At 47.6% G+C, this 57,671-nt stretch carries 53 protein-coding genes and 1 pseudogene (2 of these 54 running past the window's edge); 3 read left to right on the top strand and 51 right to left on the bottom strand.

Features of this window, described 5'->3' with window-relative positions; genetic code table 11:
- The 19 genes from ACYQ2N_RS18460 to ACYQ2N_RS18370 form a co-directional block, all read right to left on the bottom strand.
- Positions 1-270, bottom strand: the start of a protein-coding gene (locus tag ACYQ2N_RS18460; RefSeq protein WP_460000886.1) for an efflux RND transporter periplasmic adaptor subunit. The gene continues 1,311 nt to the left of window position 1, outside the view; the window shows 270 of its 1,581 coding nt (coding positions 1-270); the start codon lies at positions 268-270; its stop codon lies off the left edge, out of view.
- Positions 271-365: 95 nt separating this feature from the next.
- On the bottom strand, positions 366-1,913 hold the full coding sequence (locus ACYQ2N_RS18455) for a sensor histidine kinase (protein WP_460000885.1): 1,548 nt from the start codon (positions 1,911-1,913) through the stop codon (positions 366-368).
- Positions 1,910-2,599 (bottom strand): response regulator transcription factor, encoded by a 690-nt coding sequence (locus tag ACYQ2N_RS18450; protein WP_460000884.1) that lies wholly within the window; start codon positions 2,597-2,599, stop codon positions 1,910-1,912. The genes ACYQ2N_RS18455 and ACYQ2N_RS18450 overlap by 4 nt, the downstream gene beginning before the upstream one ends.
- 379 nt (positions 2,600-2,978) lie before the next feature.
- Positions 2,979-3,350 (bottom strand): carboxymuconolactone decarboxylase family protein, encoded by a 372-nt coding sequence (locus ACYQ2N_RS18445; protein WP_460000883.1) that lies wholly within the window; start codon positions 3,348-3,350, stop codon positions 2,979-2,981.
- A gap of 194 nt (positions 3,351-3,544) precedes the next feature.
- Positions 3,545-5,029, bottom strand: a complete 1,485-nt coding sequence (spoIVA, locus tag ACYQ2N_RS18440; protein WP_460000882.1) for a stage IV sporulation protein A — start codon at positions 5,027-5,029, stop codon at positions 3,545-3,547.
- 305 nt (positions 5,030-5,334) lie between these two features.
- Positions 5,335-6,360, bottom strand: a complete 1,026-nt coding sequence (locus ACYQ2N_RS18435) for an NAD(P)H-dependent glycerol-3-phosphate dehydrogenase (RefSeq protein WP_460000881.1) — start codon at positions 6,358-6,360, stop codon at positions 5,335-5,337.
- A gap of 12 nt (positions 6,361-6,372) precedes the next feature.
- On the bottom strand, positions 6,373-6,963 hold the full coding sequence (plsY, locus tag ACYQ2N_RS18430; RefSeq protein ID WP_460000880.1) for a glycerol-3-phosphate 1-O-acyltransferase PlsY: 591 nt from the start codon (positions 6,961-6,963) through the stop codon (positions 6,373-6,375).
- Complete coding sequence (der, locus tag ACYQ2N_RS18425; protein ID WP_460000879.1) at positions 6,963-8,297, bottom strand: ribosome biogenesis GTPase Der; 1,335 nt, start codon at positions 8,295-8,297, stop codon at positions 6,963-6,965. The genes plsY and der overlap by 1 nt, the downstream gene beginning before the upstream one ends.
- 59 nt (positions 8,298-8,356) lie before the next feature.
- Positions 8,357-9,667 (bottom strand): DUF512 domain-containing protein, encoded by a 1,311-nt coding sequence (locus tag ACYQ2N_RS18420; RefSeq protein WP_460000878.1) that lies wholly within the window; start codon positions 9,665-9,667, stop codon positions 8,357-8,359.
- Positions 9,668-9,693: 26 nt separating this feature from the next.
- Positions 9,694-10,299 carry a hypothetical protein gene (locus ACYQ2N_RS18415; protein WP_460000877.1) on the bottom strand — a complete coding sequence of 202 codons (606 nt, stop codon included), beginning with the start codon at positions 10,297-10,299 and terminating at the stop codon, positions 9,694-9,696.
- A 21-nt stretch (positions 10,300-10,320) separates the two neighbouring features.
- Positions 10,321-11,469 (bottom strand): putative lipid II flippase FtsW, encoded by a 1,149-nt coding sequence (gene ftsW / locus ACYQ2N_RS18410; RefSeq protein ID WP_460000876.1) that lies wholly within the window; start codon positions 11,467-11,469, stop codon positions 10,321-10,323.
- Positions 11,470-11,620: 151 nt separating this feature from the next.
- Entirely contained in the window at positions 11,621-13,633 is a 2,013-nt protein-coding gene (locus ACYQ2N_RS18405) for a bifunctional 4-hydroxy-3-methylbut-2-enyl diphosphate reductase/30S ribosomal protein S1 (RefSeq protein WP_460000875.1), read from the bottom strand.
- Between the two features lie 137 nt (positions 13,634-13,770).
- On the bottom strand, positions 13,771-14,364 hold the full coding sequence (locus ACYQ2N_RS18400) for a lysophospholipid acyltransferase family protein (RefSeq protein ID WP_460000874.1): 594 nt from the start codon (positions 14,362-14,364) through the stop codon (positions 13,771-13,773).
- Positions 14,361-15,032 carry a (d)CMP kinase gene (gene cmk, locus ACYQ2N_RS18395; RefSeq protein WP_460000873.1) on the bottom strand — a complete coding sequence of 224 codons (672 nt, stop codon included), beginning with the start codon at positions 15,030-15,032 and terminating at the stop codon, positions 14,361-14,363. The genes ACYQ2N_RS18400 and cmk overlap by 4 nt, the downstream gene beginning before the upstream one ends.
- Before the next feature lie 162 nt (positions 15,033-15,194).
- Positions 15,195-15,695 carry a HyaD/HybD family hydrogenase maturation endopeptidase gene (locus ACYQ2N_RS18390; protein ID WP_460000872.1) on the bottom strand — a complete coding sequence of 167 codons (501 nt, stop codon included), beginning with the start codon at positions 15,693-15,695 and terminating at the stop codon, positions 15,195-15,197.
- Positions 15,696-15,791: 96 nt separating this feature from the next.
- The gene (cybH, locus tag ACYQ2N_RS18385) at positions 15,792-16,535 is read right to left on the bottom strand and encodes a Ni/Fe-hydrogenase, b-type cytochrome subunit (protein WP_460000871.1); all 744 of its coding nucleotides are present in this window, start codon (positions 16,533-16,535) and stop codon (positions 15,792-15,794) included.
- 24 nt (positions 16,536-16,559) lie between these two features.
- The gene (locus tag ACYQ2N_RS18380) at positions 16,560-18,272 is read right to left on the bottom strand and encodes a nickel-dependent hydrogenase large subunit (RefSeq protein ID WP_460000870.1); all 1,713 of its coding nucleotides are present in this window, start codon (positions 18,270-18,272) and stop codon (positions 16,560-16,562) included.
- 69 nt (positions 18,273-18,341) lie between these two features.
- Positions 18,342-19,421, bottom strand: coding sequence for a hydrogenase small subunit (locus ACYQ2N_RS18375; RefSeq protein ID WP_460000869.1), 1,080 nt, complete (start codon positions 19,419-19,421; stop codon positions 18,342-18,344).
- A gap of 258 nt (positions 19,422-19,679) precedes the next feature.
- Positions 19,680-19,844 (bottom strand): hypothetical protein, encoded by a 165-nt coding sequence (locus ACYQ2N_RS18370; RefSeq protein WP_460000868.1) that lies wholly within the window; start codon positions 19,842-19,844, stop codon positions 19,680-19,682.
- A 140-nt stretch (positions 19,845-19,984) separates the two neighbouring features.
- On the opposite strand from ACYQ2N_RS18370, the gene ACYQ2N_RS18365 reads away from it, so the two are divergent.
- Positions 19,985-20,644: an HAD hydrolase-like protein gene (locus tag ACYQ2N_RS18365; RefSeq protein WP_460000867.1), complete on the top strand. Its 660-nt coding sequence runs from the start codon at positions 19,985-19,987 to the stop codon at positions 20,642-20,644.
- Between the two features lie 44 nt (positions 20,645-20,688).
- On the opposite strand, the gene ACYQ2N_RS18360 is transcribed toward ACYQ2N_RS18365, so the two are convergent.
- Positions 20,689-20,916, bottom strand: a complete 228-nt coding sequence (locus tag ACYQ2N_RS18360) for a hypothetical protein (RefSeq protein WP_460000866.1) — start codon at positions 20,914-20,916, stop codon at positions 20,689-20,691.
- 115 nt (positions 20,917-21,031) lie between these two features.
- Here ACYQ2N_RS18360 and ACYQ2N_RS18355 point away from each other — a divergent pair, with 115 nt between their 5' ends.
- The gene (locus ACYQ2N_RS18355) at positions 21,032-21,718 is read left to right on the top strand and encodes a CPBP family intramembrane glutamic endopeptidase (protein WP_460000865.1); all 687 of its coding nucleotides are present in this window, start codon (positions 21,032-21,034) and stop codon (positions 21,716-21,718) included.
- On the opposite strand, the gene ACYQ2N_RS18350 is transcribed toward ACYQ2N_RS18355, so the two are convergent.
- From ACYQ2N_RS18350 to ACYQ2N_RS18215, 28 genes and pseudogenes are all read right to left on the bottom strand, one after another.
- A complete protein-coding gene (locus tag ACYQ2N_RS18350; RefSeq protein ID WP_460000864.1) occupies positions 21,707-23,410 on the bottom strand; it encodes an aldehyde ferredoxin oxidoreductase family protein in 1,704 nt (567 codons plus the stop codon). The genes ACYQ2N_RS18355 and ACYQ2N_RS18350 overlap by 12 nt on opposite strands.
- Positions 23,411-23,445: 35 nt before the next feature.
- Positions 23,446-24,615: an iron-containing alcohol dehydrogenase gene (locus ACYQ2N_RS18345; protein ID WP_460000863.1), complete on the bottom strand. Its 1,170-nt coding sequence runs from the start codon at positions 24,613-24,615 to the stop codon at positions 23,446-23,448.
- An 85-nt stretch (positions 24,616-24,700) separates the two neighbouring features.
- Complete coding sequence (locus tag ACYQ2N_RS18340; protein ID WP_460000862.1) at positions 24,701-25,408, bottom strand: ABC transporter ATP-binding protein; 708 nt, start codon at positions 25,406-25,408, stop codon at positions 24,701-24,703.
- Positions 25,398-26,153, bottom strand: a complete 756-nt coding sequence (locus ACYQ2N_RS18335) for an ABC transporter ATP-binding protein (RefSeq protein ID WP_460000861.1) — start codon at positions 26,151-26,153, stop codon at positions 25,398-25,400. The genes ACYQ2N_RS18340 and ACYQ2N_RS18335 overlap by 11 nt, the downstream gene beginning before the upstream one ends.
- A gap of 50 nt (positions 26,154-26,203) precedes the next feature.
- A complete protein-coding gene (locus tag ACYQ2N_RS18330) occupies positions 26,204-27,211 on the bottom strand; it encodes a branched-chain amino acid ABC transporter permease (RefSeq protein ID WP_460000860.1) in 1,008 nt (335 codons plus the stop codon).
- Between the two features lie 21 nt (positions 27,212-27,232).
- Positions 27,233-28,108: a branched-chain amino acid ABC transporter permease gene (locus ACYQ2N_RS18325; protein WP_460000859.1), complete on the bottom strand. Its 876-nt coding sequence runs from the start codon at positions 28,106-28,108 to the stop codon at positions 27,233-27,235.
- 99 nt (positions 28,109-28,207) lie between these two features.
- On the bottom strand, positions 28,208-29,467 hold the full coding sequence (locus ACYQ2N_RS18320; protein ID WP_460000858.1) for an ABC transporter substrate-binding protein: 1,260 nt from the start codon (positions 29,465-29,467) through the stop codon (positions 28,208-28,210).
- 97 nt (positions 29,468-29,564) lie between these two features.
- Positions 29,565-30,620 carry a LacI family DNA-binding transcriptional regulator gene (locus ACYQ2N_RS18315; RefSeq protein ID WP_460000857.1) on the bottom strand — a complete coding sequence of 352 codons (1,056 nt, stop codon included), beginning with the start codon at positions 30,618-30,620 and terminating at the stop codon, positions 29,565-29,567.
- Positions 30,621-31,021: 401 nt separating this feature from the next.
- Positions 31,022-31,210: pseudogene (locus tag ACYQ2N_RS18310) on the bottom strand (Uma2 family endonuclease); the annotation flags it as partial.
- Between the two features lie 39 nt (positions 31,211-31,249).
- Positions 31,250-32,437 (bottom strand): MFS transporter, encoded by a 1,188-nt coding sequence (locus ACYQ2N_RS18305; protein WP_460000856.1) that lies wholly within the window; start codon positions 32,435-32,437, stop codon positions 31,250-31,252.
- A gap of 162 nt (positions 32,438-32,599) precedes the next feature.
- The gene (locus ACYQ2N_RS18300; protein WP_460000855.1) at positions 32,600-33,946 is read right to left on the bottom strand and encodes an MmgE/PrpD family protein; all 1,347 of its coding nucleotides are present in this window, start codon (positions 33,944-33,946) and stop codon (positions 32,600-32,602) included.
- Between the two features lie 114 nt (positions 33,947-34,060).
- Positions 34,061-36,016: a heterodisulfide reductase-related iron-sulfur binding cluster gene (locus tag ACYQ2N_RS18295; protein ID WP_460000854.1), complete on the bottom strand. Its 1,956-nt coding sequence runs from the start codon at positions 36,014-36,016 to the stop codon at positions 34,061-34,063.
- 27 nt (positions 36,017-36,043) lie between these two features.
- Entirely contained in the window at positions 36,044-36,889 is an 846-nt protein-coding gene (locus ACYQ2N_RS18290) for a hypothetical protein (protein ID WP_460000853.1), read from the bottom strand.
- 10 nt (positions 36,890-36,899) lie between these two features.
- Positions 36,900-38,858, bottom strand: a complete 1,959-nt coding sequence (locus ACYQ2N_RS18285; RefSeq protein WP_460000852.1) for an oxidoreductase — start codon at positions 38,856-38,858, stop codon at positions 36,900-36,902.
- 27 nt (positions 38,859-38,885) lie between these two features.
- Positions 38,886-40,259, bottom strand: coding sequence for a dihydroorotase (locus ACYQ2N_RS18280; RefSeq protein ID WP_460000851.1), 1,374 nt, complete (start codon positions 40,257-40,259; stop codon positions 38,886-38,888).
- 91 nt (positions 40,260-40,350) lie between these two features.
- Entirely contained in the window at positions 40,351-41,037 is a 687-nt protein-coding gene (locus ACYQ2N_RS18275) for an isochorismatase family protein (RefSeq protein WP_460000850.1), read from the bottom strand.
- A gap of 94 nt (positions 41,038-41,131) precedes the next feature.
- Positions 41,132-42,493: an FAD-dependent oxidoreductase gene (locus ACYQ2N_RS18270; RefSeq protein WP_460000849.1), complete on the bottom strand. Its 1,362-nt coding sequence runs from the start codon at positions 42,491-42,493 to the stop codon at positions 41,132-41,134.
- 50 nt (positions 42,494-42,543) lie between these two features.
- Entirely contained in the window at positions 42,544-43,437 is an 894-nt protein-coding gene (locus ACYQ2N_RS18265) for an electron transfer flavoprotein subunit beta/FixA family protein (protein ID WP_460000848.1), read from the bottom strand.
- Positions 43,415-44,401, bottom strand: coding sequence for an electron transfer flavoprotein subunit alpha/FixB family protein (locus ACYQ2N_RS18260; protein ID WP_460000847.1), 987 nt, complete (start codon positions 44,399-44,401; stop codon positions 43,415-43,417). The genes ACYQ2N_RS18265 and ACYQ2N_RS18260 overlap by 23 nt, the downstream gene beginning before the upstream one ends.
- A 12-nt stretch (positions 44,402-44,413) precedes the next feature.
- Positions 44,414-44,923 (bottom strand): 3-isopropylmalate dehydratase small subunit, encoded by a 510-nt coding sequence (locus ACYQ2N_RS18255; RefSeq protein ID WP_460000846.1) that lies wholly within the window; start codon positions 44,921-44,923, stop codon positions 44,414-44,416.
- Between the two features lie 5 nt (positions 44,924-44,928).
- On the bottom strand, positions 44,929-46,188 hold the full coding sequence (locus ACYQ2N_RS18250; RefSeq protein WP_460000845.1) for a 3-isopropylmalate dehydratase large subunit: 1,260 nt from the start codon (positions 46,186-46,188) through the stop codon (positions 44,929-44,931).
- 57 nt (positions 46,189-46,245) lie between these two features.
- On the bottom strand, positions 46,246-47,106 hold the full coding sequence (locus ACYQ2N_RS18245) for an isocitrate lyase/PEP mutase family protein (RefSeq protein ID WP_460000844.1): 861 nt from the start codon (positions 47,104-47,106) through the stop codon (positions 46,246-46,248).
- A 10-nt stretch (positions 47,107-47,116) separates the two neighbouring features.
- Complete coding sequence (locus ACYQ2N_RS18240) at positions 47,117-47,821, bottom strand: ABC transporter ATP-binding protein (protein WP_460000843.1); 705 nt, start codon at positions 47,819-47,821, stop codon at positions 47,117-47,119.
- Positions 47,805-48,539: an ABC transporter ATP-binding protein gene (locus ACYQ2N_RS18235; RefSeq protein ID WP_460000842.1), complete on the bottom strand. Its 735-nt coding sequence runs from the start codon at positions 48,537-48,539 to the stop codon at positions 47,805-47,807. The genes ACYQ2N_RS18240 and ACYQ2N_RS18235 overlap by 17 nt, the downstream gene beginning before the upstream one ends.
- Complete coding sequence (locus ACYQ2N_RS18230) at positions 48,520-49,566, bottom strand: branched-chain amino acid ABC transporter permease (RefSeq protein WP_460000841.1); 1,047 nt, start codon at positions 49,564-49,566, stop codon at positions 48,520-48,522. The genes ACYQ2N_RS18235 and ACYQ2N_RS18230 overlap by 20 nt, the downstream gene beginning before the upstream one ends.
- Positions 49,553-50,437, bottom strand: a complete 885-nt coding sequence (locus ACYQ2N_RS18225; RefSeq protein ID WP_460000840.1) for a branched-chain amino acid ABC transporter permease — start codon at positions 50,435-50,437, stop codon at positions 49,553-49,555. The genes ACYQ2N_RS18230 and ACYQ2N_RS18225 overlap by 14 nt, the downstream gene beginning before the upstream one ends.
- Before the next feature lie 73 nt (positions 50,438-50,510).
- On the bottom strand, positions 50,511-51,731 hold the full coding sequence (locus ACYQ2N_RS18220) for an ABC transporter substrate-binding protein (RefSeq protein ID WP_460000839.1): 1,221 nt from the start codon (positions 51,729-51,731) through the stop codon (positions 50,511-50,513).
- Between the two features lie 177 nt (positions 51,732-51,908).
- On the bottom strand, positions 51,909-52,697 hold the full coding sequence (locus ACYQ2N_RS18215; RefSeq protein ID WP_460000838.1) for an IclR family transcriptional regulator: 789 nt from the start codon (positions 52,695-52,697) through the stop codon (positions 51,909-51,911).
- A gap of 764 nt (positions 52,698-53,461) precedes the next feature.
- Between ACYQ2N_RS18215 and dapB the strand changes: the two genes are divergently transcribed.
- Positions 53,462-54,367, top strand: a complete 906-nt coding sequence (gene dapB / locus ACYQ2N_RS18210) for a 4-hydroxy-tetrahydrodipicolinate reductase (RefSeq protein ID WP_460000837.1) — start codon at positions 53,462-53,464, stop codon at positions 54,365-54,367.
- A gap of 115 nt (positions 54,368-54,482) precedes the next feature.
- On the opposite strand, the gene ACYQ2N_RS18205 is transcribed toward dapB, so the two are convergent.
- The 3 genes from ACYQ2N_RS18205 to ACYQ2N_RS18195 all read right to left on the bottom strand — a co-directional run.
- Positions 54,483-55,667, bottom strand: a complete 1,185-nt coding sequence (locus ACYQ2N_RS18205) for a CaiB/BaiF CoA transferase family protein (protein WP_460000836.1) — start codon at positions 55,665-55,667, stop codon at positions 54,483-54,485.
- Positions 55,668-55,734: 67 nt separating this feature from the next.
- Complete coding sequence (locus tag ACYQ2N_RS18200) at positions 55,735-56,721, bottom strand: aminopeptidase (RefSeq protein WP_460000835.1); 987 nt, start codon at positions 56,719-56,721, stop codon at positions 55,735-55,737.
- Positions 56,722-56,855: 134 nt separating this feature from the next.
- A protein-coding gene (locus ACYQ2N_RS18195; protein WP_460000834.1) for a TRAP transporter permease crosses the window boundary here: on the bottom strand, positions 56,856-57,671 show its final stretch. 1,140 nt of this gene lie beyond the right edge of the window; the window shows 816 of its 1,956 coding nt (coding positions 1,141-1,956); its start codon lies beyond the right edge, outside the window — the gene reads right to left on this strand; its stop codon occupies positions 56,856-56,858.

Here is a 57,671-nt window from a genome sequence, read left to right as displayed (position 1 = left end):
CGCCAAGACCTGTCCTTGCGTAACCCTGTCTCCTACTTTGGCATTAAGAACAACCAGTTTTCCTCCTTGTTGAAATGACAGGGGAATTAACTGTGGATACTTGACAGCACCGGTAGCGCTAATCACCTTCTGCACGTCTCCGTAACGGGCTTTGCCAGGAATAGCGGAAGCGGTCGCCGGTTTGGCTGTCAACTTACTGTAAGCCCAGAAGCCGCCGCTCACAATAACTACTGCGGTCATACCCAAGATGATCCACTTTTTTCTCTTCATGTCCAATCTCCTCTTTCTTATAATCATATCCAGAGTCTCTTTTCACTATGGCCTATATTTAACTTTTTGCCACTTTCACTCGCAGCAAAGTGGCCTTAATAGCTTGCAGCAGCAGAATTGCCGGTCTGCTTCACAGGAAGGTAAACCGTAAAACACGCTCCTTCCCCAAACTTGCTCACAACCTCGATCCTGCCCTGATGGGCCTGCACAAACTCCTTAGCAATCGCTAGGCCAAGGCCTGTTCCACCTGTTTCTCTCCCCCGTGCCCGGTCTACCCGGTAAAAACGGTCAAAAATGTGGGCCAGCTCTTCTTCCGGAATTCCAACCCCCGTATCCTGGATGCTCACTTTCACCCATTCCTTATTATCCGCACGCATCAGCCCAAACTCCTTGTCAGGTCTGTCTTGCTCCAGATTTTTCTTGCCGCTGCGGCGGGTCAGTATGTCTCTGACATTAACTCCCGGCCTGGGTATAATCCCCGGCAAGGCAAGGGCTGTTTCTGTACGGACACTGACGGTGAGCCGCCCTCCAGGGGGAGTATGCAGCAAGGCATTCCCGATAAGGTTGACAAACACCTGAGTCAAGCGGTCAGCATCAGCTTCCACAGTGTAAGTCTGGTCAGGACTTGCTGTAACAAAAATTTCTTCAATCTGGCGCGTCTCGAATTCAATGGCGAACTGTTCCAATATCTTGCCCAAAAGGCTTGTAATATCAACGGTAAAAAGATGGAGCGGCAATTTCCCCGCTTCTGCCAGGCTTAATTGCTGCAAATCCTGAACCAAGCGGGTTAATCTTATGGTTTCATCCTGAATGGGCAGCAGGGTTTCGGGGCTCATCACCAAAACTCCGTCCTGGAGGGACTCAAGCTTGCCGTAAATAACCGCTAGCGGAGTTCGCAGCTCGTGGGCAATGTCGGCCACCATGTTGCGCCTTACTTCCTCATTACGGGCTAGTTGCTCTGTCATTTGATTGAAGGCATGGCTTAACATTGCGATATCATCTTTGCCCTTAATCTTGAGCCTTGTGCTTAAGTCTCCTTTTCCCACTTTCTTTACTGCCTCAGTCAAATTGCGCAAGGGTCCCGTGAAGCGGCTTGTCAGGATAATGCCCAGTATTAGGGCCAGAATCGTGGTCAGAACAAGCCCGACGATTAAAGAGTTAATGATCGTTTTGCCCACTGACCTGGCTAATCTGCTCTGGCCCACGACCAGCTTGTCGTCCAGCCAGAAATAGCCCACTGTTTGCTCCCCGATCTTTACTTCAGACAAGTGGCCGGACAGCCTGGAAGCCTGGGGCAATTCCGTTAAACTTTTACCCACGTCACTCGACCGGGAACTCGCTACAATTTTCCGCTCCGCATCAAAGACGTAGAGCCTGTCGCTGTCGCGCTCAACCGTTAGTTCGCGGCGGTTGGAATCCTCCATCAACCTCAAGACGTAATTCTGAACCCCGTCCCAGCTTTTATGTTCTGTATAATAAGACGAAAGCAAGCTGTTCCATTGTTGATTAAACCCTTGCTGCACGTAATTCACGGCATGTCCCAAAAGAAAATTTAGTGACGTCAGGGAAATAACCGCAAACACTAATGACATGAACACAACCATGCTGATCAGGGCAATTAAGAATTTGCGTTTTAACGTCACCGCACTTCACCAAACCTATACCCAACCCCAAACACAGTCTGAATGTAAATAGGCTCGGCAGGGTTGTCCTCGATTTTTTTACGCAGGTTGGATATATGCGTGTCAATGGAGCGTTCATAATTGAGATACTCTTCCCCCATAGCCCTGCTCAAAAGCTGCAAGCGGCTGTAGGCCGTGCCCGGACGGGAAGCGAGCACCTGCAGAATCTTAAACTCGGTAGGAGTTAACTGCAACTCTTCACCCCTTTTCCAGGTTCGGTGGCTTACAGGGTCAATATTCAGCTCTCCGCGCACCAAATTCTGAGGAGCATCCATCCTTTCCACTCCTGAACGGCGCAGCGCGCTGCGGATACGGGCCAACATTTCCCGCAAGCTAAAAGGCTTAACAATATAGTCATCAGCCCCAACCTCAAGACCCAGCACGCGGTCCACTTCCTCAGACTTAGCTGTAAGCATAATAATGGGAATCGAACTGGTCTTACGCAAAGTCTTGCAAATTTCCAACCCGCTCATATCCGGCAACATCCAATCAAGCACGATTAAGTCCGGAGCATCCGCATCGATCAGGCGCATCGCTTCAAGCCCGCCGGACGCCGTCACGACACGAAAACCCTCGCGCCCTAAATAATCGCGAACGAGCGACTGTATTTCAGGTTCATCGTCTACCAGAAGTATTTTTGGTTCCATGTCTGATACCTACTTTCATCATGCAATTAACACTATTATAACGTTCAAATATGTAAACATTCTGAGGAAGTTTATAAGATTTTGTTAAGAACAATTTTTGAGGTTAGAAAAAAATTAATTTGAGACAAACACTTAAGTTTCATACCCAATAAAACGGCCAATATTTAAGCATGAAAATGGTCATAAAACACAAAAAAAATCCGCATGAACACTGGGTTTTTGGTATAATTAAGTGAAACCAGACCAACCAAAAACGAGGTGTTATCACGCGGAAACCTGTCAAAGAAAGTACCCTAATAGAACAAATCGAATAGCGTTCCATATTTAATCTGAGCAAAGCATAAGCGCCTGAGAAATCTTCTTCTCAGGCGCTCTCTTGTTAAGGTTTGATCAGCATTCCATTGTTGAAGTGATTCATGGAACCCACCAAGTCTATAACAGCGAGAATTTCCACCATTTGCTTATCAGTAAAGCCTGCTTCCCGCAGTTGCTTACCGTACATAGTAATACACATTTCGCAATTGTTGAGGGTCGACACCGCAAAAGCTATGGCAAGCTTCGTCTTCATATCCAGAACATCCGAACCAAGAACAGTCTCCATCTTATGCATAACCATTTTTAAATATTCAGGATGGTTCGCCATCACACGCATGGGAATAGGCACTTCTCCATGTTTCTGCTTGAGTTTGGCAAAAATCTCTTGAATTTCCGGACTTACATCCTCTTCAGATAATACTTTAACATTAGGCATTAATTTCCCTCCTTATGTTCATGACAAAATACCATTACTTAGTAGGGGTATTTATGTTTCAAATTATAACATTTTATTGCTAAGATGCAATCAAATTGCGCTCTAATCCTATTACAATTATTTATTTTAGCAATATAAAAACAAAAACACTGCTCTAAAGCAGTGTTGAGAGGAGGACAAACGTTGGTTGTGTATTAGATTATGATACAAATAAGCCCGCCGTTGCCGTCATTGACAATCCGCTGCAGGGTGTCCTGAAGCTTGCGCTGGGCGTTCTCAGGCATGCGGTAGAGTTTGTTCTGGATACCTTCGCGCACCAAATCATGGAGAGATTTCCCGAAGATATTTGATTCCCATACCTTTTTCGGATCGCTCTCAAACTCATCCAGAATATAGCGCACGAGTTCCTCGGCTTGTTTTTCCGTCCCGATCAAGGGAGTGATCTCGGTTGTCACATCAGCGCGTAAGATATGGAGGGAAGGAGCGCTGGCCTTAAGTTTGATTCCGTAATGGCCGCCTTGTTTTACGAGTTCCGGCTCTTCCAGGAACATTTCTTCAAGCAGTGGAGTTACCACGCCGTAGCCATTGGTCTGGACTTCATCAATCGCCGCAGAAATTTTGTCCCATTCCCGTTTAGCTTTGCTGTAGTCAATAACCATGCGCATTAAATTGTGCTCCCCATCAATGTCCACACCCGTCAGTTCCTGCAGGACTTTCTTGAATAAGCCATCAACAGCCGTCATCTCGATATTGGCAATCCCTGTTCCCAGGTTCATTTCCTTTAGAACTACATCTTGGACGTGCGGGCATTCAGCCAAAGCGTCTAAAGAACGATCGATATCCCGCAGCTTTTGAATCCCTTCCACAGCCTGACGCACTGTCTCTTCAAAGCTGGCGCGTACAAGGTGGATGCTGTCTAATTCTTCGACCCACTTCGGCAGTTCAATGTTAACTTCAGCCACCGGGAATTCATAGAGAACCTCTTCTAGAATCTGTATTATGTCTTCCGCTGTCATTTCCAGACAGTCTACCGGAATGACTGGAACCCCGTACTTTTCCTCCAGGGAACGGCAGAGTTCCATCGTATGTTCAGCATAAGGCCTGGTCGTGTTCAGCACAATCACATACGGTTTCCCGAGCTGCTTTAGCTCCGCAATTACCCGTTCTTCCGCATCCAGGTATGCTTCGCGCCCGATCTCCGTGATCGAGCCATCGGTTGTAATCACAATTCCGATGGTAGAATGGTCGTTGATCACTTTGCGCGTCCCGATCTCGGCCGCTTCTTGGAAGGGAATAGATTCCTCATTCCAAGGGGTATTCACCATGCGCGGCTCTTCTCCGTCCTCATCAATATAGCCGAGAGCGCCATCAACAGCATAGCCCACACAGTCTACCAGACGCACACTCATGTGAATTGCGTCCCTGACGATGATTTCCACCGCCTCCGATGGGATGAATTTGGGTTCGGTGGTCATGATAGTCCGGCCTGCCCCACTTTGCGGCAACTCGTCTTTGGCCCGCTCCCGCTCAAAAACATCCATGATATTGGGCAAGACCAGGAGGTCCATGAAACGTTTGATAAAGGTGGACTTCCCTGTGCGGACCGGCCCAACTACTCCGAGGTAGATATCGCCACCGGTACGTTCGGCGATATCTTTAAAAATGTCCACTTTTTCCATTTTCCTATATTCCCTCCCTTTTGAGTGCTGTCCCACAATTGGGGAAGGGCCCCCCCACCTTATCTCCCTTCCACCCCCTAATCAGTTAATGACCATCGGCTGCCTGGACTAGCACATTAAGCAGTATAAATATATTGGTCTCCTTGGGGGAATATGCCAAACAGCAGAAAGAAACTTGTGTACATCCTTGAAAAAAGCATGTATTCTCCAAAACTAATACGCTCTGACCTAGAAAATTATGCTAAAAAAATAAAAAGCCAGGATTTACCTTGGCTTTCTTAAACAAATCTTAGTATGCAATTTTTTTATCGTTGTTCCGTTTTGCTCAGCGTAATCGCTGCCACTTCTTCTAACTCATGCCGTTTGCCGCGCAGCATTAATTCCGACACTGCTCGCCTGAGGTCTGCCCCTTCCTGGATGATTTTGTAGGCCTGCTCAGTAATAGGCATCGGGATATCCTTGGCCTTACCCAGTTCATACGCAACTTTAGTGGTGCGAACCCCTTCTACGACCATACCTACTTCTTCCAGAACCTGGGCTAGCGGCTTGCCCTGACCCAGGGCTACCCCAGCGCGGCGGTTGCGGCTATGTGTGCTCGTACAGGTAACAATAAGATCCCCGATTCCCGCCAAACCCGCAAAAGTCAGGGGATGCCCCCCCATTGCCACCCCGAGGCGGGCAATTTCTGCGAGGCCGCGCGTCATGAGGGCTGCCTTGGTGTTATCCCCAAAACCCAGACCATCAGCCATCCCAGTGCAGAGAGCGATGACATTCTTTAGGGCTCCGCCCAGCTCAACCCCAATCACGTCTGGATTGGTGTACACTCGGAAATTAGGGGTCATGAGCAGATCTTGCACTTTCTCGGCCGTGTCCAGATCCGAGGCAACCACCACCGCCGTCGGCATATCGCGGCCGACTTCTTCTGCATGACTCGGACCAGATAGGACAGCGACAGGGTGCCCAGGTAGTTCCTCTGTAAGCACTTCGGATAGGCGCAGGTGCGACCCTTCTTCCAGTCCTTTGGCTGTGTTTACGATAATGCTGCCTTTCTGCACATAAGCACGGGCCATGCGACCGGCCGCCCGTACACCATGCGAAGGCACAGCGAATATAACCAGTTCCGCTTCTAAAGAGTGTAAATTCGTAGTGAGCTTAAGGGAAGCGGGCAATGTTACTCCCGGCAAATACCTGGAATTCTCCCGGCTCTCTTCCATACCACTAATCTGATTTTGGTCGCGCCCGAGGAGCGCAACCTGATGTCTTGCTTTCGCCAGCATTACGGCCAGGGCCGTACCCCAACTGCCTGCCCCGTAAACAGCAATTCTCGCCATTCTTTACCCCCCTCAGGAAATTTTCTTGTCGCCGAAGCGATGTTCTGTCCCCTTGAGGATACGCTGAAAATTCGTGCGGTGCCGGGCTACAACGACCAAAGCTGCAATGAGGCCAAAGGTCTGGTAGGCAAAGGGTTCCTGCACGATGAAAACTGAAATAGCCACGGTCAAAGCTGCGACCACTGACCCCAAAGAGACATAGCGGGTAAGCACCACCACGAGCACAAACAGTGAAACGGCTACCAACGTGATTTTTGGCATTAAGACAGCTATAATTCCCAAGCCGGAAGCCACACCCTTCCCGCTCGGCTTAAAACCAAAAAACGGATTCCAGCTGTGCCCAGCCATTGCCAAGAGTCCTCCGGCTATGCCGCCCCAGGGGCCAAAAGCAATGTAAGTTACCCACGCTGCCATCGCCCCTTTTAAAGCGTCCCCGATGAGTACTGCTATCCCCACCTTTGCTCCCAAAAGGCGAAAAGCATTGGTGGTGCCAATATTGCCGCTGCCAGCCTTACGCACATCAATTCCATTTAAGCGTCCGGCCACATAGGCAAATGGAATTGCCCCCAGAAAATACGCGACTACAAACAATGCGTACTCCATTACTTTTCCCTCTCCTCATCTCTTTGACGCACAACGATGCGTAAGGGAGAACCTTCAAACCCGAAGCTCTGACGCAACTGGTTTTGTAAATATCTGCGATAAGAAAAATGCATGAGTTCCGGCTCATTGACAAAGAACACGAAGGTCGGTGGTTTCACCCCTACTTGAGTTAAATACAGGATTTTCAAGCGCTGTCCTTTATCGCTGGGAGGCGGGTTCAGGTGCACCCATTCCCGCACCAGGCTGTTTAAGGTAGATGTGGCAATGCGGATGGAATTCTGTTCGGCCACGAAGTCCACTAACTCAATGATCTTAGTTACCCTCTGACCAGTTTTCGCGGAGATGTAAAGAGTGGGGGCATACTGCATAAACCCAAGTTCTTCTCGGATTTGTTTGTCAAATTTGTCCATGGTCTTTTCATCTTTTTCAATTAAATCCCATTTATTAACGATTAATACGATTCCTTTGCCCGCTTCATGAGCATACCCGGCAATTTTCTTGTCCTGCTCAGTGACTCCCTCCTGGGCATCTATCAGCATGAGGATAACATCTGAACGGTCAACCGCCCTTAGGGAGCGCACGACACTATAGTATTCCGTAACTTCTTCGATCCGCCCTTTGCGCCTCATGCCTGCCGTATCAATCAGGACATAGCTTTTATCTTCATATGTAAACGGAGTGTCAATTGCATCCCGCGTAGTTCCGGGAATGTTGCTCACAATGACCCGTTCTTCCCCGATAAGTTTGTTTACAAGGGAGGATTTTCCGACATTCGGCCTGCCGATTACCGCAATCTTGATCACATCAGGTGCATACTCCTCTTCGCCCTCCTCCGGAAAGCGGGAAACTACGGCGTCTAACAAATCCCCTGTATTCATCCCATGGACGGCAGAGATCGGAATAGCCTCCCCTAGACCCAGCTGGAGAAACTCATACAACTCACTCTCAGCCTTGGCGAAATTCTCCACTTTATTAGCCGTGAGCAGCACCGGTTTACGTGAACGGCGCAGGGTCCTGGCAATCATTTCATCATCCGGAGTAAGTTCGGCCTTAGCATCCACTACAAATACAATCACGTCCGCTTCTTCGATCGCCAGTTCGGCCTGCTTCCGTATTTGCGCTGACATGGGCGTAGATTCTTCCCGAAACTCAATCCCGCCGGTATCGATTAAAGTAAATTTCCGTCCTAACCACTCTGCCTCACGATAAAGCCTGTCCCTTGTTACCCCAGGTTTATTTTCCACGATGGCTACCATCCCGCCGGCAATCCGGTTAAAGAGAGTGGATTTGCCGACATTAGGCCGGCCAACAATCGCTACGACCGGTTTACTCACTGATTCCCACCTCCATGTTCGATGTTCGATGTTCGATGTTCGATGCTGGCTTTTTAATACTAACTATGTCGGACGAGTGCCTCTAGGAAGCTTAGCCCATGATTTTCTACAACTACAGCCTTGCCGTTTACCTGTTGTTCCAGCCACTCCACGCTGTGATCGTCAAGGAAAATATCCTCATCACTTTTGAGCATGATGTTCGGAATTAGAAATTCCTGTCCTTGAAGATCCCCCAGTTGGGCAGCGATGTCCTGGGCAGTGAGCAGTCCGGCAACCGTGACCGTGCTGCCAAGGAAATCGTTGCGGATAGGATGAATAAGTAAAGACAGGCCTTTTACCTTTTCCTCTACCTTACGCTTAACCTCTCTAAAAAAACCCGCTGCCGAAACTCCGGTTATCAGATGTACGGTGCGTGCGGGAATGGCCACTGGCAAGCGGTCCCAGCCTGCGGAAATTTCCGCACTGAACTTAGCCGCCATGCCCACCCCATTTTCAAGCTGGGGAAAACCGTCATAAGCCTCTACCCCCGGAAAGTCCTGCCCTGCCAGGACATAAAACTCATCCGCAAAGTATACTAAGCGGCGTCCGGTTTCACGGTAGAATTCCTCCTGCCATTTATGGCCATGTTCGAGAAGTGTGCGTGCTTCGGAGCTATCGAACGAGCGTAAGTCAGTTAGCTGCTCACGAAACTTGGTAAGCCCTACCGGCACTACTGCAATTGACTGCACCTGCGGATAAAACCCACCCAGACGTGCAACAGTCTCTGCCAGCACCTCCCCATCATTATACCCGGGAACCAGCACAATTTGAGTATGCATACTGATACCGGCTTCAGCCAGCCGCCTAATCTGGTCCGCCAATTCCCCAGACCGCTTGTTTTGCATAAGCTTGACCCTGGCTGCGGGATCCCAGGCATGAACGGAAATATACAATGGGCTTAAGTGCAGGTCAAGGATTCTTTGAAACTCAGCCTCAGACAGGTTAGAAAGCGTAATAAAGCTGCCCTGGCTTAGGGACAGACGGTAATCATCATCTTTATCATACAGAGTTCGCCGCATCCCTTCAGGCATCTGGGCCACAAAGCAAAAAACACAATTGTTTGTGCAGAATTTCAGACCCCCTGCACTTACCTTTTCCACTTCCAGTCCTAAAAACTCCTCTGGGTCTTTTTCGATGTCTATTTCCCACACTTCTCCATCTGCCTTCTCGATCAGCAGAGTAAATACTTCGTCAGCCGTTAGGTACTGGAAATCAATGATATCTTTAATTTCCTGACCATCAACTGCCATAACTTTATCCCCTGGCGCGATTTCCATTTCCGCGGCAATTCCGCCCGCTTCCACACGGGCAACCACAAGCCCATTAGGCAAAAAAACAACCTCCAATTACCAAAGCTTTAAGCTTCTTCAATATCACGTACTTCTTCTCCTTCTTCGGCAGCGTCAGGCTGAGAAGGCCGGACCCCTGCCATACGCTCTCTCCAGCCTCTGACTAGACCTCCCATGGCCAAAAATGCAACCCAGAAATTCCAGGTAAAATCATCAGGAAGATCAGCAAACTTCACAATTCCATCTAAGAAAAATACTGATAGTAGTTGGTTGATTAGCAAACCTCCGCTAATCGCAGCCGCTACCTCCCAATATTCATGGGCGCTGATAAAAGCGGTTAACACGATGACCCCTGCAAAGAGCCACTTATTTGCGAGAAAAATTCCAGGTTCATTGACCAGGAAAAGATCTTGACTGATAAGCGCGAGCACGACCAAGACAAGGGGCAGTGCACGCCGCTTAGCTTGGTGCCATGCCCAGAGCCAGCAAACCAAGATCACAGCCAAGCGCGCATAATGCCAATTCCACGGATAATACGGAGCAAACAACAACTCTAAAACCCGACCGCCCATCCACGCTCCAGCCAGAGAAATCAACATCCGCTTTCCCGGGATTTTCTCAGCCCAAAATCCAAATGCGAGAGAGAAAATAATCCACTCACCGTAAGGTAACATCCCTTACCCTCCCAGTGTTTCTTAAGCTCTCCCTATTATTCCCTTCTTGGCCCACTTTAGACCGGGATTCGAACTGACGGTGCGCCAGCGTGACAGATTAAGCAGAAGCCCTATCTCAAACAGAGTGACAGACAGGGAACTCCCTCCATATGAGATCAAAGGCAAAGTAATCCCGGTAACCGGGAACACACCGGTAACTACCGCCAAATTGATTGCGGTCTGAATCGCCAAGGTAGAAGTCAGCCCGAAAGCTAAAAGTTTGCCAAATCTATCCGGACATGCGCGCGCTATTTTGTAACCGCGGGCAAACAGCCCCACAAATAACCCTACGAGGAGCAAGGTACCCCAAAGCCCAAGTTCTTCCCCGATAATGGCAAAGATCATATCCGTAAAATTTTCCGGCAAAAACCCATACTTCTGTCTACTCTGACCAAGCCCCACTCCCAAAAGCCCTCCTGAACCGAAGGCTATTTGGGCGTTAATAATCTGATAACCCATATCAGCGGAGTATGCCCACGGATTTAACCACACCAATATTCTCTGCCATTGGTATTCCGTATTCCGGACAAGGTACATCAGGGGGAGCCCAAACAGGGGAATGGCCGCAAGAAAATATTTTACCGGCAACTCTGTCTGGAGTAACATGGCTGCAGCAGTCAAGAGTAAAACCATAGTGGTGCCCAAATCCGGCTGTTTATAAATCAGGGCCAGCAGGGGCAAAAGTACTCCTAAGGGCAAAGCAAGATCCTTGAGCTTGCGCACCGGATAACGGTCGAGGATATGGGCGTAAAATAGCACCAGAGCAAGTTTGGCAATTTCCGAAGGTTGAAAACTAAAGCCCCCGAGTTTTAACCAGCGGGCAGAACCCTTGAGCGTGACCGAGGCCTCACTAAAAAGCACCGCCAACAGCAGAAAAAAGCTAAGTATCATGCCAACGCCCGCAAATCTGCGCCAGAACTTGTACGGGACTAAGAGCGCTATTAGGGCCCCTCCGCTCCCAATTAAGGCCCATTTAAATTGTTGCAGAAAATAATAATAAGGAGTGTTGGTGGCATTATACCCCTGGACCGCACCAGAACTAAGAACCATAATTAAGCCAAACACTAAGATGGCTAAAGCCAAAAACAGGAGCTTATAGTCTATGGGTCCCAGTCTCCGCATGTTCCCCATCCCTTTGCTTTAGATACCTTTACTTTACTTTAGATTCATTTGCCTCAAAATACCTTTTTTCGATTCCTTCTGCGATTTTTGTGCGACGTGAAAATGACTTCCTACTCCTTCGAGCAAGAAGTCACTAACCAGGTCTAATGTACACGCCTAATTAGCTCTCGCTATCCTGGTTCCCGACAACATCTCCGATGGTTACTTCCGGAATATCCGGTTGGCTGGCAACTTCCTCCGCGGCTAAAGCAGCATCGGCCTCCGCAGCCGCTTCCCTGATGCTAAGGCTGATCCGTTTCTCTTCCGGCTTACATTCGATTACTTTAGCACTGATCATATCTCCGACTTGCACAACCTCTTCTACTTTTGCCACCCGTCGGTTAGCTAACTGGGAAATATGAACAAGGGCATCCACTCCGTCTTCCAACTGGACGAAGGCACCAAAGGGAGCGATGCGCACCACTTTACCCGTTACCAGGGAGCCGACGGGATATTTGTCCCCGACAGCAGACCACGGGCTTTGTTTAAGCTGTTTTAAGCCTAAGGCTACCTTTTCATGTTCACGGTCTACTTTAAGAACCTGAACTTCAACTTCATCCTCAACCTGAAGCAATTCAGATGGATGCTTAAGCCGGGAATAGGCCATATCAGAAACATGCAAGAGTCCGTCCATCCCGCCGATATCAACAAATGCGCCGAAGTTGGCCAAGCGGCGCACAACCCCTTTAACTACATCTCCTTCGTGCAGAGTCTCCATTAACCCTTTGCGTTTACTTTCCTGTTCTTCAGCTAAAATAGCTTTTTGTGAAAGCACAACTTTTTTCTTGCCTGGGTCAAATTCAATGACGCGCAGGCGTAGCGTCTGGCCCAAAAACTGATTTAGATCCTCCACATACCCAAACTGAATTTGGGAAGCAGGCACAAATCCCCTCATGCCAACATTGACTAAAAGTCCACCTTTGACAACCTCGATCACTTTGGCCTGAATCTCTTCTTTACTCTCAGCCAGCTCGGCCAAACGATCCATAGACCCGGCCTCATCAGCCCGTCGTTTGGAAAGAACGGGGTACCCTTCTTCATTTTCTACCCTGAGAACTACCACCGAAATCTGATCTCCCATAGAAACCACATCTTCCGGCTTCGTCACGGAACCAACCGCTAGTTCCCTGCGCGCGATAACCCCTTCTGACTTCCAACCGATATCCACAAAAACTTCATCATCTGTCATTTTCACGACCGTGCCGGTGACCAAGGCTCCACGATGGAGTTTCTGCAACCCTTCATCCCAGCTTTCCATGTTCATGCCTTCCTGATTTCTTTCGTCAGCACCTTGTGCTACCGGTTCCTTTTCATCCATTTCCGACATCTTTCTATAAACCTCCTCGATTATCCAATCCGGCGTGGAAGCTCCGGCTGTGAGCCCAGCCGTCTTAGCTCCTTTGAACCAGATTTCTTCTAATTCAGAAGCAGTCTCTACTAAATAAGTGGGTACTTTGTCCGTGCAAATCCTTGCAAGCTTGCGGGTATTGGCGCTGCTCTTCCCGCCGACTACTACCATGACATCGACCTGGTCAGACAACGCGCGTGCGGCATCTTGGCGTTCCTGGGTAGCGCTGCAGATCGTGTTAACCACAGTGAGATCCTCTGTATGGCAGCGTAGCTCGTCCACAATCGCGTTAAAGTTAGCTACCGGCTGTGTCGTCTGAGCTAACACTGTCAGACTTTGGTAATGAGGAAGAGAACACGCTTCCTCAACTGTCTCTATCGCTAAGGCTTGTCCTCCGGCCCAGCCGAGAATTCCCTGAACTTCTGGGTGTTCTTTATCCCCCACCACAATCACTTGGCGAGTCTCCGCAGCTGTGGCTGCAAGCTGTTGCGCCTTTTGCACGAAAGGACAAGTGGCATCAATTATTTCAATCTCAGCTTCTTCCGCTTCCCGGTAAACTTGGGGAGCTACACCATGTGAGCGTATGATCACAGTCTTGGCTTGAGCATCTTTAACAGATGCCACAGCGCGCACCCCGCGCTCTGCCAAGCGCTCCACCACCTGGCGGTTGTGAATCAGGGGCCCTAAAGTAGCCACATCCTTAGTTGCAGCGGATTTTTCGACTAAATCAAGCGCCCGTTTGACACCGAAACAAAATCCGGCTTTATCCGCTCGAATTACCTCCAACTTTTAACCTCCTTAGTAGCGGATATATAAGAAAAAACTCCCTAAGACAAATATTTCGCTGCTTAGGCTTCAAATTCCTGCTGTATCACTTTACTTTTCCATCTTTAACGTTCCCTGAGCACAAAAAAACATGCGGTCTAAATTTCAGGCAATTGATCGAGAGCGTCCATTATCTTTTGCGCTACCCACTCCCGCCGATTTTCTACATTGGCAGGGGGTTTAAGCATCTCTGGCGTAAGCGGTTCGCCGATGACCATCCCAACTTTGCCCCAGCCCTTGGTAAACAGGCTGCGGGTGCCACTAACACGCACAGGAACAATCGGTGCCTGGCTCTTTTCCATAAACAGAACGATTCCCGGCAGCGCTTTCTGGATTTGCCCCGTCTTGGAACGCGTCCCTTCCGGAAACACCCCCAAGACTTTATGTTCTTTGAGAACTGCCAGGGATTGGCGGATCGCGCTCGTGTCTCCTTGACCCCTTTTAACCGGGAAAGCTCCCAGGTGACGAATAGCCCATCCTAAGACCGGAACGTGAAAAAGTTCATCTTTAGCCATATAGCAAACCTGGCGGTGCAGGCCGCAACCAATAAGTACCGGGTCCCACAGGCTAACATGATTGGATGCGAGTATTACCGGCCCTTCAGCCGGGACATTTTCCAACCCTCTTAACTTCCAGCGCATCAGGCGAAACGGAAGCGACATCACAGTCTTAGCGAAACCGTAAAAACTCATTTTGTTCCCTCCTGAGCCATGGTAACAATCTCAGAAATAACTTGCTCAACCGTAAGCCCTGTGGTATCAAGAACAACCGCATCAGCAGCAGGTTTAAGAGGAGAAGATTCACGTTCCCGATCCTGCCGGTCCCTTCTTTCCATATCTGCTGCGATCTCGGCCAGGGCAATCTCTTTCCCAGTCGCTTGTACCTCAAGCCAACGCCGTTTAGCCCGTGCTTCAGGAGAAGCGGTCAGAAAAACCTTAAGCTCAGCCCTGGGCAAAACTTGCGTCCCAATATCACGGCCATCCATGACTACTCCGCCCCGTTCTGCCTCCAGCCGCTGCCAGGCGACCAACCGCTCACGCACTTCAGGATAAGCTGCAATCACTGAAACAGCCCGCGTGACTTCCGGGGTACGGATCGCCCCTGTCACATCTTCCCCGTCACACCAAACCCGGTTCCCTTGGGCATGATCAAAACTAATCCTGGTTTGCGCTGCTAAGCGGCTGACCTCTTCTGCAGAGTGAATATCCACTTTGTTTATTAAGGCTTTATGTGCTACCGCGCGATACATCGCTCCTGTATCAAGGTAAAAGAGCCCTAAAAGCTCAGCCACGGCTTTCGCTACCGTGCTTTTGCCCGCTCCTGCCGGGCCGTCAATCGCAATTTGCATTTTATTTAACATGTAATTAAGTGATCTCCTTTAAGAGTTCATGTAATTCAGATTCTTTCCTCTGAGATTATAAGCTGCAAATTCCTCTGAATTCAAAAATAATTATAGCAAACTTTACCCAGGACGTACATCGTCCATGCTCCATATCGTTCACTCTCCATATCGTTCAAGCACCTAGTGTGCTCCATCTGCAGACGGTACAAACCGGGGGTCTTGCCACTGTTCCAAGCATCTAATGACCTTCTCCAGCGCTTGAGGCAGGCTCTGGGCAGTGGTATCGCTTAACTCTAGCCCCCATTCCAGACTTTCCGGCTGGATCCCGACTACTACTATTTCTTCCGGAATGTTACCTGTAAAATGCGCCCAATATAAGACTTCCGCAAAACTCATTTCGTGGAGGGATAACTTACCCTTGCAGTATTTCGGCACCTCGTCCCCACGCCATTCCACAACTTCCCCGGGCGCACGGCCATCATCCACCGCATCCAGAATAATAAGATGCTTTTTATTTTCAATAAAACTGAGTAATGACATACCTGATGTCCCTCCATCTAAAAGTTCCACATTAGGAGGAACCACATCTTTTAATAATTCTAATACGTGCAGGCCAACCCCTTCATCGCGGCGCAGAAGATTGCCCACGGCCAGGATTCCGATGTTATCATCTAGATTCATTGCCCACGCTTCTTTCTATCAAATGTTCTGGTGAAAAAGTCACTTGATTCGCGTCGCTTGGAAATATCAAACGCTGTAGTCTTTTTTTACTAAGATCTATTTGGCTGTCGTTGGCATATTCTCTGTCAGGCCGTGTTGCTCGCTCTCCTCTTTCCCGACAAGCTCAAACTTATACCCGTTGATCATTGATGACACCGTCCCATCATCATCGAGAACATCCTGTCTAAGCACCATGTAGAGATGCCCTAGCAAAAACAGGGGATAGCCCCAGGCAAAAAGGTGATGGATGTTTCTGATTTGATACTCTCCTCTGAAGGCCGGAATCACCCATCCGAAAAGGACAGATAATACCCCGTTCAGATCTCCACCGCCCCGCATCGCCAAACCGGTGAGAATCATCACCGCACTGGCCAGCCACACGAAAAAGAAGTACATTAACTGAGCTAGGGCATTGTGTCCCTGATGGAGAGCATGCTCGCGCGTCATGAAAGTATAGTACTTGAACGTAGAGGCTGCATCCTGCCAAAAGTCCCCGCGCCACAAACGCAATTTGGAATATTCATTCCCGGCCCAAAACCAGTAAAGACGAAAGAGCAGATTGGCAATAAAAATATATGCTGCTATCCCGTGCCAATAGCGGATTTGGCCCATTACAAAACTTTGGTACGCCTCAGCCTGAGGGGAAAGAATGGGGCCACCGATATAGATTCCAGTGAGAAAGAGAACGATTATGGCCGCAGCATTAATCCAGTGAAAAATCCGGACCGGGAATTGCCAAACATACACTTGCCTTCTTAAGGCCTGATGTTTGGCTTTGGATACGTGTGCAGGATCCTTCACAACCTTAAGCCTCCTTTAATAAATCTACACTACCCGAATGTTCAGCGTCTCCTCGCCTTTGTTGTTAAGCAGATGGGTGGCACAGGCTAAGCACGGGTCAAACGAGTGGATGGTGCGCAGCAGTTCCAGTGGCTGATCCGGCTTGGCGAGCGGGGTATCGAGAAGGGATGCTTCGTACGGCCCAGTCTGCCCCTGAGCATCCCGGGGTGATGCATTCCAGGTCGTAGGCACAACGGCCTGGTATGCTTCCACTTTCCCGTTTTTGATCTTAACCCAATGGGCCAGAGCACCACGCGGTGCCTCACAATACCCAACCCCCTGCGCCTGAGCGGGCCATTTCTCAGGATCCCATTTCTCCCCATTGAAGACCGTGCTGTCCCCAGCCTTGATGTTAGCCAGCAGATCAGTGTGGAAACCAGCCAGGTGGTCGACTGAGTATTTTGTCTCCAAAGCTCGCGCCAAAGTCCGCCCCAAGGTGGAAAAGAGAGCGGCAACAGGCAGATCCAAGCGCTTCAGGGCATCGTCAACAAGGATCCTCATTCCCTTATTGCCGCGCGCGTAGCCGACCACAAAACGGGACAGTGGCCCTACCTCCATCGGTTTGCCCTGCCAGCGCGGGGTTTTAATCCAACTATAGCGTTTATTTTCATAGAGATTTTCATAAGGCGGTTTAGGCCCATCATATTCTGCCTCGGTTCGCCCCTGCCACGGATGAAGTCCGGCCTGAGCATCTTCATACCGGTACCACGAGTGCGTAACGAACTCTTGAATATGTTTAGGGTCTTTGAGATCAATATCGTAAACTTTACTTAAATCCCGGTCTAAAACAACTCCACCCGGGAACAGGTAACTTTCAGGCTGCTGAACATCAACCGTTGGCACGCCGCCATATGCTAAATAATTCCGCACCCCACCCCCGTAAAGATCCTTTTTATAAAAGTCGGCAATTGCCAAAACATCCGGCATCAGCACCTGATCTACAAAAGTCTGGGCTTCCTCGATTTTTGTCTTAACTAGATTAAGCCTCTCGATATTAACTGTGTTGTTGCCGTCTATATTTATTGCAGAAGCCATGCCGCCCACTAAGTAATTGGGGTGAGGATTTTTGCCCCCGAAAACTGTATGTACTTTGGCAATTTCCTTCTGCCAGGAAAGCGCTTCCAGATAGTGCGCCACCCCTAATAAGTTGACCTCGGGCGGCAGAAGGTACGCCGGGTGTCCCCAGTAAGCATTGGCGAAAATTCCTAGCTGTCCGCTTTCGACCAAGGCCTTAACCTTATTTTGAACATCCCGGAAATAACCCGCAGAAGACAAAGGCCAACTGGAGATGGACTGCGCGAGAGAGCTTGTTTGGGCGGGATCGGCTTTAAGCGCGCTTAAGACATCAATCCAATCAAAACCGTGTAAGTGATAAAAGTGAATGACATGATCCTGAACGAACTGGGTTAAGGTCATAATATTACGGATATAATTCGCGTTTTTTGGAATACGGTAATCCAAGGCATCTTCAACCGCCCGCACGGAGGCAATAGCGTGGATATGTGTGCACACACCGCAAATCCGCTGGACAAAAGCCCATACATCGCGTGGATCACGGTTTTCCACAATCTTTTCAATCCCGCGAAACATGGTGCCTGAGCTTAGAGCTTCTGTGATACGGTTACCCTCTAAGACCACTTCAATCCGCAAATGCCCTTCAATCCGGGTAATAGGATCGACCACAATTCTTGTCGCCATAGTCAAAGTCCTTTCGCTTTCCGTTTGTTTGAGTTCCGCTTGTCAAGTTTTGCGCATCTATGTTGATGCTTATTTCTTCTTATCTGCTTTTTCCCTGCTTTTAATAGCCCCTGTGGCTACCGCATGGGCAAGAACACCAACTCCCGCCACTCCGAGAGCCCCAACCCCAACCTTATCAGGATTAACTCCAATCGCTCCGTTAGGAATGTCCGCCAGGTGCGTATAGAACGGAGTATTGTCATAAAAATTATTTTCGGAACAGCCTATGCACGGGTGCCCGGATTTGATAGGGTAGCTCACACCGTCATTCCACTGCGTGACGGCACAGGCATTGTAAGTTGTCGGCCCTTTGCATCCCATTTTGTACAGGCACCACCCTTGTTTCGCTCCCTCATCATCGAACCTTTCCACAAACTGTCCGGCATCAAAAAATGCGCGGCGATTGCAGCCATCGTGCACCCTGTGCTCGTAGAAAGCCTTCGGACGCCCTAGATTGGTGAGTTCAGGTATTTTGCCAAAAGTCAGGTAATGCACAATTGTACCCGTTATAACCTCGGCAATCGGAGGACAGCCGGGAACATCAATAACCGGCTTATTTGTAACAACCCTGCGCACAGGGACTGCTTGGGTAGGATTGGGGTATGCTCCTTGGACACAGGCGTTGGTGGCACAGGAACCATACGCAATCACAGCTGTTGCTCCCGCAGCCGTTTCCTGCAAAATACTGGTGGCAGTTTTCCCGCCAATTGTGCAGTAGATCCCGCCGTTGCCCAGAGTGGCGCTTCCTTCAACCACAAGCAAATACCGACCGCGATAATCTTTCATTGTCTTGGCCTTTGCGGCCTCAGCCTGGGCTCCGGCTGCCGCCTGCAGCGGCTCCATGTAATCAAGCGAGATCATATTGAGAATTAAATCTGCAACCAAGGGATGGGCCGAGCGGAGAAAAGATTCCGCACAACAAGTGCACTCCTGCAAATTGAGATATATTACCGGCATCCTTGGCTTGGATTCCAAGGCCTGCACAATCTTAGGCACGGCAGTGGCATCTAATCCAAGCATTGCTGCTGCTATGGTGCAGAACTTAAGGAAATCCCGGCGGGACAATCCCTTTTGGCGAGCCAACTTGTAGAAGCTGTCAGATACGGGCAACTAAACCCCTCCTCTCGCGTTTGTTGGTCTTGACTTTATTCTTTGTGGACAAATCACATTTATGCATACTGGAGCTAAAATCTCGCCTAAGGAACCTCTCCCATATCTTCACAGCTTGTTTGGTTTTTGGCGTGAAACTGGTGCTAACGGCAAAAAAGCCTTGACCTTGCTTATAAACCACTATAAAGTTGGAGAAGGTAAATCGTACACTTGTAAAAAGAAGACTCCGGGGTTACCCGGAGTGCATTTTGAAGCTAATTATTCCTGTCCCATACCCTCATCTTGTTTCCAAGAAGAGTGGTGATGGTTGTTTGGTTTCATGCGTTTGCCTGCTTCCCTGCCAACCATGAAGGCCCCCGCAATGCCAAGCATGTTCCAAACCCAACTTCTATTACGGTGACGGCGCTGTTTCAGCATAAACATTTTAACTCCCCCTTTGTAGTTAGAATTTCTCAGATAAGAGAAAATTACTCCTGGGAATTACGAGGGAAAATCGGGCTTGATTTGGATTTTGGTCGAATTAGAGTACGGTAGAAATTTTATGAGACGGAGGCTCGTACAAAATGCTTTATGATGTAATACTCTGGGATTTAGATGGCACGCTCACAGATCCCAAAGAAGGAATTACGAAATCTGTCCAGTATGCTCTCGAAAATCTTGGTGCTTTAGTTCCGTCACAAGATGAGCTGGAATGGGTTATTGGCCCGGCATTAAGTAAAAGCTTTGAGGTGCTTCTGCAAAGCACAGATGAAGCCTCAATCGCCAGCGCACTTGAACTATACCGAGAGCGCTTCCGGGAAAAAGGGCTGTACGAAAATGAAGTTTACAGCGGTATTCCCGAATTACTTAGAGATCTGAAAAATGCAGGTTGCCACAATGTCCTCGCAACTTCAAAACCCAAGCCTTTCGCTGAAGAAATCCTCAGACACTTTGAGCTAAGCCAACATTTTCATCTCATCATGGGAAGTAATTTTAACGGGGAATTAGTTGACAAAGGGGACTTAATCCGGGAAATTCTACGCCGACTCGGAGACAGCACTCCCTTAAACCGTATTGTTATGATCGGGGACAGGCGTTTTGACATCGAGGGTGCCAGGCGCAACGGCCTTGATATTATCTCTGTAGCATATGGCTATGGTTCTATGGATGAGTTAGAAGAGCATAAACCGAACTATATTGCTCAAGACCTTGCGACATTAAGAAAGCTCATTTTTGAAGCCTAAACCTGATTCAGCCAACGTTGACACCATAGTAAGTTCCTCGCTTATTATTCCGCCACGGGATAGCGCACAGCGGCGTCAAGATAAACATAATCATCATCCCGCTCCTGCCGCACCATTCCTACAATTCCCGGGTCATTCTCCTGCTCAAGGTGCTTGTTCGCAAAATATTGATACGCCCTCTCATCCCAAGGATCTGTAAATTCCTGCACAGTATCAAGATATTCTTTTAGGGGCACCTTAAGACGGTGATGATAAACCTGCAAAGTAATCAATTTTCATCCCTCCCACAGTTATTGTGGGAATTCAAGCGGCCATTTATCCATCGATAAGCGTTTTTAAGGGCGGTCTCTTCCATCGAACACTAAAAAACTAATATAGGAGTAAATAATGGAAGAAAAAAATAAAGCCCTCGGCTGGATCGACCTCGCAGCTGCAGTTCTTGGCATCGGGGTGCTGTTTGTGCTTTTGGTGCTGGGCACCAAATGGGCTGCCAGCCGCTGGGCTCATGAAGAAATGCTCTTATACTTAAACGGCTTCCTCACCCAGCTTTCTTTCCTATTTTTAATATGGGTTATAAAAACCCTGAGAAAATGGAACTGGGCCGACTTTGGCTGGCGTCCCGTAAGGTTCCGCCAAGTCTGGCCCAGTATTATCGGGTTATATATTTTGGCTTGGGCTCTTAATTTCATGTACGGACTTTTCTTACTCAGCCGCGGATTTGCTCCGCCGGAAACTGATGTTTACTCCAAGCTTTTTGGGCAAGCCACAATCATAACCTTTCTTCTTAACTTTCTGCTCGCCAGCATCTTAGCTCCGCTTACAGAAGAGACCTTATTTCGGGGAGTTATTTTTGGCAGCCTGCACAAATACTTTGGCAAGTGGACTGCCGCTGCTATCAGCTCTGCTTTATTTGCTCTTCTCCATTTCCAGGCGTACGGCTTTTTGCCGCGCTTTGTGTTAGGGCTGATACTTGCTCACATGTATGAGAAGAACCGCTCCCTTTATCCTTCAATGGCCTTGCACGCCCTCAATAATTTTGTGGCAACCGCGCTGCTAGCAGGGTTATCGATGTAGATTATGCACTTCATCAAGTTCTTCGTCACTGACATCAAAAACCGTCCCCGTCGCAAGGTTCTCAGTTTCATAGAAATGCTCGGGAAGTCGGTCGTCCACATTCGTAAAGCCAGCCCGTCGGTTAAATTCACGCTCCCATTGCACCGTGTTCTCAGCCAGCCTAAATAAATCATCCGCTCCGTAATTGGTCCCTACCTGGGAATTGACTAACTGGGCCAGAACCTCAGGGTACGGGCCGAGGGCAACAGACACGAACATACAGAGGCCGAGATCATCATAAATCGGAATAGTGTACTGCATCTTTTTCGACAAAGCAGCCTGTCCTTCGCGTGAATTATGATCAACCTTGGCCCGCGCCGTAGCGCCGGCGGTATGATCGGCTCCCATCGGGGAAGTCGCATACGTGACCCCTAAGCCCTTAATCCCTCTGGGCTCGTAGCCAGGCATTGATTGACCCTTCACCACCGGAACATTGCTAATTCCCAACACCTTGCCGGCTACGGCAGCACCCATGCCCAAGACCCTGCCGATGAGAGAGCCTTTGCCAATCTCATGCACTAGCTCAATTGCTCCTTTAGAGTCTCCAAACTGAATTATTCCTGCTTCCATGGCGACTCCCAAGGATGCGCCGGTCTCGATTGTATCAATGCCATAGTCATTGCACAAGAAGTTGAGCTTGGCGATCACATCGAGATCATCAATGGATAAGTTGGAGCCCATGAGGGCGATTGTTTCGTACTCCAGGGGAGCTACGATGGTCTTGCCTTGTTCGTCCGGATAGATGTTGGAACAGCGGATCATACAGCCTGGCATGCAAGCGTGGGTGGGATTCCCTTTGCGGCTTGTGATTATGTCATACATGCGTTCAGCATCGATTTTGTTTGCCCCTTCGAATTTTCCGGTCGAAAAGTTCCTTGTCGGCAAGCCTCCCACGGCATTGGTTACTTGCACCATCGCTGATGTTCCGTAGGTATTATAAGCCTCGACTACGGGAGATTCCTTGAGAATCTTTGCGTATTCCTTCATTACCTGGTTGAATTCCGCGCCATGAACAGGTTCTTGAACTTTGACTCCGGAATCGTCGATTATCAGGGCTTTAATCCCTTTCGAGCCCATGACCGCCCCTAGTCCACCGCGTCCGCTATACCGGCTTGGAACTCCTTCCATGTCCGTATTGGCAATCCCGGCAGACAAGAATTTCATTTCTCCGGCAGGTCCAATGCAAGAGATCGCGACGTTTTTTCCGAACCGCTCTCTCAGCTTATCTGCTGTCTCGTAGACCTTTAAGCCCCAATATTCCTCCCCAGGAAGAAGCTCTACCCCATCAGCACTAATCCTGATGATGTATTTCTTGTCATCCTGAGGGAGATCCTCAATGATAATTGCCTTATAGCCGAGTCGGCCCAGCTTAATCCCGACGACGCCCCCGCCGTTGCTCTCCTTGATCCCGCCGGTAAGTGGGCTCTTCGCTCCGATAGAGATCCTGCCGGAGCTGAAAACTTTGCTTCCACCCAATAAACCCGGAGTATAAATAAGCTTGTTATGACGTCCAAGAGGTTCGCATGACGGCTTGACTTCATCCAGTAAAAACTTGGCGATGAAAGCCCGTCCGCCGAGTAATTGATAATCCTGCTTCGCTTCTTCCTGCTTCTGTTCTAAAGTGGCCATGTTAATCCTGAGTATCCCGTTCACTCTGTTCCCCTTCTTTCACAACGGCACTGTTCGGCCTAGAATTCGATAGCTTCATAGGCATCGCGGTAAATCTGCTCAATATCCTTCACGGTTAAGCGGCGCGGGTTATTGCTTAAGAGGCGGTCAATGCCGCTGGCGTTCACTGCCATTTCATGAATGTCTTCAGCCGTAACTCCAACTTCCTTCATGCTCCTGGGAATACCCACGTCTTGCGCAAGCTTGGCTAAAGCCATAACCGCTTTGTCCGCCGCTTCCCTCAGAGACAAGCCGTGAATGTTTTCCCCCATTCCTTTAGCTACTTCAGCGAATTTGGCCAAATTCGCAATTGCATTGAAGCGCATTACATATGGCAACAGAAGCGCATTGGAAACACCGTGCGGAACATGGAATTTCCCACCCAGGGGATATGCCAGGGCATGGACAGCCCCTACTCCGGCATTGGCAAAGGACATTCCGGCCAGTAGGCTTCCCATTGCCATATCTTCGCGTGCCTTAAGCTCACTACCATTATACACCGCAGTCCGCAAAGATTGGGAAATTAATTTTATCGCATGTAGAGCCAAGGAATCGCTAACCTCAGTTGCCTTCACCGCAGTATAAGCTTCTACTGCGTGCACTAAGGCATCCATGCCACTGGCGGCTGTAACAAAGGCCGGAGCAGTGAGTGTGAGCTCCGCATCTGCAATGGCAACTTGAGGCAAGAGGTACTTGCTCACAATTCCTTTCTTAACCATATCCCTGGTATCTGTAAAAATGGCATTATAAGTTACTTCAGAACCCGTGCCTGCGGTGGTTGGGGCCAGAATGAAAGGTACGCCCGGGTTTTGCACCTTCTCAATCCCTACGAGATCGCGGACATCCCCTTTGTTCGTCATCATAATCGAGAGAACCTTAGTGACATCAAGAGCGCTCCCCCCGCCAACGCCTACGAACAAATCATAACCTTTACCTACAATTTGGGCCGCCATTTGCTCTAAATTCTCAAAAGGCGGTTCAGGGATGACTTCGTCAATAATATCAAATACCAGTCCGTCAGCCTCTAACGGGCCCGTTATTTTTTTAATAAGGCCCGTTTGGTTGATAACTTTGTCTGTAATTATCAGGACTTTAGTTGCCCCTAATTTTCTAGCCTCAGTGCCAATCTGGGCGATAGATCCTGAACCGGTAATGATAATTTGAGGAGCCTTAAAGACAGAAACTGACATTTTGAATCGCTCTCCTTTTCCCTTTCCTTTTTTATCTAATAACACACTTTTTATCCGTCAGACTTGGTTCTTACTTTCAAAAAACTTACATACCCAGAAATGCCTTCTTAACATGTTCATTGTTCAAGAGCCCGGTACCTGTGCCTTCCAGAGTCACCGCACCGTTTTCAAAGACATAACAGCGATCAACAATCTGCAGTGTTTGTTTGACGTTTTGCTCCACCAGCATCACCGTAATGCCCCTGCTGTTAATCTGTTTAATAATGTTAAACAGTTCTTTGACAAGCAGCGGAGATAAACCCAAAGACGGTTCATCAAACATTAAAAGCTTGGGGCGGCTCATTAAGGCCCGACCGATAGCCACCATCTGCTGTTCCCCGCCCGAAAGGGTCTTGGCAATCTGACTTTTCCGCTCCTTCAGCCGCGGCAAAAACTCATAAACTTCTTTCAGACTTTCCTGGCGGTGTTTTTTGGCTTCGGGATGCACTGACCCCAGAAGCAGATTCTCTTCAACCGTCATCAAGGGGAAAAGACGGCGACCTTCGGGCACCTGGGCAATCCCTAACGGCACCCGATCATGGGCAGGAACTTTAGTAATATCCCGTCCTGCAAACGTAAATTTTCCGCTTGTGAGCTTACGGGTTCCGGACACTGCGTTAATAAACGTAGTTTTGCCTGCTCCGTTGGATCCGACAATGCTCACGATTTCCCCGGCATTAACTTGCAGGCCAACATTAAACAGCGCCTGCATGCCATCATAGTGCACGCTTAAATCTTCTACTTTAAGAAGCATGTTCATCACCTAAATATGCCGTAATTACTTCCGGATTTTTGGTCACTTCTTCCGGAATTCCTTCGGCGATTTTTTGCCCGTAGTTAATAACAATTACGTTTTCACAGAGAGCCATCACAGCCCGCATAACATGCTCAATCATTACGATCGTAACCCCGGAGCTACGAATCGTTTTAATAAGCTCCACTGAGTCATCAACTTCACTGGGTGTTAATCCGGCGAGTATTTCATCAAGCAACAGAAGTTTAGGCTGGGTCGCCAGGGCTTTCGCGAGTTCCAGGCGCTTGCGGTCGACTATCGTCAAGTTTTTAGCCAAGACATCCGCTTTCTTGCCCAAGCCAATCAATTCTACTACTTCCCGTGCCTTTTCCAGAGCTACAGACCTTTTTGAAGTGCGGACAAATGCACCAACTGCCACGTTGTAAAGAACCGATTTGGTGCCGAAAGGTTTAACAATTTGAAACGTGCGTCCAATTCCGTCTTTACAAAGCTCATACGGGAGTTTGCCTGTAATGTTCTGTCCGTTAAAAACTATCTCGCCGGAATCCGGTCTAAGATACCCTGATATCTGGTTAAAAAGAGTGGATTTCCCTGCCCCATTGGGGCCAATTATCCCAAAAATCTGGCCATTTTTGACACTGAAACTAAGGTCTTTTGTAACAGTCAGCCCGCCGAAACTTTTGTTCAAACCGGTCACTTTAAGCAGATGATCTTTATTATCCGCATTATTTGTTGTCTGAAGCATAACTTCCCCCCCTGCTCAGTTGCATTCTTTTTACCGAAATAATTTAAGGTTTACTTAAGAGTTTTGGGAACTAAGACGCTTGTCTTTTGTTTCTTCGAACCAAGCCCAATTAAGTTCATAATTGGATCGATAATTCCCCTGGGCAAGTAAAGAATAACAAATACCACTGCCATGCCGTAGATAATTAGATGCAAGCCTTGGATAGAGTCACCGAGGTAAACCCTGGTGATTTCACCAACAGCGGTGAGTAATATCGCACCCACAAACGGCCCAAAAACAGTGCCAAGGCCGCCTACTATAGCCAAGAAAACCATCTGCGCAGACAAGTCAAATCCCGCAATCGTTGCCGGCTCGAGATATCGAATTAACTGGGCAAAGAACGTCCCACCGATAGCGGTGAAGAAAGCGCTAATTCCTGCGGCGATCAGTTTAACCTGGCGCGTATTAATCCCTAAGGCTTTAGCGGCATCTTCATCTTCCCGGAGAGCGGTAAGATAAAACCCGAGTTTGGATCGTTCAATCCACCAGGACACAAACAGCACGATAGCTAGAAACGTCAGGATAATATAGTAATAGGGAATTTTAGAGAAAAATTGAAAGTCAAGGAAACCCGCATCCATCTTCAAGGGAACCATGATGCCTTCAGCTGCCCCAATATGGATAGGCCCGAGATCTTTAACGGTTTTTAAAATAACTGACAAGCCTTCAGCAAACGCAATAGTAGCTATAGAGTAGTAAGCACCTTTGAGCCTAAAACTGGGGATTCCTATCAGAACTGCTATTAAAGCGGCCACCAAGCCCCCTGCAATCATTCCCAGCCATGGCGTCACTCCTAAATATATAAATAACAGAGTCGAAATATATCCGCCGACAGCCATAAAAGCTGAATGACCCAATGAAAGTTGCCCGGCAAATCCCCCGACGATGTTCCAGCTTGTTGCCAAGTAGGCATAAAACAAAACCATAATAAAACTGTGCAAAATATAAGCATTGTCATTAAATAGCGGCACGGTCGCAAACAGAAGTGTCAACAGACCTAGCGGCAAAAATCTTTTCATCTCGCTAACCTCCGTATAGGTTTAGGAATCATGAGGAGAACCAAACAGCCCTGAAGGGCGGAAGAAAAGGAACACAAGAAAAGCGTAGAGAACAATCATCGGGGAGAGGGTATTCTGTACAAACAAGGTCGATACTGATTCCACTACACCAATTAATAATCCGCCAATAATCGCACCCGGAATACTCCCAAGTCCACCCAACACGACGGTAACAAATGCTTTAGTTCCGAAAACTCCGCCAATACTAGGGTGCAGGTTATAAAACGGCAAGAGAGCAACCCCGGCCGTTCCTAAAATTGTGAGGCCAATCCCAAAAGCAGAGTTAAATGTCTTCTCTACATTAATCCCCATTAAACGGGCCGCATTACGATCCTGGCCGACAGCGCGAATTTTACGCCCCAGCTCGGTCTTATGAAGCACAAAATAAAACACAACCGTTACGATCAAGACTAGTAAAAAAGCATATAATCTTGGAAGCGGGATAATCACAGACCCTAAGTGAACAGACTCATGCCCAAAACTAGTCTGAATCACTTTATAATCCGAACCGAAACCTGCCAAGAATCCGTTTTCCAGAACCACACTCAAACCGGCAGTTAAAAGAAGTGCCCCGATCGGCTCACGCACGTCGGCTTCTTTTTTCATAACCGGTTGTAACAGAAACTTGTTGGTAGCATATCCTATCAAATACATAACCGGGATAACCACTATTAAAGCGAGATAAGGATTTAATCCCAATACTGTTACACTAAAATAGGAAACGAACATCGCTACCATCAGAAAGGCTCCGTGCGCGAAGTTAATAACACGCATAATACCAAATATTAGAGTAAGGCCTAAGGCAATTAATCCATAAACAGAACCCATTAGTAGTCCTTGTATCACTGCTGACAGCACCGAATTTCACCCCTGTTCATGCAAATGCTGTGTCTCTCTGCAACTGGGAGGATGGCTGTCACCACCCTCCCAGAATCATGTTTTTTCTACATAATTCGATTATCCTTTATAGGGGAAACTGACTTGAAATCCCTCACGTGCATCCTCTTTTGGCCACACGGTAACGCGTTCAACTTTTCCATTTACTTTTTGGAATTGAACCATTACAAGGCTTGGGTCAGGCAAAGTACCGCTCTGGTCAAAATGCACTTTTTTGGCATACATTTGCGATGGCCCTTCAACCATCTCAGTTGAGGCGAATGCTTCTCGGAGTTTCTCGGAATCTAAACTCTTAGCTCTTTCGAAAGCATCAGCCATCACATAAACACCCACATACTCTTTAACCGCTTCCCCATTCATATGGACACCGTATTTTTCAAAGAACTTTTTATCTGTGTCTTTTGAAAACGGCCTGTTAACATCTGCTTCCCAAGCAGCGATATCATAATAACCAAGGGCAGATTCACCGGCATTTTTGATGAATTCAGGATCAGCATAGCCGCCAGATGTCCCGATAAAGGCTTTAGGACGAACTTGTTGTTGCTTGAACCCATTTGCCAACATGGTAGCATCTGCTACATAAGAAGTTAATAAGACTACATCAGGGTTAGCAGCTTTAACCTTAGACACAACAGGAGTAAAGTCGGCCGCACTCTTGTCATAAGCTTCATCTAACACGATTTGAAGACCAGCCTGAGGTAGTAATTTTTTCCATACTACCGCTGAACCTTGGCCATAAGCAGTGTTCTCATAGACCAGGGCAGCAGTTTTTATTTCTGTACCGGATTCCTTTTTCATGTCCTCAAGGAACTTGAGCTGAGCCGCTACCCTCATAGGTGTAGTGTCAGCAAGCCTAAATACATACTTAAAACCGCGGGTGGTAATTGTTTCTTCAGAAGGAACCGAGGCAAACCAAATTTTCTTATAGCGCTCAGCAACTTCTGAGGCTGGTAATGTAATTCCTGATTGATAAGACCCGGTTAGCATTGCCACATTTTCCTGGGAAATAAGGCGTTCTGCTTCAGAAACTCCAACTTGCGGTTTGCCTTGGCTGTCGGCAAAAACCAGCTTAAGCTTGGCCCCATTCATGGCCTTAATGCCACCTTTAGCATTAATTTCGTCTGCGGCCATTTCCATTGCATGTTTGCTCATTTCCCCAAGAGGTGCTGCCCCTCCGCTTAACGGCAGAATAGCCCCGATTTTGATCTCGGATGCACTACCACTGGATGTTGAAGGAGTCCCACAACCAGCCAATCCTCCTAAGAGCAAAGTTCCTGCCACTATGGCAGCCAAAGATTTTTTGACGATTCCCTTCCTCATAATTAACCTCCTCTGAATTTGTTTCTTATTTTTATAGGCCAGGGATACAATATGCAGTATAATTGTATACGTATACATTCTTGGCCTAAAATATTGCTTATTTAGTGGCTCGACCAGTAGTACCCCTTTGGATTAAAACCGGTTGCAACACGATTTGTTTTAGGCTTGATTGCTCGGGTGTAATACACGTTGACATTTTTTGTTTTAATGTATTTACTTCGGCCGTATTATGCTTGGTTGATGCAATCATCCCAAATAGGTTTGCAGCAGCTATCTCACCTAAGCTTCCCTCTTTAATCCCAACCGTTGTCAAACGGATGGCCGAGTGGGAAGAAATCTGAATATTATCGATTCCGGCGAGACTTATATCAGCGGGAATACTAAGTCCTTGGGCCAACAAAGTTTCCATACAAATCAGTGCCATAGCGTCAGTCGCGCATACAATTGCAGTCGGCGGCTTGTCCATTTTGAGCAGTCTCAGTGTTATTTCCTCAACTTCTGAAGCTGTGGTGTCAGTGTAAAAAATGAGGTCTGAAGAGTAAATATTTTCTTGATTTAACACTTTTATAAGCCCAACCTGACGCTCATAAAACGTCGAGACATTGATCCTGCCGGAGATATACGCAATACGGCAGTGCCCTAATTCTAGCAAATGGCGAGCGATAATTTCCCCAGCCAACAAATTTTCAATAACCACATAATTCCCACCTATTTGTGGCCTGCGGTTAAAATACATATAGGGAATCCCGGACTGCTCAATTATTTCCTGTAGTGGATCATTTAGCTTGATGGAGGATAATAAAATTCCGTCAACCTTATTCCCCATAATGGACTGAAAAATGTCCCCCATTTCTGCACTGTCCTCAAAATATACCATAGTCTTAAAACCGAGCTTCATTGCCAGATTAATAATCCTGTCAGTTGTCTCCACAAAAAAACCGTTCTTCAGAGGGCCGGATATTAACGCTATCGTTGAGGTGCTATTTGTCACCAAACTGCGGGCAATTAAATTCGGATGGTACCCTAGTTCTGTGATAGCTTTCATAACCCGTTCCCGGGTTTTATCCTTAACTGATTCCGGGTTATTGAGCACTCTGGAAACAGTGGCCTGGGAGACCTTTGCAATTTGGGCAACATCCTTGGAAGAAACCATACATCGTTTCACCGCTTTTGAATACGTATACAAATTCATCAATAGCTCTTACCTGAAACACAAGGGCAAGCCCATGAAAGAAGTATACATAAAACCTGTGATTTCTACATTACATTTGGTGCAATCGGTCGATAACTCGGCTTAAATAGTCGTTTTTTGTCGGTGAATGGTGGTTCATAGAGTGACTGTTGGCAATTAACTTGTTTTTTGCCCTCTTCCCTCTAATATGAATTTTCTGTCGTTTTGTGTTTTTCATTATACGCATATTACCGAAACTTGTAAACTGGTAAAATCATACATAGGATACTTGTGACAGCTAGGCCTTACGGGAATAGTTTAAATTCTAAGCCTTGACGGTTGCTCCCGCACGGTCGTACCCCGGGCGAGCACAGCTTGCATTGAACTTTGCAGGGTTTACCTGTTAGATAATTAGCTATTTGTCTCACTAATTCTGTAAGTACTTCTTGATGTACAGGTGTTGGAGCTGCTTGCATATAAGGTATTCCGTCAATAATTTCCCACCTTTCATCTTCTGGCCAGGTCAAGTAGTCTGCATACGTGTATTTTTCCCCTTCTTTTGGTAATGGCATAATAAACATTCTCCTTTTTGTTGGGCTGGAATGATTTTTTCATATTTTACCACACTTTTTATTTTTGCGTTTAAGACCCGGTAGCAATCCATACATAACCCAGAAAAATATCATCCCGAGCAAAGGCACTACTGCCGCGACCGTAAACATGACTCTAAAACCTGCAAAATGGCTCACGATTCCCATAGAAAACGGTCCGAGAAATTGCCCGGCGTCAACAGATGCTGAGAAAATCCCCAGAGCCATTCCCCTGCTGTTAGTATCCGATTTATCTACCACCAACGCAGCCATACTGGGGTAGGCAAGACCAAACCCCAGCCCGTAGACGATAGCACATGCGGCGAGAAATAGCGGTCCGTTGATGAACGCCAGGCCTAAAATACCCAAGACGATTAGCATCATGGATGGAACAATAACTTTCATCCGTCCGAGACGGTCAGACAAGCCCCCGCCAATGAATCTGATAGAGATGAGAGTCAATGAATAAACCGCAAAAAACAGCGGGGCATTGGTACCCGGAACCGTGAACACGTATAACGGCAAAAAAGCCATTACTACCCCAATGGTGAAAGATGCACTGATCCAGGTAATACTTGGTAGAATTACGTTTCTGTCTTTAATAATTTCCGCAAATGATTTTCCCGTGCTCATTTGCTCAGGCGAGAACTGATAATCGATTTTGGCCACAAAGATTACGGCTGCCAGCGCTGCCAAGGACGGAACCAGCAGAACTATTTGAAAAGAATACTTGCTCATTAGAAACGAGCCCAATGTCGGCGCTAACCCTGACGCCAGACTGACGGAAGTAACGTAAATTCCTATAGACTGAGCCAACCGTTTTTTGGGGGCAATATATGAAATGAAAATTGATGATGATGTAGCAAAACTAGCGGTGCCCGCTCCGTTTAAGACACGAACTACGATTAATGCAAAGATGGCTTTGGCGAACAAATACAAAGGGCTGGCAAGAGTTAAAATAAGCGCTCCAGCCAGCATTAGTTTTTTGCTGCCATAAAGAGAAGAATATTTCCCAATGATCGGCCTGAGAAAAATTGCGGAAAACGAATAAGTACTGATGATGAGCCCGATCTCGGTGTTGTTAAACCCTAAGTTTTGAAAATACACTGGCAATATTGGGATAAGGTAGTTTATTGAGCCGAAAAGGCTGAGTGTCGCCAGGAAAGCTAGGATGTAATTTCGAGTGAATATTCTGTCGTTATTATCCATTTTTTCTTCCCTTAAAAGTACCCGGACGTTTTATTTTACTGGCACAAGCTAGAATACCATAATCTTACCACAAAATATGAATAAGGGATTAATTTTTATTTCTTAGCATTCGTGCCAGAAGGTGTTGATTTCACACCTCGGGCAATGGCATTTACGCGAATGTTATATAAGCCAACGTGTAAGTTCTTGAATATCATCCATCTTCTCGAGACCCTGGCACAAATTGATTATGTGTTTTGCGGCCTGACTCCCAACCACATTCTGTGCCAACTGTTCGAACTTATCTAATATCATACTGACCGGATAGGGATTATCAAATCCTCCTTGGGAGGAACTTACAGCTCGCTCTGCTGTTCTCCCGTCCTTCAAATAGACAGTCACGCGGGCAGGGCGGTTTTGCGGCAACATCGCTGTAAAAGCAGGATTTTCAGACACAGTAATTTTTTGAGCTAAATGACGAATACGTTCATTTTCTACGGTCTTATTCGAAAATGCTTCTTCCCCGGCATTGCCAAGTACGATATAAGCTGCCAAAGCAAATGGAACTGAGAATTTTGCAGCCAACATGTTGGCTGGCTGTTGCTCTTTTAATACTGCTGCAGCACCATATGTTTCAACCTCTATTTTATCAATTTGGTCATCTGTAATCAGATCTTCCGCCAAAATAAGTTGAATCGCATCAAGGGCTGCATGGTTGTACCGGCAGCAGGAGTACATCTTGAAATAATTTTTGCTGATATAGTAATCTTCATCAAGCTTTTGGGTTAGACAGTCAGAATCAAAGCGGGTGGAGAGAATTTGCCCATAAACGCTCTCCACAGCACCACGGGCAGCAGTAATTCCCGCTTTTGTCAGATCTGTGGCTAGCAAACCGAGTTGATTACTGAGACCCGTGTAAATATTTCTTACCGTTGCTCCTTCCAGGGCACTGGGCCAAGTGGAAGCAAGGCTAAGGGAAGCAGCCAACCTGATTGTGCTTAGTACTTCTTCAGCGCTAAAACCCTTGAGCTTGGCCACGGCTACCGCTGCACCAATTGTTCCCCAAGTCCCGTGAGGATGGACCTCTGAGCGAAGCTCTGTGCAACCACCGATACGTGTCGCTATCTCATAACCCATCACTATACTTTCTATTAACTGTTTGCCACTAGACCCCGCCAGTTCCGCCCAGGCGAGCGCTGCCGGAATAATGTGGGATGCAGGATGCCCCTTAGAAAATTGATTTCCTTCATCCATTTCCAAGGCAACTGCCGATGTACCATTAAGCAAAGCCGCTGTAGTCAAATCCATTCCCTCGGACCAGCCGACAACAGTAACCGGTCCAATACCATGTTCACTTGACCATTGAGCAACTAAGTTTGGCAGCGGATAAACATGGCTTCCGGCGAGCATGGCTCCCAGCGTATCCAGCAAAACAAGCTTAGCTTGTTTCCTTGCTTCTTCGGGAATCTGATCATAGCCGTTTGATACCACAAACTCCGCTATTTCTTTCCAGCCTTCTGTTTTCTCCATTCCCTCCACTCCCTCAATTTCTTGACTAAAGTCAACTAAAACCGTTTCCCATGAATATAGACGAGCCATCTTCCCAGAAGAAATATCCTTATCGCGGGAAAATGGCTCTGGACATTAAATCGTTTTAGCAACTAACTCTGCCAAATCCATGACCTCAATTTCATTAGCGTTTGTACGGGTGCCGTCTTCCATCATGGTTAAACAAAACGGGCAGGATGTAACTACTGTACGTGCGTCCGTATCCATAGCCTCTTGGGCACGGACATGGTTGATCCGCTCGCCTGCTCCCTCGTCCATCCACATATGCCCACCGCCGGCCCCACAACAGAAGCTTCTATCCCGGTTCCGCTCCATCTCGGTTAATTCCAGACCGGGAATGCTGTTGAGAACCTGCCGCGGCGCTTCGTAAATATTATTGTAACGGCCAAGGTAACAAGGATCATGATATACTACCGGTTTGTTTATTTCACCGGTAATCTGTAAGGATCCTGTTTGGAGAAGCTCCGCCACAAACTCGGTATAATGCCTAACCTCAAACTTAGCGCCCATTCCCGAGCTATAATCATTTTTCAACGTATGATAACAGTGGGGGCAGGCCGTGATAATTTTCTTCACCCCATATTTTTCCACGGTCTTGATATTTTCCCGAGCAAGTTTTTGGAAGAGATATTCTTCGCCTGTCCGCCTGGCCGCATCTCCACAGCAGTTCTCCTCATCGCCCAAAATGGCAAAATCAACTTGACTCGCTTGAAGGATTTTAATTACAGCCCCCGAGATCTGTTGGGAACGTTCATCAAAAGAACCCATACAGCCAACCCAATAGAGCACGTCCGTTTTTCCTTTATCTTTAAGCAGAGGAACAGCGGTAGCTTGGGCCCATAGCCCTCTGGAGCCGCGCCATTCACCCCAGGGATTTCCCTGTTTATCAAGATTGCGTAAAACCTGCCGCATTTCGTCCGGAACTCTGCCTTCCTCTAAAACCAGACTTCGGCGCATTTCTACCGTCCGGCCCACCTGCTCAATTAGGACCGGGCATTCATTCTCACAATAGCCACAGGTCGTACAGGCCCAGATTGTTTCCGGGGTTAACGGCCCAAGCGGCGCAAAAACCTTTTCCCCTGTTAAGCCTTTTCCGGAAAAGAAATCCTTCAGAGTACTATTCAATTCTTTAGGTGATAGGGGTTTGTGGGTCAGAAAAGCCGGACACCCCTGTTCACATCGGCCACAGCGTGTACAGGCGAGGCTTTCAAGTATGTGCTTGCGTGTAAAACCTTCAATCTTGCCTGCCCCAAATACCGGGCTTGCGGTGTTCACATTTAAGGTAAGAATCTTACCCGTTTCACGGTTGGCTGACAACAAGATATTTATGGGCGCAAAAAGAAGGTGCCTGATTTTGCTAAATGGGAGATAAGCGAAAAAACCCATGCCTAATATTAAGTGCAGCCACCATAAAATTCTATGTGTTCCGGGTAAGTCAACCCCCAAGGAACTAAACATTATGGAAAACAATAAACCCACCGGTGACCAAAGAGCCCACGGATCAACCGTAGCAGCTTGTCGAACTCCTTCAACTAAAAAACCGGTCATTAGGATAAGTGCAATAAAAACTAATAAAACCCAGTCCTCTGTTATGGCCGATAAACCGGCGGGTCGGACAACAACCCGCCGATATATTAGGCCAATAACTCCGATCAAGGCCAAAAGTCCGGCTAAATCAAGGGCTAACGAAAACCAAAGATAAAACTGCCCTACTAAAACGCGAATCCCAAAATCTGCTTGGAGGGCTACGATGAGAGTACCAACGAAAAGGACAGAAAATCCCCAAAAGAGGAAAAGGTGCATATAACCTGCCAGGGTATCTCTGCGAATACGCTTTTGTTTAAGCGCTTCCTGCCATAGAACGTTCAGACCTTTTAATAAGTTTTTCACTAAACCGGGCTGTTTTTTCCCTTTTATTAGAGCTCGGATTTGTCCGCCCACTCCGTAGAGGAAAATGATAAGTGTGACCAATAGTAAGAGGTACATGAGGTTGTGGTTCATTATATTCCAGTACACTTCCCTAGCTGGCACTCCCGTTTTTCCTCCCCTGCATATTCGTTACTGTATTTGGAACTGCTTTCTACCGGCTTTATAAAGACATCCTTTATGATTGCGGCATCCCGTGCCTCCCGGCTGACATTCGATAAGGCTATCTGCCATCCCGCTAACCACACTTCCTCTGACTTGATTCACAATTTCTGCGGCTTTTGCTACTTCGGCTGATTGACCAACTACGACCATCGTAGTTGCTCCTTCCGCCCCGTCGATCCCGCCTTTGGCAATAACCGTGCACGAAACATCTACTAAATAGGAAAGTGCTTCTCTTTCTGTAATCACCTTGCCTATTAAGGGAACTAAGCCGAAAGCCATGCCCTGAGCTTGATTCATCGTGTTGCGTCCGGCGGCCATTACCGCATCAGAGACCCGGCCGGGTATCAACTTTTCCAGACCGACAGCAATGATGATCTTGGCCCCTGAACCTTGAATTCCGGTTAGTACTTCCCCTGCAGGCCCGCCTAAGGCACCACCTACACACATGGCAGCATTTCCATCTAAATCCAGGATATTAGCACCGATAATTACCACGTCATCGCACCCCAAAGTCGGCACAACATCCTTTAAGGTGTTGTCAACAATTTCGAATCTGCCACCGGTCAACAGGGCAACATGCCCTTTGAGGGTGCTGTCCCGGCAGGTGCGGGCACCGGAAGGAGAAATCCTTCCCGATATTTTCAAAGGTTGACCAACCATTTCTTCGCTTACAGCCGAAACGGTAGTACCGCCTTTCAAAAGGATTTTCCCTCCGTCTACGGCGCGTAGAACCTCGGGTAAAGCTACGATACCTTTGGCAATCAGCCTTTTTCCCTCAGATACCGTGAGTGTGACCTGAATGCGAGTTTGCACGGTTTCCCTCCTAAAGTTTGCGGGCGAGCAAATGCCCTTCCCGCACCGCCTCGAGAATAGAACGTGGAGCCATTGCATCTCCGATTACATATACTTCCGGAATTTTTCCCTGCAGCTCTGAGAACAACTCGTCACGAGCCTGACGTACCCCCGCAATAACAATAGCATCTATATCTTCTAAGACAGACTCTTCTCCTGAATAGAGATCTTCTACCAGAACTGAACGTCCTTCAGTTCCTGTAACACCACTTCCGGTCGTGATCGTAATTCCTGCCGCACGCAGCCTGGTATGCTGGGTGATCCAGCTTATCTGTACGATATCCGAACCTTCGATGGTACGCGGGGTAATCAATGTCACCTCTTTTTCTTGTTCGGCCAGAAACTCGGCGACACTTGTAGCCCGATAATGACCGTCATCGTCCACAAGTATTACCCTGTCACCAACGGTGACTTTCCCTTGTACAACATCTTCAACCGGTACAACCTTAACAACGCTGGATGCAAGCCCATCTGGCAGCACCGGTCGGGCACCTGTGGCAACAATGACGACCTCGGGTCGTTCTTTCTCTACCAGTTGCGCTGTTCCCTCGGTATTAAGATTAATTTGAACCCCTAACCGTTCAAGTTCATGACTTAGATAACGCACAACCCCACTCAGTTCTTGCCGGGCCGGAATGGCAGCCGCTAACAGAACATTTCCGCCCAGAGCGTTCTGTTTCTCACATAGAGTGACTTGATGTCCACGCATGGCTGCCACCCGGGCCGCTTCCATTCCTGCCGGACCGCCGCCGATCACAAACACCCGTTTTTGCACTTGGGCAGGAGCCATCGTGCCGCTCCCTAACTCCGACTCTAAGCCTACGGTCGGATTTTGGGTACAAGTAATTGCGAAACCGCGATGCATCATGCCGACACATCCTTGGTTACAGCCAATACAGTAACGGATGTCATCCAGGCGATCTTCTTTCGCTTTATTAGGCATCTCCGGATCGCAAAGAGTCGCCCTGGTCATGCAAATTGCGTCAGCCTGATTGTCAGCCAGTATTTTTTCGGCATGGCTTGGGTCGATAATGCGCCCAACGGTAAAAACCGGAATATTTGAAACAACCCTTTTAATACCGGCTGCCAAGTACACAAAAGAACCAAAAGGAAAATGCATATCCGGAATCATGGTAGCAAAGCTCAGTCCGTCATAATTGCACTGGCTTACATTGATAAAGTCAAGTTTGCCGGTACCCTCAAGGCGTACCGCAATTTGTTGCATATCATCAAGGGTAAGACCCCCGTCAGTAAACTCATCACCGCTAATCCGAATGCCCACCGCCATATCCGATCCACAAGCTTCCTTTACCTCATCAATCACCCGAAGAGCAAAGCGCAAGCGGTTGTCAAAACTTCCTCCCCACTGATCCGTTCGTTTGTTGCTATGGGGCGACAAGAACTGCTGTATTAAATACCCGTGGGCACCGTGAATTTCGACTCCGTCAAAGCCACCATCCCTGGCTATTCTGGCACTTGCGCCGAAAGCTTTAATAACTTCCTCTATTTCCACTTCGGTCATGGCGTGGGGAATTTCTTTTTTGCTCTGGCTCGGAATGGCATAAGGAGCCATGATCGGCAGACGACTTTCCGTGCTTACCATCTGACGCCCCATATGCAAAAGTTGAACAAAAATTTTCGCCCCATGTTCTTGCACCATCGAAGTAACCCGGTTGAGTTCGGGAATGATCTCGGGATCGTAACCTGCAATGGCCGAGCGCCGGGCGTGGGTGGAAGGATGTACATACATCGCTTCCATGATAATAAGCCCTATTCCGCCTTTTGCTTTTTCCGCCAGATAGTAAGCATGACGTTCCGTGGGAAACCCGTCCAGGCCGAAGTTAGTGACATGTGCGGAACTGGCAATGCGGTTGCGAATCACCACTGGTCCTATTTCCAACGGACTAAACAGGTTAGGTAGACTTGACATCACTCTTTCCCCTTTTCTTGTTTAATCTTAGAGACTGCGCTTCAGATAGCGACCCCGTCCGGATTCAGCGGTAATCTTGCCGTCCTGGGCAATGACCTCCCTACGGCTGATCGTGTAGCGCGGCCACCCCTTGAATTTCATGCCTTGGTACACCGTGTAGTCACAACTGCCAAACACTTCAGGAGTTACTTCGCGTTCCCAATCCAAGTCAACGATCGCAAAATCCGCATCGGCACCAACCCGAATCCCTCCTTTTTGCGGCAGGTTCAGCGCTTGAGCAGTGTTTTGACTGCTCACTTTAGCCACAGTCTCCAGCGGAATACCTCGTTTATGGTACCCTTCGCTGATCAGGACCGGCAAAATTAGGCCTGCTCCGGGGAATCCGGGCATCGTTCCCCAGACATCTTTGCCTTTACTGTATTTCTTGTCCAAATTGCTCGGGCAGTTGTCAGAGCCAAGGGTCGTAATGAGTCCGGTGCGAATTCCTTCCCACAACTTCTCGGAATCCTGGGCCGTATGAATCGGCGGGTTAACTTTAGCCAATAAATTCGCTGGGGAGTTTTCCGTGAGTACAAGATAATGGGGGCAGGTTTCCACTGTAACTCCTTTTTCTATCAATTCTCTAGCCGTGTCGATAAAATCCACACTCGATCCTGCGCTCATATGCACGATATACATATTGCCGTCAACCAAACGATTAAGGTACAGTGCTTGCATCACCGATACCGTTTCGGCGTAATCCGGACTGGTGCGTGCGAAATACGCCAGAGTGTCTCGGGCATTCTCAGATTTGACTTCCGCCGCCACTTTTCTCTGCAAATCCATATCTTCACAATGAACACATAATGAAAGTCTAGATGACTTCTTCGCAAAATCACGCAGAATGAACATCATATCGGCAGAATCCAAGGTCAAAGGATCTTCCACGCCGAAAATTCTTTTGACATCATCCTGGTAATTTCTATAAAACTTATACGAAGTCACGCCAAAATCACGGGCATACTCTTCCGCTTCTGTCACATGCTGCTTCGTTAAAAGCCCAAGGCTAAAACCAAAATCAATCAGACTATGTTTCTCACCAACCTCGATCAGGTTCGGAACGCTTTCTTTATATGATTCCTTGCCGCGATAATAATTGACGATCGAGGTAATTCCGCCAATGGCCGCGGCCTTAGTGTCGGCTGTAAAATCAGTTGCCATGTCATTGTAGATTCCTAGGTGCATATGAGGGTCAATCACTCCGGGAAATACAGCGAGTCCGGTTACATTCAGTATCTGGGCAGCTTGAACTCCCGAATTCGGGGCGAAAATGCCTGCAATTTTTCCTTCCTTTACTCCAATGTCAGCCAAATCCACCCTATCCGCAAATACAACCTTAGCACCTTTGATTAAAAGATCCATCTTAATATCTCCTTTCCCTTACCTTTCCAAGAATTAGATGCCACCTTGCGGCTAGTACCGGGAAGCCCGGTAATTTATTGCTGGGAGGATCTTACTTCAGGCTTTGAAAGTAGTTAATAATATTCTCACTGTCAACGACATCACAATACTTCATCCACAGATCGAGCAAAGCTGCCTTATGGGACAGTTGAATGCGGTCATACACGGCATCCTCAATCATGGCCACATTGTAGTTCCGCGTCACCGCGTCCACCGCAGTTGCCCGGCAGCAGCCACTGCTGGAGCCGCCGACAATAATAATCGTATCAATACCAAGCTTAACCAGATAGCTCTGTAAAGGAGTGCCATAGAAAACGCTGGCATAAGCCTTGTCAATCACTAATTCATGGTCCGCAGGAGCTAGCTCGGAAACGATTTGGGTCTCTGAACGGCCATCAAGGTATTTGGTTTGGTCACGATTGGTTTTGGTCGCAAACCCATCAAAGGCAATCGTCTTCTTTTGCACATTCCGTGAATAAAAGACAGGAACTCCGGCCTCACGGGCGGCTTCACGCACGCGCTGAATATTGCGGATTGCTCCCCATGCAGCAGACCCACCGCCCGACGGCCAGCGATCAAGTTGTTGTTCGATCGGCACATCTTCCCCGACATAATTCGGCTGCACATCAATAATCATGAGCAGAGGTTTCTGCCCCAAACCACGACTTTTGCCGTAACCACCTTTTTCAATGACCAACCTGTCAACATCAGTAAGAAGATCTTCCCAAATCCTTGCCATTTGAAATTCCTCCTTCAAAGATAATTTATTTAGGGCCTGGATTTTCTGGCCTATTCTGAACCATCGGATAAACAGCATCCGGATTCTACCGCGATCAGATATGTTCAGCCGCATGCCGGCCCGCGATGAAGCCAAACCCCAGTGCCGCCAACAACCCGTTGCCCGACATATATCCTTTGGGCTTACGGCCTGAAACGCCTACCGCTGCTCCTCCCCCTGCATATAAATTGGGGATTGGCACTCCAGCAGTGTTTAACACCTGGGCATTGACGTTGATCTTTAAGCCACCCTGGGTATGGAATAATGCTGGCTCTACCTTGACACCGTAGAACGGAGGGGTCAGCCTTCTGGGAAACCAAGTCCTGCCAAAGGAGTCTTGACCCTCCTGAACAGCCTGGTTGAATTGGTCTAAGGCAACGGCCAGACCGGCTTCAGGCAAGCCCAATTTTTGCGCCAGCCCCTCGGGCGTATCTGCTATCTTTAACCCGTTTAACTGGGCTAGATTTTTATAATCCTCAAGAGTCAGTAGATTTTGATGTATCTCTTCGTCCATGATGTAATAGGCAATCTTTCCGGGCTGCTTCATCACCTCCAGGGCATACTCGGAATAACCCTCAGATTCATCCCCAAATCTCTCACCCAACTGGTTGACCAGGAAGCCGCCGCTCATGACACCTCCCCAGCTAACCAGTATTCCGTGACTGGAAGCCACTGAGGCATGCCCCTGGAAACAAGTCATATTCTCCAACTGTGCTCCTAGTTCTATTCCCCACTGGATGGCATCCCCCGTGTTGGCTTCATAGCCAAAATACAGGATATCCGCCATTTCCGGGATATATTGCTTCACCATCTCCTTGTTGCCGCCAAAGCCATTACTGGCCAGAATGACCTTTTTCGCTCCAATCCTTTGCATGCCATTAGGAGTACGGGTTTCCACACCGATAATTTCCCCGTTGTCCCCGGTTATTAGCTTCGTAACCGGTGATTGGAGCATCAGGTAAATATCTTCCCGTTTGGCCACTTCACGCCGCAGTTGGTTAATCAGATCCAGCCCACCTCTGGATTTGGGCGCATGCATCCGATGATGGCTGTGGCCTGGCCAGTTAAATTCCGTGAACAGGGACAGTTCGATATCGAGCTTGTCTACCATCCACTCCACCAGCGGGCCGGAGGTACGGCAAACTGCCAGGGTTAACTCCGGATCACTTTCATGTCCGTTCTTTTTGAAAATATCAGCCGCCATTTGTTCCGGAGAATCATCTATTCCCGCCTCTCGTTGAAAGCGAGTGCCTGCCGCTGGAATCATCCCGGCGCTGCTGGCAGTATTCCCCAGTACATGTTCGGTTTTTTCCAGAACAACAACCTCAGCCCCTAGCTCTGCTGCAGCCAAAGCAGCGACCAACCCGCAGCCACCGGCTCCCACCACTGCAACATCAACCTCTGCATCCCAATTCATAAGCTTCCCTCCCAGTCCAACCAGTTCTTTATTGCCCCATGACTTTGGGATTATACAAGTCCTTCTTTTTTCAATAATTCATAGACTCCGGCAGCCCCACCCTGACTACCCTCCGCCACATTGCTTTTCTTTCTTTTGACCCCACCCGCGAGTATCATTTTCATTCTGTCCGCGGCAGACAGTGAACTGTCCGGCGTAAAGATCTTCTTTGGTTTAGGTCGGGCACCTGCTAAACGCAAAGTATGACTATAAGACGCTAAAGCTTGAATATCTGAACGATCAAGTTGGAGCTCCGCCAGACCGAAAACTGGGATCTCCGCCTGCTGAGCGGCTAACCGCGCCGGAAGTGTAGGATAACGGGGTTCTTTTCCCCTGCCCATAGATAGCACCGCGGGCAAGGGACATTCGTACACGAGCCTATTACCTTTTTCTCCCCGGCAGGTTACTTTTAGGTTTGTTTCCGCAATCGTCTCTATTTGAACGACCCTTGAAAGGACGGGCCTTGCTAAAAAATGTCCCAAATAGTTCCCCACCAATCCTGATGCGCTTGCACTCGATTTATCCCCGCACAGCACCAATTGGAATCCGCGTTTTTCAATCCAAGCAGCAAGTATGCGGGCGGTTACGATTGAGGGTGTAGGGAAGAAACCTTCCAGTCCCTCATCCCACAGACGCACCGCATCATCAGCTCCCAGGCTTAAAGATGCACGCAATCCTTCCTCGTGCGCCTCAGGTCCGACCAGCACAACCGTGACCTTAGCTCCCCAGCGGTCTCTCCACGCGAGAGCCTCTTCCAGAGCAAAAAGGTCAAAACTACCTACATCGTAAACAGTCTCCTCCTTGGTGGAGAACTGACCACCTTCAACAGCGAGAGGGCCTGCCCGATGCGGCCAGTAACTGATTGGCACCGCAATCTCCATTTTATGCTCCCATTGGCCTGGCATTTTCCTTGCCCTCCCTTATCCGCTTAATTAACTCCGGCAGTACCTCGTGCACATCGCCAACTATTCCGGCATCGGCAATCTTAAAAATAGAAGCATTCTTATCCTTATTAATCGCAATTATTTTCTTAGCGTCACGCATGCCGAACGCATGCTGGGTTGCGCCTGAGATTCCACAGGAGATAATCACGCTCGGAGCAACAATTTTTCCGGTCTGCCCAATCTGCCGCGTCAGGGGAATCCAGCCGTTGTCCCGGGCCACTCTGGAGCCACCGACAGCAGCCCCAATGAGTTCAGCCAGTTCATAGATTCGTTGAAATCCTGCGGCTGAACCCATGCCTCCCCCGCCATCCACGATAACTTCAGCTTCACTCAGGTCCACCGTCCGGGGATCTGCCTTTATCTCTTCAAGAAATCGAATTAGATTTGACCGTTGGCTGGGTGGGCGTAGCTTTTGAACATTGCTATTCAGACCTGACCGCTTCTTGACATTGACCAACCCTTCACGCCATGTCGCTAAAACCGGTCGCTCCTGTGCGGATGTAAGAAAAGCGCTTAGACGTTCCCCGTACCAAAGGCGCTCAAAAAGTAAACTGTCCTGCTCAAGCGAAACACTAATGCAGTCGGGGAAAAATGGCATTTGGTAGCGCAGCGCCGTCTTAGTTAGAAGTCCCCTCCCAAACAGAGTTTCTGCTGCCAGAACTAACCCTGGTTGTTCGCGTTCAATTAGCTCACCTAAAAACTCTGCCAAAGATTCTCCCGAAGCACTTTCCGGCCATTCTTCCGTAAGATAAATCGATTGAGGTCCAAATTCCGTCACTTCTTTAACCAAATCTTCCGTGTTCGGCGCAAGTACGATGGCCGCAGCAAGTACCCCTCCCTGAACATTCCCGGCTGCGGTAAGAATCTCGCGGGAACCCTCGCGCATACCGTGGTCATCCCCTTCTACCACAACCCAGATATGCATTTCTCGGCCTCCTTACCCATTGGCACTACTTTCCTTAGCCAGTTCTTGTTCCAGATATGGAACCAACCCGCCGACTACGATCAACTGCTGTATATGTTCAGGCAGGCGGCTTGCCTTGTAAACTTGACCTTGGGTAAGATTCCTAATAACCCCGTTTTTCATATCGATCTCCAGCTCGTCGCTCTGAAGGATCTTATGAGCTTCTGGACACTCCAGTACCGGCAGACCCAAATTAATCGCATTGCGGAAAAATATCCGCGCAAAAAACACAGCCACAACAGCACTGACTCCAGCATACTTAATGGCTGCGGGGGCGCTCTCCCGACTCGACCCGGAGCCAAAATTAGCGCCTCCGACCACCATATCTCCGGGTTTGATTTTTCCCGGCAATTCCGGATCAATCCCTTCGAACACATGTTTAGCCATCTCTTCATTGGGCAATTTTAGATACTTGCCTGGGGCAATCACATCGGTATTAATATCGTCTCCGAACTTCCAGACACGTCCTCTAATGATCTCCATCTGCTTCAGCTCCTTATGAACTCCCTTGGATCAGAAATCTGACCTGTAACAGCGGACGCAGCCACAGTAGCAGCTGATGCCAAGTAGACCTCGGAATTACTGCTTCCCATACGCCCGCGGAAGTTGCGATTGGTTGAGGAAATACAGCGTTCGCCATCACTTAATACGCCCATGCTGAGCCCTCCGCACGGACCGCAGGCACTGGGCAACAGGGTGGCCCCGGCATTCAGCAGGATATCTAAAACCCCGTCGGCTAAGGCTTGCTTTAAAACTTGTTGGGAGGCCGGAGCCACTAATAATCTTGTACCTGTTGCAATTGACCTCCCCTTAAGTATGGATGCCGCCGTCGCTAGATCATGATATTTCCCACCAGTGCATCCACCGATAAATGCCTGATCAATGGTGATACCTTGCAGAGAACCTGCAGATGTAACATTATCCGGGCTATGAGGGCAAGCCACCAATGGTTCAAGGTCTTCCGCCTTATTGATAAGAATCTGACCGTACTCCGCATCCGGATCACTGTAAACAGGGTCGAAGTCAACATCCCTGTCTTTCATATGAGCGCGCACTGTATCGTCAGGTTCAATTATCCCTGTCTTAGCTCCCATTTCGATCGACATATTTGTGAGAATAATTCTCTCATCAAGTGCTAAGTTCGTTACGGTTTCTCCGCTAAATTCGAGCACTTTGTAAGTAGCTCCGGCAGTGCCAAGCTGTTTAAGATTGGCGAGCACCATATCTTTGGCAAAAGTCCCCACGGGCAATTTGCCTTCCCAAATAATCTTTATCGTTTCCGGAACCCGTAACCAAGTACGCCCGGTAACTAAAACTCCCAGCATGTCCGTTGAGCCCAGTGCCACCACCATTGCACCCATGGCACCGCCGGTGCAACTGTGCGAATCCCCACCGACCATTAGAATTCCGGGCCTGACATAGCCTTTCTCAATCGGTACAATATGACAGATTCCTTCAAACTCATGAAACTTGTGAATGCCGTGTTTCTTCACCCAAGCTCTGGTAACACTTTGAATACGGGCTTCTGTTTCATTGCTCGGCGGAACGAAGTGATCTGAGACAATCGTAACTTTGTCCGGATCCCAAACCGGCACTCCCAGGTGCTCAAGATTGTTAGCTATTCTTCTTGGTCCGCCGGAATCTTGCATCATAGCCATATCCACATTGGCCCATACCAGTTCGCCCGGACGTACTGTCTCCCGGCCACTGGCTCTGGCCATAATCTTCTCCGTGATTGTTAAGCCCATACTCCCCCCCCTTTTTTCTATTTCTGTCAGATTAATTTTGTTTTTATACTTTTCCCATTAACCTTGGTACTTTTTTTCCAATTCTCTCCACTGGGCTAATCCAATAATGTCATTCACCTTGTCGAATAAAAACATCTGCTCAAACTCCCCTTGAGTCGTACCCGATTCTTTTAGGGATCTCATAAGATTGCTTACTGCTCTAGCAATCACTCTAATCGCTGAATTAGGATAAATAACGATTTTATAACCCATTTCCGCTAATTTCTGATTTGGCAATAATGGAGTTTTGCCTCCCTCAACCATGTTGGCTAAAGTAGGTGCTTTTATCTTACTGTTGAGTTGTCGCATTTCTTCGACTGACTCCGGTGCCTCTACGAAAATAACATCTGCTCCGGCTTCTCGGTAAAGCTGGGCTCGCTCTATCGCGCTCTCTAGCCCCAGCACAGCCCGTGCATCCGTTCGCGCCACGATCATAAAATCCCGATCTTTACGCGCGTCTACAGCGGACTTAATCTTGTTAACCATTTCGCTTGCTTCAATCAGTTGTTTTCCTGCCAAATGACCGCATTTTTTAGGCATCACTTGGTCTTCTAACTGAATAGCGGCAGCACCGGCTTTTTCATAAGCCCGCACTGTGCGGATAACACTTAAGGCATTGCCATACCCGGTATCTCCGTCCGCAATCACCGGAATACTTACTGCCTCGCAAATATATTCAAGTCTGCTAACCATTTCACTCATTCCGAGAAGGCCGAGATCCGGCCCAATGCTGGTGTAGGCAACCCCTGCGCCTGTAAGATAGAGGGCAGGAAACCCAGTCTGCTCGATTATTCTAGCTACCAGAGCATCTGCGGCACCGGGGGCTACGATTAATTCGTCGGCTTCCAATAAATTGCGCAGTTGGGTTGTTGTTCTCATAAGAATCTCCTTACATCCCTAAATAAGCCTTTTTGAGGTGTTCATCATGCAAGAGTTTCATCGCGGGACCACTAAGAACGATGCGCCCTTGTTCAATTACATAACCCCGGTCTGCCATTCCCAGGGCATGATGGACGTTTTGTTCCACGAGAAGCAGGGTAACCCCTTGCTCTTTTATTTTCCGGATTATTTCGAACATCGTTTGAGTTAACAGGGGCGATAATCCGATTGAAGGTTCATCGAGAACAAGAAGCTTAGGTGCTGACATTAGTCCACGCCCAATTGCCAGCATCTGTTGCTGTCCCCCACTTAAAGTTCCTGCCATATTACGGGCTTTAGTTTTGAGATCAGGCAGCATTTCAAAGACAAGTTCGAAGTTTTGCTTCTTTTTTTTATTAGCGTCTTTGGTATAAGCGCCTAATTCCAAGTTTTCCATTACAGTCATAGCCGGAAATAGTTTCCTACCTTCCGCAACCTGAATTAATCCTCTGGCCACAATTTCGTCCGGAGCAAGCCTGGTTATGTTATCCCCCATAAACAGAACTTCCCCTGATTTAGCCCGCACTAGACCGGAAATCGTTTTAAGCAGGGTAGTCTTGCCTACTCCATTGGCTCCGACCAGGGAAACCAGTTCTCCTTCTGTTACTTCCAGCGTGACACCTTGTACCACCACCGTGTCGCCATAACCTACATAAAGATCATTGATTGTGAGCAAGCATCGCCACCTCCCCTAAGTAAGCTTCGGCAACTTTAGGATTATTAACGATCTCTTCAGGGGTTCCTTCGGCCAACTTTTCTCCATGATGAAGAACCAGAACCCGGTCAGATAATTTCATTAAAGCTGCCATAATGTGCTCGATCATGAGGACGGTAACACCATCCTGTCTGACTTTTTGCACCAAGTCCATTACCAGACTAACTTCAGTTGGAGTAAGTCCGGCCATAACTTCATCCAGGAGTAAAAGACGGGGGCCGGTCGCCAAGGCCCTGGCCATTTCCAGCCGACGCTGATCGCCTATAGTTAATTCCTTTACTTGAGTATCTTTCTTATGGTTCAGCCCGACAAATGCCAGATAATGTTCGGCTATTTCGGTCGCTTCAGAATAACTTTTGGCCCTATTAAAAGCACCCACCATGACGTTTTCCAAAGAGGAGAGTTTGCCGAATGGCTTGACAATCTGGAATGTCCTTGCTAAGCCTTTTTTACATATTTCGTGTGGGCTAAGGCTGGTAACATCTTGTCCATTAAACACGACCTGACCTCCATCGGCACGGTAAAATCCGGAAAGCATATTAAACAGAGTAGTTTTACCCGCGCCATTAGGCCCAATCAAACCAAGGATCTCCCCTTGGTTTATGGTCAAATCCACCTCTTTGACAGCCACCAGACCAAGAAATTTTTTAGTTAAACGACTAGCTGAGAGGAGTGTCATGAAGATTCTCCTCCTTCCTTGTCAGCATTGATTTACTTTGTTTGACTTTTTTCTGGGAACGCCTATTTTGGATCCAACCCATAACCCCTTCGGGAAGGTAAATAATTACGATAATCAAAATTAAACCGTAAACCATCAAATTCATGCCGCTGTAATTCGCAAGCAAGGTGCCGGTAAGCTCGGAAATAGGTGTGAGAACAAGAGACCCTAGAATAGGTCCCCAAACCGTACCTACTCCTCCGATAATGGCAGGAATGATGGCGTTAATTGAGACCTCTGACCCAAAGACCAAATGGGGGTCAATATAGGAAAAATACTGGGCATAAAAAGTTCCTGCTAAAGCAGTTAACGAGGCACTGAGAGCCAGGGCCACAAGTTTATAACGGAAAACATTCACACCTAGCGCCGCGGCCGCATCTTCGTTCTCCCTAATTGCTACAAAATACAGTCCTAAGCGCGTCCGGGAAATATAGCTTAACAGAACAGTCAACGAGACTAGCAATGCCACAATTACGTAATAGAAGTATACTTTGTTAGTAAATTGGAATACAGTCCATTCTGAAGAGATAGGGATGAGTACTCCCATAGCACCCTTGAAAAACGGTGTATTGGTAAAGATTGCACGAAGTATTTCTGCGAACGCCAGGGTCGCAAGCGCGAAATAATGTCCTTTCAAACGATAACGAAAAGATAGGTAACCAATAATCAGCCCTATGACACCAGCCACTACTGCCCCTGCGATCATCCCCAGCCAAGGGGAAACCCCGGCATCTACGAAAAGCAAAGTTGAGGTGTAAGCTCCCAAACCAAAAAAGGCTGCGTGACCGAAAGAAAATTGCCCGGCATATCCACTCATTACATTCCAGCATTGAGAAAGATAGGCACCATAAGCCGCCATGATTAATAAATTAAGCAAATAGCTGTTGACGAACCATGGCAGCACCAACAAGATTAGCATTACGGGAAGGCCCCAGCTTAACAGGGCTCTTTTTCTACGAACTGAAACAATATTTTTAGTGTGAGCCACTGAGACGCCCCCCTCCGAACAAACCTGTCGGCCTTAGCAAAAGCACAAGCACGAAGATACCGTAAATCACTAAGTCATTCCAGCTACCTGTGAGAAATAGCCCGCTAAGAGATTCAGCCAAACCGACAATCAGGCCTGCGACCAACGCCCCCCAAAAGTTACCTAGACCACCCAGGATGGCCACGACAAAGGATCTCAGGAGGAAAACCGCGCCAGCTCCCGGGGATGTGAAGAAAAATGGTACAATGAGTGAACCTGCCACACCTGCGCAAGCCGTTCCAATTCCAAAGGCGATCGCGTTGATGTTTTTAACCTTTATTCCGACCAGACTTGCTCCGTCCCGCTCTTGAGAAGTGGCGCGGATAGATCTTCCTAATGCGGTTTTGTGTAAAATCAGGAACAAGACTACAGTCAGAATTAAAGCAAACACAAAGGCTAAAAGTTTAGGCTTATTCAGGGACACATTGCCCAGTTGAATAGCAGTCTCTAGACCTGGAACCGTTATACTTCTAAAATCCGGCGACCAAAGGAAGAGAGCAAGATTCTCAATGAACAACATAACTCCCAATGTCAGGAGCAGTTGATTATGTTGGGGGGCTTTTATAATTTTATTCAACAAAAATCTTTGCATCAGCCACCCAATAGCAAACATAACTACAATACTAACCGGAATGGTCAAATAAGGGTTGATGCCTAACAACGCAAACAACCAGTAGGTAACATACATCCCCAGCATCATTAAAGCTCCGTGAGAAAAATTGACGATTTCCATAACGCCAAAGATTAATGTCAGTCCTATGGCAGTAACGGCATAAACACCACCCATGAGAATCCCGTCAGCGGTTGCCTGTATTATCGCCGCTCCACTCATCTTTTCCCTCCGTTCATTCTACATTATCAGGCTGGGAGCGGACCTTGTTCCCCGCTCCCAGCTTCTTGTTGTGCTATTTCAAGGGGAAAATCAGCTTAGCTTGGGCATACTTCTCGGGGTAAACAACGACTTGCCTTCCGTTTTGGATCTGGACAAGTACTGCTTGGGCGTTGACATTCTCACCTTTGTCATTAAATTTAATGGCGTCTTGAGGAAGGATATGGTTGGTAAAATTGGTTTGGGCGAGAGCATCCCGTACCTTAACTTTCTCTGTAGAGCTTGCTCTCTCTAATGCATCAGCCAAAACCTGGATCGCTGTATAACCAAACATCGCATGCGGACTCATGTTATCGCTAAATTTATCTTTGTACGCTGCAAGAACCTTTTCAGAGGATTGGGCATTAGGATTCCAACGGTAATTTACGTCCATCAGCCCTTCCGCACCTTGGCCCAAATCCTGGATTATCTTCGGGTCGCTGATCGCTCCATTGGCTATCCCTACAATTCCCTTGAATTTGAGATTACGTTCACGGATTGTTTTAATTAACAAAGCCTGATCCCGATAATAACCCACACCAACTACCAAATCAGGGTTTAACCCGGCCAATTTTGTTACTTCAGAGCTTAAAGTAGCAGTGCTAGCCGCATAGGGAATGTCTCCGACCATAGTTAGATCAGCTTTAGCAATATTTTTCTTGACATAATCAGCAAAGTAAGTCCCGAAAAGTGAATTTTCGTGAACTAAGGCAATTGTCTTAATATCAGGAGTTTTAATCTCTTTCATGTAACGTAAAAAATCCTCGCTAAAAGTATCAGCATTAGGCTGAATGCGGAAACTGTACTTAAAGCCACGCTCTTGAATATTCGTGGTCGCTGCTACGGTAATTAAAAATGGAGTTTGCGCTTTCTCCGCTTCCTGAGTAGCGGTTACGGTTGAACTACTGGTATATGTCCCTATTAAAGCTACCGCACCCTCGCGGATAAGCCGTTGAGCCTCACTCGAAGCCTTATCCGGCAGGCCTTGGCTGTCTCCCACCAGAAGCTTCAATTTAGCTCCGCCTAAGGATTTAATTCCGCCTGCTGCATTGATTTCATCTACAGCCAATTGCGCTGCATTGGTGATAGCTTTCCCCTCATAGGCCATGCTTCCGGTCATGGGGTGGATACTCCCGACCAGTATTTCCTTCGCTTGGGATTTGCTATCATTGTTCGCAGTCTGTGTCCCGCATCCTACAAGGCTTCCAACCATAGTAAACACTAAAACTACCGCTAAGAGCCACTTGAATCTTGACATTTGTTAAATCCTCCTTTTTCCCTCTAGTACTCCCTTTTCCTATGCTTTTTTCTATAAAAACACTTGTTCCAACCACCCCCTTAAATACCTACACCCCGCTCTTTCGCATTGTGTTCGATACGGCGCAACAGCGTTCTATTTTTACAGTAAAAAGAGAACCCGCTTACCTTGTAATAATTAAAACCCTTTCCATCCGAGCCTGATCGAGATATTCCTGGCCGTAGCCACCACCTGCTCAATCAGCATTTGTAAACGTTCGCTGGTGAATCGCGACTCCGGACCGGAAATGCTTAGCCCAGCGATGCATATTCCCTCATAGTTGCGAATTGGCGCAGAAACTGAAGCCGAACCGATGTTTCTTTCGCTATGGCTCACCGCATAACCCCGTTCCCGAATAAGAGCCAATTCTTCACGCAGCTCCTGCGGTTTAATGGGACTTCCCTGTACCGTTAAGCCTAACACTTTTCCCTTTATGATTCTTTCTGTTTCTTCCCCAGACAAATGAGCTAACAACAACTTCCCGGAACCGGCCAACCACAGAGGATTGCGTCCACCAATTTGCACAAAATTTCTTACAGCCTCAGTACTCTCGACTTTTTCTATACACACCCGTTCATTGTTATCAACGATATTCAGGGTAATTGTTTCTCTGGTGTTAGCGCTCAACTCACGCATCAATGGTAACGCGACATCCCTAACTTCAAGCCCGGACACAACTGCGTACCCTAAATCAAACAACCTAAAACCCAACCTGTACTTTTGATTTTGTAAGCTTTGAATTACGAAACCCCTCTCTTCAAGGGTTTTGAGAATTCTATGAACGGTGCTCTTGTACATCCCAAGTTTAGTGGAAATTTCTGAAATCCCCAGTTCCGGCTCATTTACGGAAAAACAACACAAGACATCAATTGCCTTATCGATACAGCGAACAGTACTTGGGCTTTCCTTTTTCTTCTTTGCTTGCATATATAATTACTCCTTCAGACTTAATATCCTAGAACTGTTCCGCGGGGTAGAACTTAGTTCTATTTTCTTAACAATTAAATATTAACAACTTTTCATAATTGTCGCACTCTTTTTAGATTTAACGGTACAAATTTTGGAGTGAATGGTCGTTTTCTGCACTTGAACGGTACCTGTCCATATATAGTTAAGTTCATTTGTACAATCTTAAGTTTCGCACCCCTTAAAAAAGAAAGAGAGAACCCCTATTTCGGTTATTAGGGCTCTCTCTTGAGCACTGTCACACTCCAAATCCACCGGATTTGGGCCCGTAAAATATGTTGTGGTCTTAGCCATAAGTTCGTACAAAATTACTAAATCTCTCTGTCACACTATCACACTTCACTCTATCACACTTATAAAGGTTGTAGTCTTTACATATATCCCCTAAAAAATAAAGTGCCTACCATAATCTGCGAATCCAGATCATTGTAGGCACCATTGCCTCTTTCTCATTGAGTTTATTATACTACCCTCTACGGAGAATCTCCAGTAGTCTTAGTCAAGAACATTGTATACATAAATTGAGTGTACTACCAAAATTATTACAAGTTCTTCTCGATAAGTTCGTCTTTTATCCCGACAACTAATCCATCTAAGGATTCATAATCGTTTACTCGTCAAAAATAAGCCATTTTGAGCAAAACTATATTTATTGACAACAGACAACTTTATCACTATAATTAAGTTGTAACCTGTGATAGTCAAAAAAGGAGGGATCTCGAAACATGCTAAATGTTTGTTTGATTGGTTTGGGAAGAACAGGAAAAGAGATCGCAAAGATCCTTTTGCAGCAAGAAGACACGAGACTGGTAATGGCTGTCTGCAGTGAACACAGCACTAAAGAAGGCAAGGACTTAGGAGAAATACTTAACATACAGACAACAGGGATAGTAGTCGAGAATTGCAACAAGCTTGAACAGAACATCATTGAATATAAACCTGATGTGGCCATTGATTTTTCAAATCCGGAAGCCACCTTGAACAATGCTGAAGTTTTAGGGAAACAGAAAGTTCCGGTTGTAGTTGGAACCACCGGTTTTAATGATTTGCAAAGCCGGAAACTAGTGTCCTTAACGAGACAATACAAGATTGGTATTTTGCACGCTCCCAACATTACAACCGGAGTAAATGTTTTAATGGTGTTGACAAATCTTGCCGCAAGCATTTTGGAAAACTACGATTGCACCATCACTGAATCTCATTTTAAGAACAAGAAAGATGCCCCTTCCGGTACCGCCATTAAAATCGCCAAAGAAATTGCGAAAGCAAGGTCAAATACCACTGCCGTCCATGATCATGACACCAGTGATATTCCGATTCATGCCATCAGGGCCGGGGGCATCATCGGGCACCATAAAGTAATTCTGGCCGGGGAATTTGATAAAATCGAAATATCCCATGAATCATTTGCCAGAACCGCTTTTGCGATGGGAGCTCTTAAAGCTGTAAAATTCATTAACAACAAGGTCGGGTTTTACGAAATGGATGATGTATTGGATCTCAAAAACGTGATCATGAGATACCTGGAACGGGAAAGCACGATTCGGAAGCAGCGTTATCTTAACTTTGACAGTAATTTTCTTGGTCTTTCGACCCAAAATGAAGATGAGTATGTGGAGTCTGCCTATTAGGGTTCGCCCAATGTTACTTGCCTTACCTGGTGCACTATAGTAATAAACTGAATGATAACAAAAGAGTGCTCAATCCCTGTAAATAACGGGAATGAGCACTTTTCATTTTGTACGCTTAGATAACGCCTTCTTCCTTCAGCGCCAGGATCTCGTTCTCAGAATACCCCAGACTTATAAGGATTTCTTGTGCATGTTCCCCCAAGAGCGGAGGATGAAGTTTATACTCTGGCGGGGTTAACGAAAGCTTAATCGGGCTTCCCAGTACTTTAACCTTCCCGGCCTTCGGATGCTCCATCTCCACAATCATGTTACGGTGCTTAACTTGGGGATGGTTTACAACCTCTGAAATGTCGTTCACCGGGCCGCATGGGACTTTGGCTTCTTCAAAAATCTTCAGCCATTCAGCAACGTCTTTTTGGATGAACGTTTCGTTCAGGATTGCATTTAACTCATCTCGATGTTTTACCCGCATAACATTGGTGGCATACTTAGAATCATTTGCAAAGTCAAAATTCATACCTTTGCAGAAACGCTGCCAGATCGCGTCATTCCCTACCGCCAAGATGAAGTATTTATCTTTGGCTTTGTACGCCTGATAAGGAACTATGCTTGGATGAGCGGTCCCCATGCGCTTCGGCATCTGCCCGTTGGCCAGATATGCGGCTGCAACGTAAGTAAGCCAGGACACTTCGGTATCAAGCAGGGATACATCCACATACTGCCCCTGGCCGCTTTCTTTCTTCACTAAAAGGGCGGAAAGAATTCCCAACGCTGCATACATGGCTGCTCCCAAGTCAATTAAGGCTACCCCGATCCGTACCGGATTGCCGTCTTCCTCCCCGGTGAGTGACATAAGCCCGCCAATCCCCTGCATCATGAGATCAAAGGCCGGGAAGCTTTTGAAAGGACCGTCCTGCCCAAAGCCGGAAATCGAGCAATAAATCATATCCGGCTTCACTTTGCGTACTGACTCATAATCAACGCCCAGGCGTTCGACCGTTCCCGGCAGGAAGTTTTCGATGATTACATCACATTCTGCTGCGAGCTTTAATAATATTTCCCTACCCTTCTCGCTTTTCATGTCAACAGTGATGCTTTTCTTATTCCTGTTAATGCTCAGATAATACGTGCTTTCCCCTTCTACAAAAGGTGGTCCCCAGGCCCGGGTTTCATCCCCTTTACCCGGCATCTCCACTTTAATGATTTCTGCGCCCAAATCCCCCAAAAGCATGGTGCAATATGGACCGGCCACGACCCTGGAAATGTCAAGAACTTTTACTCCTGCAAGGGGGAGATTCATACACTTTGCGCCTCCTTGGCATAAACAAATTTGAATAATTTCGAGTACCCATTGCGAATTACTCCAACTATTTTTCGAAGACTACGACCCCGTTGTCCACGATGAGCTTGCCATCCATCTTGACAGTCGGTTTATACACTACCATGTCCATATGAACCGGAGAGTAAACCGTACCACCATAGCTGACATTGGCTCCGATCGCAACGTGCACCGTTCCGCGGGCCTTTTTCTCCTCTTCGAAATCCCCATTGTACAGACAGTCGGGATTAAGCCCAATACCGAATTCTGCAATATTTGTAGCATTTTCCACATCCGCAAAAATTTGATTTAGGCGACGTGCAGCGACAGGATCACCCTCACAGCTCATTACCCGGCCATTCTTGATTTCGAGACGGACAGGTTCAGGATGGCTGCCGATATAACAGATGGGTCCGTCCACCACCAACGTCCCGTTAACCGTCCCCTCATCCGGTGCCTGCGAGACTTCGCCGTCGGAAAAGGCCATCTGCATCCCGGGTTTATGCGCTTTTCCACACTCGACATAGACCACGTTTGAAATATTACCCTTCAGATTAGTCCCTAGGGGGCTCGTAATTTCAATCGTTTTGCTCTTACGCCACAAAGCTGACAGACGTTCTCCCTCAGCAAAAAGGCTTTCATAATCAGCTAAGGCTCCACCCTGAATCCAGTTGATCATATCGCGCATGACCATTGAATTATGCCGGATTTTCCCATCCCTCAGCAAATCCCAGATTTTTTGGTTGTAAATAGAGGCACCGGAAGTGCGAGTAATCCCGATACTTACATCTGCGCCTTCGTAAGCCTTTTCAATTATTTTCGAGACGTTGGTGGATTTCTGTCCAGGCATCCGGCTGGGAGTCATGCATATTACATATTCTGCCCCTGTTGCCTGCACAGCGCCTGCCAAAGCATAAACCATTCTCATGTCGGTCGCGGTGTCACACACGATGATAACTTCTTCTCCTGGTTTAACTTCCATCAACTGTTTAATAATGCGGTCTGCCTGTACTGAAGCCTCGATAATTTGACTCATTCCCTTTTTCCCCCTTAAAAATATTGATTTTCTGAAATACATATTTCACCTAACTTGAGTATATGAAATTATATTTTCAGCATTTGGCAAAAAATTTTTGGCATATCTTGAACGACAACCTGAATTTTATGTCCTTATTGTGATATATAATCTGCCTGATCCTTCATTCTGGCATTTCTAAACCGTCCTAACATCAACATTAATCCAACAAGCACGATCCCGATGATGTCAGTTAGCGTTCCCGGATCAACTAGCATCACGCCGCCAACTATTAAGACAATCCTCTCCCACCATTTTACCGGTCCGACCAGATATCCGCTTAAGCCGCCGGCAAGTCCGACCATACCTATCAAAGCAGTTATCAAAGCTTTGACAATCTCTAAACCTGTGACATTAACCAACACCAGAGCAGGAGCGGTCGCGAAAATGTATGGTACAAGGTAAGCAGCAAATGCAAGCTTGGTGGCGTTAAACCCGGTTTTCATGGGTTCAGCCCCGGAGATGCCTGAAGCGGCGAAAGCGGCCAAGGCTACCGGCGGAGTGACATCAGCCAAAATTCCAAAATAGAACACGAAGAGATGGGCGGCTATTACCGGCACCCCGACAGCCATTAAAGCCGGAGCCGCTATCGTTGCCTGAATAATGTAATTGGCCGTTGTGGGCACACCCATGCCCAGAATTAGAGAGGCAATCATGGTGAAAAACATTGTTAAGTAAATGCTACCATGAGAAAGAGAAACGATACCGGTTGCTACCTTAAGCCCCACTCCGGTTAAAGTCACAACCCCTACCAGGATTCCGGCAGTGGCACAGGCCACCGCTACCGGCACCGCTGATCGTGCTCCTTCGTCGAGGGCTTCAAGGAATTCCCTGAAGGACATTCGCGTATCTTTGCTAACAAAGCTTACCAAGATTGTGAGGAGAATTCCGTAAAAGGCAGCTTTCATCGC

This window comes from Paradesulfitobacterium aromaticivorans (assembly GCF_054657415.1).
Note: the sequence above shows the minus strand (reverse complement) of the source record. Positions and strands in the feature narration are given on the sequence as shown.

What these genes read in the sequence shown, in the direction of transcription:
- ACYQ2N_RS18450 (WP_460000884.1), bottom strand. Translation starts at nt 2,599, where the DNA reads ATGGAACCAAAAATACTTCTGGTAGACGATGAACCTGAAATACAGTCG.
- ACYQ2N_RS18445 (WP_460000883.1), bottom strand. Translation starts at nt 3,350, where the DNA reads ATGCCTAATGTTAAAGTATTATCTGAAGAGGATGTAAGTCCGGAAATT.
- spoIVA (WP_460000882.1), bottom strand. Translation starts at nt 5,029, where the DNA reads ATGGAAAAAGTGGACATTTTTAAAGATATCGCCGAACGTACCGGTGGC.
- ACYQ2N_RS18435 (WP_460000881.1), bottom strand. Translation starts at nt 6,360, where the DNA reads ATGGCGAGAATTGCTGTTTACGGGGCAGGCAGTTGGGGTACGGCCCTG.
- plsY (WP_460000880.1), bottom strand. Translation starts at nt 6,963, where the DNA reads ATGGAGTACGCATTGTTTGTAGTCGCGTATTTTCTGGGGGCAATTCCA.
- ACYQ2N_RS18415 (WP_460000877.1), bottom strand. Translation starts at nt 10,299, where the DNA reads ATGTTACCTTACGGTGAGTGGATTATTTTCTCTCTCGCATTTGGATTT.
- ftsW (WP_460000876.1), bottom strand. Translation starts at nt 11,469, where the DNA reads ATGGGGAACATGCGGAGACTGGGACCCATAGACTATAAGCTCCTGTTT.
- ACYQ2N_RS18400 (WP_460000874.1), bottom strand. Translation starts at nt 14,364, where the DNA reads ATGAGTTTTTACGGTTTCGCTAAGACTGTGATGTCGCTTCCGTTTCGC.
- cmk (WP_460000873.1), bottom strand. Translation starts at nt 15,032, where the DNA reads ATGTTAAATAAAATGCAAATTGCGATTGACGGCCCGGCAGGAGCGGGC.
- ACYQ2N_RS18390 (WP_460000872.1), bottom strand. Translation starts at nt 15,695, where the DNA reads ATGAATCTAGATGATAACATCGGAATCCTGGCCGTGGGCAATCTTCTG.
- ACYQ2N_RS18380 (WP_460000870.1), bottom strand. Translation starts at nt 18,272, where the DNA reads ATGGCGACAAGAATTGTGGTCGATCCTATTACCCGGATTGAAGGGCAT.
- ACYQ2N_RS18370 (WP_460000868.1), bottom strand. Translation starts at nt 19,844, where the DNA reads ATGTTTATGCTGAAACAGCGCCGTCACCGTAATAGAAGTTGGGTTTGG.
- ACYQ2N_RS18365 (WP_460000867.1), top strand. Translation starts at nt 19,985, where the DNA reads ATGCTTTATGATGTAATACTCTGGGATTTAGATGGCACGCTCACAGAT.
- ACYQ2N_RS18355 (WP_460000865.1), top strand. Translation starts at nt 21,032, where the DNA reads ATGGAAGAAAAAAATAAAGCCCTCGGCTGGATCGACCTCGCAGCTGCA.
- ACYQ2N_RS18345 (WP_460000863.1), bottom strand. Translation starts at nt 24,615, where the DNA reads ATGTCAGTTTCTGTCTTTAAGGCTCCTCAAATTATCATTACCGGTTCA.
- ACYQ2N_RS18340 (WP_460000862.1), bottom strand. Translation starts at nt 25,408, where the DNA reads ATGCTTCTTAAAGTAGAAGATTTAAGCGTGCACTATGATGGCATGCAG.
- ACYQ2N_RS18335 (WP_460000861.1), bottom strand. Translation starts at nt 26,153, where the DNA reads ATGCTTCAGACAACAAATAATGCGGATAATAAAGATCATCTGCTTAAA.
- ACYQ2N_RS18330 (WP_460000860.1), bottom strand. Translation starts at nt 27,211, where the DNA reads ATGAAAAGATTTTTGCCGCTAGGTCTGTTGACACTTCTGTTTGCGACC.
- ACYQ2N_RS18320 (WP_460000858.1), bottom strand. Translation starts at nt 29,467, where the DNA reads ATGAGGAAGGGAATCGTCAAAAAATCTTTGGCTGCCATAGTGGCAGGA.
- ACYQ2N_RS18315 (WP_460000857.1), bottom strand. Translation starts at nt 30,620, where the DNA reads ATGGTTTCTTCCAAGGATGTTGCCCAAATTGCAAAGGTCTCCCAGGCC.
- ACYQ2N_RS18305 (WP_460000856.1), bottom strand. Translation starts at nt 32,437, where the DNA reads ATGGATAATAACGACAGAATATTCACTCGAAATTACATCCTAGCTTTC.
- ACYQ2N_RS18300 (WP_460000855.1), bottom strand. Translation starts at nt 33,946, where the DNA reads ATGGAGAAAACAGAAGGCTGGAAAGAAATAGCGGAGTTTGTGGTATCA.
- ACYQ2N_RS18285 (WP_460000852.1), bottom strand. Translation starts at nt 38,858, where the DNA reads ATGTCAAGTCTACCTAACCTGTTTAGTCCGTTGGAAATAGGACCAGTG.
- ACYQ2N_RS18280 (WP_460000851.1), bottom strand. Translation starts at nt 40,259, where the DNA reads ATGGATCTTTTAATCAAAGGTGCTAAGGTTGTATTTGCGGATAGGGTG.
- ACYQ2N_RS18275 (WP_460000850.1), bottom strand. Translation starts at nt 41,037, where the DNA reads ATGGCAAGGATTTGGGAAGATCTTCTTACTGATGTTGACAGGTTGGTC.
- ACYQ2N_RS18270 (WP_460000849.1), bottom strand. Translation starts at nt 42,493, where the DNA reads ATGAATTGGGATGCAGAGGTTGATGTTGCAGTGGTGGGAGCCGGTGGC.
- ACYQ2N_RS18265 (WP_460000848.1), bottom strand. Translation starts at nt 43,437, where the DNA reads ATGCCAGGCCAATGGGAGCATAAAATGGAGATTGCGGTGCCAATCAGT.
- ACYQ2N_RS18260 (WP_460000847.1), bottom strand. Translation starts at nt 44,401, where the DNA reads ATGCATATCTGGGTTGTGGTAGAAGGGGATGACCACGGTATGCGCGAG.
- ACYQ2N_RS18255 (WP_460000846.1), bottom strand. Translation starts at nt 44,923, where the DNA reads ATGGAGATCATTAGAGGACGTGTCTGGAAGTTCGGAGACGATATTAAT.
- ACYQ2N_RS18250 (WP_460000845.1), bottom strand. Translation starts at nt 46,188, where the DNA reads ATGGGCTTAACAATCACGGAGAAGATTATGGCCAGAGCCAGTGGCCGG.
- ACYQ2N_RS18245 (WP_460000844.1), bottom strand. Translation starts at nt 47,106, where the DNA reads ATGAGAACAACAACCCAACTGCGCAATTTATTGGAAGCCGACGAATTA.
- ACYQ2N_RS18235 (WP_460000842.1), bottom strand. Translation starts at nt 48,539, where the DNA reads ATGACACTCCTCTCAGCTAGTCGTTTAACTAAAAAATTTCTTGGTCTG.
- ACYQ2N_RS18225 (WP_460000840.1), bottom strand. Translation starts at nt 50,437, where the DNA reads ATGAGTGGAGCGGCGATAATACAGGCAACCGCTGACGGGATTCTCATG.
- ACYQ2N_RS18220 (WP_460000839.1), bottom strand. Translation starts at nt 51,731, where the DNA reads ATGTCAAGATTCAAGTGGCTCTTAGCGGTAGTTTTAGTGTTTACTATG.
- ACYQ2N_RS18215 (WP_460000838.1), bottom strand. Translation starts at nt 52,697, where the DNA reads ATGCAAGCAAAGAAGAAAAAGGAAAGCCCAAGTACTGTTCGCTGTATC.
- dapB (WP_460000837.1), top strand. Translation starts at nt 53,462, where the DNA reads ATGCTAAATGTTTGTTTGATTGGTTTGGGAAGAACAGGAAAAGAGATC.
- ACYQ2N_RS18205 (WP_460000836.1), bottom strand. Translation starts at nt 55,667, where the DNA reads ATGAATCTCCCCCTTGCAGGAGTAAAAGTTCTTGACATTTCCAGGGTC.
- ACYQ2N_RS18200 (WP_460000835.1), bottom strand. Translation starts at nt 56,721, where the DNA reads ATGAGTCAAATTATCGAGGCTTCAGTACAGGCAGACCGCATTATTAAA.